General features: G+C 43.4%; 39 protein-coding genes. 17 read left to right on the top strand and 22 right to left on the bottom strand.

Annotation, left to right across the window (positions count from 1 at the left end):
* Positions 1-58: 58 nt before the first annotated feature.
* Entirely contained in the window at positions 59-370 is a 312-nt protein-coding gene (gene yciH, locus AB4180_RS18120; RefSeq protein WP_009845368.1) for a stress response translation initiation inhibitor YciH, read from the bottom strand.
* Positions 371-374: 4 nt separating this feature from the next.
* Positions 375-746 (bottom strand): DUF3319 domain-containing protein, encoded by a 372-nt coding sequence (locus AB4180_RS18115; RefSeq protein ID WP_029222765.1) that lies wholly within the window; start codon positions 744-746, stop codon positions 375-377.
* Positions 747-846: 100 nt separating this feature from the next.
* Between AB4180_RS18115 and AB4180_RS18110 the strand changes: the two genes are divergently transcribed.
* On the top strand, positions 847-1,815 hold the full coding sequence (locus tag AB4180_RS18110) for a tyrosine-type recombinase/integrase (RefSeq protein ID WP_102250452.1): 969 nt from the start codon (positions 847-849) through the stop codon (positions 1,813-1,815).
* 199 nt (positions 1,816-2,014) lie between these two features.
* Here the strand turns inward: AB4180_RS18110 and AB4180_RS18105 are convergent, their stop codons facing one another.
* Together AB4180_RS18105 and AB4180_RS18100 are read right to left on the bottom strand one after the other, a co-directional pair.
* Entirely contained in the window at positions 2,015-3,010 is a 996-nt protein-coding gene (locus AB4180_RS18105) for a D-alanine--D-alanine ligase (protein ID WP_102250453.1), read from the bottom strand.
* 179 nt (positions 3,011-3,189) lie between these two features.
* A complete protein-coding gene (locus AB4180_RS18100) occupies positions 3,190-3,753 on the bottom strand; it encodes an SPOR domain-containing protein (RefSeq protein WP_102250454.1) in 564 nt (187 codons plus the stop codon).
* Between the two features lie 216 nt (positions 3,754-3,969).
* Here AB4180_RS18100 and AB4180_RS18095 point away from each other — a divergent pair, with 216 nt between their 5' ends.
* On the top strand, positions 3,970-6,651 hold the full coding sequence (locus AB4180_RS18095; RefSeq protein ID WP_102250455.1) for a bifunctional acetate--CoA ligase family protein/GNAT family N-acetyltransferase: 2,682 nt from the start codon (positions 3,970-3,972) through the stop codon (positions 6,649-6,651).
* Here AB4180_RS18095 and AB4180_RS18090 read toward each other — a convergent pair.
* Positions 6,643-7,530 carry a LysR family transcriptional regulator gene (locus tag AB4180_RS18090; RefSeq protein WP_065679020.1) on the bottom strand — a complete coding sequence of 296 codons (888 nt, stop codon included), beginning with the start codon at positions 7,528-7,530 and terminating at the stop codon, positions 6,643-6,645. The genes AB4180_RS18095 and AB4180_RS18090 overlap by 9 nt on opposite strands.
* 224 nt (positions 7,531-7,754) lie before the next feature.
* On the opposite strand from AB4180_RS18090, the gene AB4180_RS18085 reads away from it, so the two are divergent.
* Positions 7,755-9,893, top strand: a complete 2,139-nt coding sequence (locus tag AB4180_RS18085) for a TonB-dependent hemoglobin/transferrin/lactoferrin family receptor (RefSeq protein ID WP_102250456.1) — start codon at positions 7,755-7,757, stop codon at positions 9,891-9,893.
* 423 nt (positions 9,894-10,316) lie between these two features.
* On the opposite strand, the gene galE is transcribed toward AB4180_RS18085, so the two are convergent.
* Positions 10,317-11,330 carry a UDP-glucose 4-epimerase GalE gene (gene galE, locus AB4180_RS18080; protein WP_009845377.1) on the bottom strand — a complete coding sequence of 338 codons (1,014 nt, stop codon included), beginning with the start codon at positions 11,328-11,330 and terminating at the stop codon, positions 10,317-10,319.
* 453 nt (positions 11,331-11,783) lie between these two features.
* Between galE and AB4180_RS18075 the strand changes: the two genes are divergently transcribed.
* The 3 genes from AB4180_RS18075 (at position 11,784) to AB4180_RS18065 (ending at position 14,419) form a co-directional block, all read left to right on the top strand.
* Complete coding sequence (locus tag AB4180_RS18075; protein WP_032555051.1) at positions 11,784-12,527, top strand: 5-oxoprolinase subunit PxpA; 744 nt, start codon at positions 11,784-11,786, stop codon at positions 12,525-12,527.
* Between the two features lie 181 nt (positions 12,528-12,708).
* A complete protein-coding gene (locus AB4180_RS18070; RefSeq protein ID WP_009845379.1) occupies positions 12,709-13,476 on the top strand; it encodes an allophanate hydrolase subunit 1 in 768 nt (255 codons plus the stop codon).
* Positions 13,469-14,419, top strand: a complete 951-nt coding sequence (locus tag AB4180_RS18065) for a biotin-dependent carboxyltransferase family protein (protein ID WP_009845380.1) — start codon at positions 13,469-13,471, stop codon at positions 14,417-14,419. The genes AB4180_RS18070 and AB4180_RS18065 overlap by 8 nt, the downstream gene beginning before the upstream one ends.
* 168 nt (positions 14,420-14,587) lie before the next feature.
* Here the strand turns inward: AB4180_RS18065 and AB4180_RS18060 are convergent, their stop codons facing one another.
* The 3 genes from AB4180_RS18060 to AB4180_RS18050 form a co-directional block, all read right to left on the bottom strand.
* Positions 14,588-16,042 carry an FAD-dependent oxidoreductase gene (locus AB4180_RS18060; protein ID WP_102250457.1) on the bottom strand — a complete coding sequence of 485 codons (1,455 nt, stop codon included), beginning with the start codon at positions 16,040-16,042 and terminating at the stop codon, positions 14,588-14,590.
* Between the two features lie 530 nt (positions 16,043-16,572).
* Positions 16,573-19,011, bottom strand: a complete 2,439-nt coding sequence (locus tag AB4180_RS18055) for an ABC transporter permease (protein WP_102250458.1) — start codon at positions 19,009-19,011, stop codon at positions 16,573-16,575.
* A 1-nt stretch (position 19,012) separates the two neighbouring features.
* Positions 19,013-19,687 (bottom strand): ABC transporter ATP-binding protein, encoded by a 675-nt coding sequence (locus AB4180_RS18050; RefSeq protein WP_009845334.1) that lies wholly within the window; start codon positions 19,685-19,687, stop codon positions 19,013-19,015.
* Here AB4180_RS18050 and AB4180_RS18045 point away from each other — a divergent pair.
* From AB4180_RS18045 to mrdA, 5 genes are all read left to right on the top strand, one after another.
* Positions 19,686-20,303, top strand: coding sequence for an arylesterase (locus AB4180_RS18045; RefSeq protein ID WP_102250459.1), 618 nt, complete (start codon positions 19,686-19,688; stop codon positions 20,301-20,303). The two genes, AB4180_RS18050 and AB4180_RS18045, sit on opposite strands and share 2 nt — an antisense overlap.
* A gap of 81 nt (positions 20,304-20,384) precedes the next feature.
* Positions 20,385-21,584: an enoyl-ACP reductase FabV gene (gene fabV / locus AB4180_RS18040; RefSeq protein ID WP_017097928.1), complete on the top strand. Its 1,200-nt coding sequence runs from the start codon at positions 20,385-20,387 to the stop codon at positions 21,582-21,584.
* Between the two features lie 178 nt (positions 21,585-21,762).
* Positions 21,763-23,670, top strand: coding sequence for a GGDEF and EAL domain-containing protein (locus AB4180_RS18035; protein ID WP_102250460.1), 1,908 nt, complete (start codon positions 21,763-21,765; stop codon positions 23,668-23,670).
* Positions 23,671-23,788: 118 nt separating this feature from the next.
* Positions 23,789-25,462, top strand: a complete 1,674-nt coding sequence (locus AB4180_RS18030) for an ABC-ATPase domain-containing protein (protein ID WP_017102140.1) — start codon at positions 23,789-23,791, stop codon at positions 25,460-25,462.
* A gap of 243 nt (positions 25,463-25,705) precedes the next feature.
* Positions 25,706-27,604 (top strand): penicillin-binding protein 2, encoded by a 1,899-nt coding sequence (gene mrdA / locus AB4180_RS18025; RefSeq protein ID WP_102250461.1) that lies wholly within the window; start codon positions 25,706-25,708, stop codon positions 27,602-27,604.
* A 181-nt stretch (positions 27,605-27,785) separates the two neighbouring features.
* Here the strand turns inward: mrdA and AB4180_RS18020 are convergent, their stop codons facing one another.
* Entirely contained in the window at positions 27,786-28,406 is a 621-nt protein-coding gene (locus AB4180_RS18020; RefSeq protein WP_102250462.1) for a DNA-J related domain-containing protein, read from the bottom strand.
* Positions 28,407-28,711: 305 nt separating this feature from the next.
* Complete coding sequence (locus AB4180_RS18015; protein WP_009845327.1) at positions 28,712-29,551, bottom strand: isopenicillin N synthase family oxygenase; 840 nt, start codon at positions 29,549-29,551, stop codon at positions 28,712-28,714.
* Between the two features lie 200 nt (positions 29,552-29,751).
* Here AB4180_RS18015 and AB4180_RS18010 point away from each other — a divergent pair, with 200 nt between their 5' ends.
* Positions 29,752-30,360 carry a DUF2238 domain-containing protein gene (locus AB4180_RS18010; protein WP_102250463.1) on the top strand — a complete coding sequence of 203 codons (609 nt, stop codon included), beginning with the start codon at positions 29,752-29,754 and terminating at the stop codon, positions 30,358-30,360.
* Between the two features lie 92 nt (positions 30,361-30,452).
* On the opposite strand, the gene AB4180_RS18005 is transcribed toward AB4180_RS18010, so the two are convergent.
* The 5 genes from AB4180_RS18005 to AB4180_RS17985 all read right to left on the bottom strand — a co-directional run bounded on the left by AB4180_RS18005 (position 30,453) and on the right by AB4180_RS17985 (position 34,242).
* Positions 30,453-30,704 carry a hypothetical protein gene (locus AB4180_RS18005; protein WP_102250464.1) on the bottom strand — a complete coding sequence of 84 codons (252 nt, stop codon included), beginning with the start codon at positions 30,702-30,704 and terminating at the stop codon, positions 30,453-30,455.
* Between the two features lie 18 nt (positions 30,705-30,722).
* Entirely contained in the window at positions 30,723-31,634 is a 912-nt protein-coding gene (locus AB4180_RS18000) for a DMT family transporter (protein ID WP_102250465.1), read from the bottom strand.
* A gap of 30 nt (positions 31,635-31,664) precedes the next feature.
* Positions 31,665-33,356, bottom strand: coding sequence for an SgrR family transcriptional regulator (locus AB4180_RS17995; protein ID WP_017102145.1), 1,692 nt, complete (start codon positions 33,354-33,356; stop codon positions 31,665-31,667).
* Between the two features lie 153 nt (positions 33,357-33,509).
* Complete coding sequence (locus AB4180_RS17990; protein ID WP_017102146.1) at positions 33,510-33,743, bottom strand: DUF3389 domain-containing protein; 234 nt, start codon at positions 33,741-33,743, stop codon at positions 33,510-33,512.
* Positions 33,744-33,816: 73 nt separating this feature from the next.
* Complete coding sequence (locus AB4180_RS17985; RefSeq protein ID WP_017097935.1) at positions 33,817-34,242, bottom strand: hotdog fold thioesterase; 426 nt, start codon at positions 34,240-34,242, stop codon at positions 33,817-33,819.
* Positions 34,243-34,426: 184 nt separating this feature from the next.
* Here AB4180_RS17985 and AB4180_RS17980 point away from each other — a divergent pair, with 184 nt between their 5' ends.
* Positions 34,427-35,215: a M48 family metallopeptidase gene (locus AB4180_RS17980; protein ID WP_017102147.1), complete on the top strand. Its 789-nt coding sequence runs from the start codon at positions 34,427-34,429 to the stop codon at positions 35,213-35,215.
* A gap of 84 nt (positions 35,216-35,299) precedes the next feature.
* On the opposite strand, the gene AB4180_RS17975 is transcribed toward AB4180_RS17980, so the two are convergent.
* Positions 35,300-36,382, bottom strand: a complete 1,083-nt coding sequence (locus AB4180_RS17975) for a site-2 protease family protein (protein WP_029222770.1) — start codon at positions 36,380-36,382, stop codon at positions 35,300-35,302.
* A gap of 357 nt (positions 36,383-36,739) precedes the next feature.
* Here AB4180_RS17975 and AB4180_RS17970 point away from each other — a divergent pair, with 357 nt between their 5' ends.
* The 3 genes from AB4180_RS17970 (at position 36,740) to AB4180_RS17960 (ending at position 41,228) form a co-directional block, all read left to right on the top strand.
* On the top strand, positions 36,740-37,999 hold the full coding sequence (locus AB4180_RS17970) for an outer membrane protein transport protein (protein ID WP_017102148.1): 1,260 nt from the start codon (positions 36,740-36,742) through the stop codon (positions 37,997-37,999).
* 13 nt (positions 38,000-38,012) lie between these two features.
* On the top strand, positions 38,013-40,451 hold the full coding sequence (locus AB4180_RS17965) for a VolA/Pla-1 family phospholipase (RefSeq protein WP_102250466.1): 2,439 nt from the start codon (positions 38,013-38,015) through the stop codon (positions 40,449-40,451).
* 219 nt (positions 40,452-40,670) lie between these two features.
* Positions 40,671-41,228: a PhnA domain-containing protein gene (locus AB4180_RS17960; protein WP_009845316.1), complete on the top strand. Its 558-nt coding sequence runs from the start codon at positions 40,671-40,673 to the stop codon at positions 41,226-41,228.
* A gap of 77 nt (positions 41,229-41,305) precedes the next feature.
* Here the strand turns inward: AB4180_RS17960 and AB4180_RS17955 are convergent, their stop codons facing one another.
* The 5 genes from AB4180_RS17955 to AB4180_RS17935 all read right to left on the bottom strand — a co-directional run bounded on the left by AB4180_RS17955 (position 41,306) and on the right by AB4180_RS17935 (position 47,539).
* Complete coding sequence (locus tag AB4180_RS17955) at positions 41,306-42,592, bottom strand: DEAD/DEAH box helicase (protein ID WP_029222771.1); 1,287 nt, start codon at positions 42,590-42,592, stop codon at positions 41,306-41,308.
* A gap of 142 nt (positions 42,593-42,734) precedes the next feature.
* Positions 42,735-43,475, bottom strand: a complete 741-nt coding sequence (locus AB4180_RS17950) for a DUF1223 domain-containing protein (RefSeq protein ID WP_102250467.1) — start codon at positions 43,473-43,475, stop codon at positions 42,735-42,737.
* Positions 43,476-43,686: 211 nt separating this feature from the next.
* A complete protein-coding gene (locus tag AB4180_RS17945; protein ID WP_009845310.1) occupies positions 43,687-43,875 on the bottom strand; it encodes a hypothetical protein in 189 nt (62 codons plus the stop codon).
* Positions 43,876-44,188: 313 nt separating this feature from the next.
* Complete coding sequence (locus tag AB4180_RS17940) at positions 44,189-45,190, bottom strand: TerC/Alx family metal homeostasis membrane protein (protein WP_029222773.1); 1,002 nt, start codon at positions 45,188-45,190, stop codon at positions 44,189-44,191.
* Positions 45,191-45,799: 609 nt separating this feature from the next.
* Complete coding sequence (locus AB4180_RS17935; protein ID WP_029222774.1) at positions 45,800-47,539, bottom strand: bifunctional UDP-sugar hydrolase/5'-nucleotidase; 1,740 nt, start codon at positions 47,537-47,539, stop codon at positions 45,800-45,802.
* A 238-nt stretch (positions 47,540-47,777) separates the two neighbouring features.
* Here AB4180_RS17935 and AB4180_RS17930 point away from each other — a divergent pair, with 238 nt between their 5' ends.
* A complete protein-coding gene (locus AB4180_RS17930) occupies positions 47,778-49,544 on the top strand; it encodes an ATP-dependent endonuclease (RefSeq protein WP_017100531.1) in 1,767 nt (588 codons plus the stop codon).
* Positions 49,545-49,718: the final 174 nt, after the last annotated feature.

The following is a 49,718-nucleotide window of genomic DNA, read 5'->3' as shown; positions in this document are numbered from 1 at the left end:
TTTAAAATGGGATTGACAGATAATAATCTTCGATTTTACCCCTGGCATTAGTTAGAGCTTAACCGCCAGCAAATTTAACTTTGTAGCCTTTCTTTTCAAGATGCGCTTTTAGCTTGTCACGAGCGTCGCCTTGAATCTCGATGTTGCCATCTTTTACTGAACCACCGCAGCCACACACTTTTTTCAGTTCCGCAGCCATGAGTTTTAATGGCGCGTCATCTAGGTCTAAGCCTGTTACGATAGAAACGCCTTTGCCTTTACGGCCTTTGGTTTCTTTTTGGATTCGAACAATACCATCACCTTTAGGGCGCTGGACTTTCTCTTCTTCAGGTTTAATACGACCTGTTTCAGTTGAATATACTAGGCTCATAATTTTACTTCTTTTGCTGTGCTGCTTTTTGTTTTGCGAGTAAGAAAGCCTCTATATGACGCTGGATTGCAATCTTGCCACCTTTAATTAGGCGCCCGTTAAACATGCAATACCAAGCGTTAGGCTCACCGCTATCATTTTTAATTTGGTAACCATGGAAGTTTTCAGCTAAGCCACCACCAGACGCTCTCGACTTGTTTAACGCTGTGAATTCTTTCGGGTCAATAAGGGTCGCAGTATCAATCCACCAATCAATACTCTTTTTCACAGCAGGTAAATTGCCTTGAATAATGTTGTTTTTTAGCTTGGCACGCCAAACGGTGTTGTTTGCATCCGCTGATTGTAGAGGAACGCCTCGGTAAACTGAATTTGCCATATCCATTGATCATCGTTTTGTTTTCATTACGTTAATCATAAGTATACTTCTAATGATATCAAGCATAATATGGCAAAAACACCTGTTGAGGTACGGTAATTTGAGAAAAAAAGTCCCTATTTTATCGGACTCTGTGATAATTAATTCATTTGTTGAAAAATTAAACAGCCACGCGACAATTGAAATTATAGATGAGTTAACAGGATATCAGTACTCTCGAAACTCCTTGTTGGGTATCTACAGTGATTGGAATCGCTACCATGCGTTCTGTACTAAAAATCGTATCAACACACTCCCAGCATCCATCACTGCTGTTCGGCGTTTTCTTGAGACTGAATCCAGTGAAAGAAAATTCTCGTCTTTGAAACGTTACACTGCAACACTTAGCTTGTTGCATACTGTGTTGAGCTTTGCTAACCCAATCAAGCATAGGCAAGTTCGTTTTACCCTGCTCCACTTGCAATCTCGAATGGCTGGCGACTCTAAACAAACCAATGCCATGACATCCGCACACCTTACTGAGTTAAACACGTTATTTTCCCATGAGAAATCGAGCTTAAAAGAGATCAGAGATATCGCGATTTATAATGTGATGTTCGAGTGTGCTTTAAAGCGATCTGAACTAAGGGCGTTGTCGATGGATAATGTGGAGAGCGTTGAGAATGAGTACCAGATTACAATAAAAAATTCAGTGTATAGGCTATCGCGAGTAGCAAGCGCCGCACTTGAGCGTTGGTTTTCGTTTACTGGAACACAAGACGAGTTGCCTGTATTTCGTGCGATAGACAAACATGAAAATATCAGTCTACAACCTTTAGATGATTCGTCGATCTACAGAATATTGAGAAGAGCAAGTGACTTACTTCAATTGGCTGACAACCACCATTTCTCCGGGAACTCTATTCGTGTAGGTGCCGCACAAGAACTGTCGAAACAAGGCCTTAAGGTGAGAGAAATCCAAGATTTTGGTCGTTGGCTCAGCCCTGCAATGCCTGCACAATATGTGGGTTATTCGGGTACCTCTGAGAGTGAGAAGATGAAGTTTAAAGCACTAATCCCTTGGCAATGAGCTGATGGCTTTGTTAAGAGGCGGCTTGTTTATCTACGGTTTTTTATAGGCAGATTGTTAATAAACTGCTTAGTCAATCAACTGACTTTGCAAACCAAAAACTTCCGACTTAAAAACAAATAGCGCCTTGGCTGGTAAGCTCAAGGCGCTATTTGTTATCTAATGAGTTATATAAAACGGCTAAGATATTTTGGGTGAACTAAGAAATGCTTGTTCTCACGCAGTTCTCTAAGAACTGGCTGAATTTGTGGCCGTCATGTTCAACCATTTTTGGGAACATGGAAATTGGCGTCATACCTGGGAAGGTATTCACTTCGTTCAGGTAGATCTCATTGTCTTGTGTTAAGAAGAAATCGATACGAGACAAGTGACGAAGCTTCATCTGCGTGAATACCTTGCGGGCGCTATCTGCAATCAATTCACGCTGTTCATCGGTTAAGTTAGTTGCTTCAACTTCAGTAATTGAGTGGCTGTCTGCACTGTACTTCTCTTCGTAAGAGTAAAATGCGCCATTAGGTGCAATCACCTCGCCTGGCTTGCTTATCTGTAGCTCGCCATCGATTTCATAAGCGGCAACTTCTAGTTCTCTTGGCACCACGGATTTCTCAATAAGCACTTGATCAGAGAAGGTAAATGCTTTGTTGATTGCTTCACTTAATTCTTCTACTTGATTGACTTGGTAACAGCCAACGGAAGATCCCTGACGAGCCGCTTTGACGAACACTTCCCCCCAACTTTCAAAGGCTTGTGTCGCCTGTGCATGAGCTTGTTCAGTGTTGTCGGATAAGAACAGATAAGGCGTATTTGGGATACCCAGAGCGTCGTACCAAAGTTTTGATGTGATTTTATTGAAGCTGTTGTTGCTTGCTTCAGAACCACAACCTAGGTACGGAATCTTAGCCATTTCAAACAGTGATTGAATATCACCTGTTTCGCCAGGGAAACCATGAATACATGGAACAATGAAATCGACTTTAGATTCTAAGTTGTCGCCACGTAAGGTTTGATCGTTAATATCAAGATAAACCAACTCACCCGAATCAAGACACCAGCCTTCGTTTTTAATTTCAACTCTCACAACGTTAAAATCTGCAACGCTATTAAGTTGTTCAAAAAGGTAATTGGCTGAAACGATTGACACTTCATGCTCTGAAGATCCACCGCCGCAAAGTAGAAGGATGTTTGTGGTGTTCATGGGTAAATTCGGTCCTTGAAACTAGGAATACTGACTTCAATGATAAACAAAAGTCGAAATAGGTACAGTGTTTTGAATGCTAAAATTGTCATCTAAGGAGTGAGCGATTAACTATTAAACAAAACTAACCGTCATAAAACAAAAGAAGGAGCATTTGCTCCTTCTTTATGATTTAAAACTTAGTTTAACTTGTTAAGCGTTGGGTATTCAGAGTTCTTGATATCATCAATGCTCTTAACGAATGGCTTTAAGTTTTGAAAACTGCTCGGCAAAGATGAAATCGCCTTTTTAGCGTCTAAGCGTGTCGCGTAGTCACCGTAAAGTACAGTGAACCACTTCGTGCCGTTAACCATTTTGTAGTTTTCCCAAATTGGCTGGGAAGTGGTTGGTAGCATTTTTACAAAAGAATCGACTTTGGCTTGGCTGCCAACAGCAACAACTTGAACTGTGTAACCAAAGCGTTGGTTCATGTCTTGTTGCTTCTTGGTTGGAGCTGTAATTGTTGCAACCGGCTTAGCTCTAGTCGTGTGAGTGATTTTTTGTTCTACAGGTGTTGTTCTGACAACGTTGGCCACGTTCTCTTCAACAACAGCAGTCTGCTCAGATTGAGATACAACTGGAGCTTCAACTTTAGCCGTTTTGAACTCTTCTTGATAGCTATCTGAGGTTACATTGGTCACGTAGTTGTCAGATACACATGCAGCCAAGAGCAGTGGCAAAGTCACAATTGCAAGTTTTTTCATGGAAAGCTCTATATCCTTAATAATAATTACTATAAATCATGCCGATACGTCGGTTTAGAATCAAGTTAACTTTGAGATTATACACCATTAGTGGGTGACCTATTTCACAAACTTTATGCAGTGTCTGCTTATTCATCTTAATTCGGTGAATTTGCCATCAACCCGTGAATGAAAAGTAAGTTACGATGAACTTACGTGCATTGCTAGGATATGTCTATGAATCATCTTGATCCCCTACTTAAACCCCGTTCAATCGCTGTTGTTGGTGCATCTCAACGAGAAACGCGTGCAGGATATATCGTCATGAACAATTTGTTGCACGGGGATTTTAAAGGTGCGGTGATGCCAGTAACACCAAAATACGATTCTGTCGCAGGCGTCCTCTCTTACAAAAACATCTTGTCGCTACCTATCGTGCCTGACCTTGCTATTTTGTGCACTAATGCGACACGCAATGTGGCTATTTTTGAAGAGTTGGCCGAGAAAGGCATCGCTTCCGTCATTGTGCTCTCCTCCGACATGCAACAGCAAAGTGATAGCGGTGAAACGTTTGATGAGAGATGTATTGCAATAGCCAAAGCAAACAATATTCGGGTACTTGGTTCCAATAGCTTGGGAGTTATTGTCCCGTGGTTAAATTTGAATGCCTCTTTTTCTCCGGTGACGGCGCTGCCAGGTAAAATCGCCTTTGTTTCTCAATCCGCTGCAGTGTGTACAACTATTCTAGATTGGGCGAACGATAAAGAGATCGGCTTCTCGGCGTTTATCTCGATAGGTAATGGCAGTGACATAGAATTCTCAGAGCTGTTGGATTATCTGAGTACCGACTCTCACACCGAAGCAATATTGCTTTATGTTGATAGTATTAAAGATGCGAGGCGCTTTATCTCTGCTGCGCGTGCTGCGTCACGTAATAGACGAATTCTAGTGTTAAAAGGCGGACGAACCGCTAAAGGCCGGGCGGCGGCCATGCTACATACTGGCGGTGCCGATACGTTAGATATTATCTATGACTCAGCGATCCGACGCAGCGGCATGTTACGAGTTAAGAACTTACATGAACTGTTTGCAGCGGTAGAGACTCTGACTCATTCAGTGCCATTGCGTGGAGAGCGCTTGGCCATTGTGACCAACGGCGGCGGCCCTGCGATCATGGCGGTGGATACCCTTTTTGACCGTGGTGGTAAGCTTGCCGAGTTTTCTGAAGATACGCTAGAGAAACTCAATAAGGTTTTACCATTGAGTTGGTCTCAGAGTAATCCAATCGATATTGTTGGTGACGCCGGTGAGCAACGTTATATCGATACGATAAACATCTTGTTAGATGGTGATGAAGCGGATGCGATTCTTATCATGCACAGCCCTTCTGCGATCGCACATTCAGCTAAAACAGCTGAGCGAATTATTGAAGCCATTAAAAAGCATCCTCGCCACAAGCGATTTAACATCCTAACGAATTGGTCTGGCGAGCTAACAGCAAAGCCAGCACGAAAGTTGTTTACCGAAGCAGGGTTCCCAACCTATCGAACACCTGAAAGTTCAGTGGTCGCATTTATGCACTTGGTCGAGTACAGACGTAACCAGCGTCAGTTAATGGAAACGCCAACCACAGCAGAAAAAGTCCATATTGAAGATCTAGCAGATGCAAAAAATTGGATAGAACGTCAACTACTGGATAAAGACACAGTCAGCCTTGATACGCATCAAAATAGCCAATTTTTCAAGCACTTCAACCTAGATGTATTACCAACTTGGATAGCTTCTGACCCAAGTGAAGCGGTACATATTGCTGAAACGATTGGTTACCCAGTCGCAGTTAAACTACGTTCGCCAGACATTGCCCACAAGTCGGACGTGCAAGGTGTCATGCTTAATTTAAGAAACAGCAATGAAGTCGCCAATGCGGCTCAGGCGATTCTCGATCGCTCTCAACTGTCGTTCCCTACTGCGCATATTCATGGCTTGTTAATTCAAGGAATGGCCAAACTTGCCGGCGGGCAGGAGCTACGTGTAAAAGTGACAACGGACGAAACCTTTGGTCCCATCATTTTACTTGGTCAAGGAGGTTCTGAATGGGATGAATCCATTGACGCTGCTGCAGCTTTTCCACCACTCAATATGACACTGGCGCGTTACTTGATCATTCGAGCGATAAAAAGTGGCAAGATTCGTCTGCAAAAACTACCTAACCCGATTGATATTGAAGGTCTCTCTGAATTGTTGGTGCGTATATCTCAGATGGTAGTAGATTGCCCTGAAATACATGATTTGGATATCCATCCAGTACTGGCCAACGGAGACAAGTTCACGATATTAGATGCCGATATCATATTGAAAGCATACCAAGGCGATCCTCAAGAACGTCTTGCGATTCGCCCTTATCCAGTCGAATTGGAAGAGAATATCGTACTTAAAGACGGCACTGAGGTGTTGTTACGCCCGATCCTTCCTGAAGACGAGCCGCTTCATGCTGATTTTATTCATCGTGTATCCAAAGAAGACCTTTACAAGCGTTTCTTTAGTGATGTGGGTGAATTCAATCATGAGGCGTTGGCTAACTTTACTCAGATTGACTTTGATAGAGAAATTGCATTTGTGGTCGTTCGAAAGGAACAAGGCGTACCCGCGATTATTGGCGTATCGAGAGCGTTGATTAACCCAGAGAACACCGATGCAGAGTTCGCTATTCTGATACGTTCCGATCTGAAAGGCGTCGGATTAGGCCGCATTTTGATGACTAAGGTTATTGACTACTGTCGTACAAAGCAGACCAAGCAGATGTCGGGCATGACGATGCCGACCAACCGAGGGATGCTGACACTAGCCCAGAAGCTGGGCTTTGAGCTAGATATCAGTTTTGAAGACGGCACTGCAGATATGGTGTTGCCGTTACTTTAACGCCCATGTTTTTTTTAGGTGTTGAATACACCAAGACTTGGCGTCGCCCATTTTGTTACGTCGCCAAGCCATTACGATGTCGATAGGCTGTGGTTCGGTACCCGAAATTTGTTGTAGAACGCCAGATTCAATCAAAGGTTTAGCTACACTATTCGGTAAGGTGCCGATCCCTAACCCTGCAGTTAGAGCCTCTACCTTGGCTGGGAAGCTTGTTACGGTTAAACGTGGCTGCTTTTCTAGAATATTGATGCTTAATGCAGGTTGGTCACGCGCTGTATCTGCAATTGCGATAACCCTGTAACTTTCCCTCGCCTTTTGGTCGAAATCACCAGATCGCTTATGAACATAGTGATTCGATGCTGCAACCCATACCATTTCCATCTTACCGATAATGTCACTTTTCATATCGTTTGGTATGGTGTCAACCTTTGGGCACACCAATAAATCAGCTCGGCCGTCTGAAAGAGATTCCCAACATCCAGCTAGAATCTCTTCTTGTAATCGAACCCTAGTTTTACTTATTTTTCCGAGTTCATCGACTAATGGGAAGAAATTAGCAATCGGAATAATGCCATCAAAGGCAATCGTTAAATCCAACTCCCAGCCATTAGCAAGAATACTCGCGTCATTAACGAGCTGTTCAGTGGCACCAAGAATGATCCTTCCTTGCTCTAATATTAACTGCCCCGCTTCCGTGAAATTTGCACGGTGGCCTGAGCGATCAAAAATCATAATATCTAAGTCTTGTTCTAGCTTCTGGATTTGATAACTCAATGAAGAAGGTGCTCGGTCCATTTCATTAGCCGCTGCCGCAAAGCTTCCACGACGATCAATGGCATCTAATATGTGTAAGGCTTCAAGTGTTATTGGGCTATGCATAACTTTCCTACTTTGTAAGTGAGATCTAAATCACAAAAAGAGAAGCATTCACATGGTGAATGGAACTGAAAAACTCTTTTTAATACATGTGTTTAATAACGCTAATTATGAATTAGTTGATAATATTGAAAATTATTTAAATGCAAATAATAGTAATTATCATTTAGATCCAATATCATCTTTCGCAAATCAAGATGATATTATGGAACTAAGGTAACTATCAGATGTATAAGCAATCCCTACTCTCTGCTTCAATCGTTTTAGCGCTTTCATCAACATCAGCCTTTGCTGAAGATTATGCCCTATTTGACGAGGTTGTTGTATCAGCAACGCGTACCGAACAAAACAAAGAAGACGTTTCAAGCTCAATTGAGTCTGTCTCTGCAAAAGACATAGATAATCAAATGTCTAGCGACATAAAGCAAGCTCTTCAATACACGCCAGGAGTAGAAGCTCAAGGCGGTGGCCGTTTTGGTATTTCAGGCTTTAACATCCGCGGTGTTGAAGGTGATCGCGTTAAACTTATGGTAGATGGAGTTCAACAACCTACACCATATAACCCTGGCGCTTCTGAGCAACGTAAATATTCGAATGCGATCGAAGTCGATACATTAAGTGTCATAGAGGTGAATAAAGGCCCTGCTTCTACGCTTTACGGTTCAGATGCCATTGGTGGTGCAGTACTGCTAAGAACTAAAAATCCAGAGGATATGCTTAGAACTGACGGGGATGAAAACCGTTTTGGCATCAAATCTACCTATACATCTGCAGATGAACAGTTCAAGAACACAGTTTCTTGGGCGATGCGTAAAGATAAGTTAGAAACGATCGTTATGGCGACATACGCTCAAGGCCACGAGACAGAAACTCATTCATCAGGAAGCGAAGTTCAAGGTCCTGATCGTGGTGCAGAGAACCCGGCAGATACGGAATTAAGTAATATCCTAGCCAAAGCATTCTACAATGTATCAGATTCAAATAAGGTTGGTATTACGGTTGAGCATTACCAACGTCAATATGATGAAGATGAGCTAAACTACAATGGCTATCAGCTTATGCCAGGCTTTGTATATACTGATAATTACAACAAAGACACCAACAAACGTTTTCGTGCAACATTGGAACAACAGCTTAAACTAAGCTCTTCAATTGCTGACTCTTTAGACTGGTCTCTAAGTTACCAAGACTCAAGTTCTCTGAATAAAAACTACGATACAACTCGCTTCAACGGACGCCGACTTCGTGAGCGTGATGCATCAGATGTAAACATGCAGCTTGATACACAGCTTTCTAAGTTAGTGAATATCGATGGTGCGGATCACGAATTCACATATGGTTTCACATACCTGCAGAATGACTTTGAACTAGAAAATTACGACCATAAGTTTGACCGAGGCACTGTTACACCGGGTAGCACTGGTATTCCTGATGCAGAAATAACGCAATGGGGTGTGTTTGTTCAAGACCAAGCATTTTTCATGGAAGACAAGTTGATTGTAACTGGCGGTCTTCGTTATGACTCATTTGTTGCTGACCCATCAACGGATGAAGGCTACAAGACTCAATATGAGAAGAATAAAGATGACGCCGTCACAGCTAAGCTAGGTTCAGTTTACCACATCAATGACAACCTATCGGTATTTGGTCAAGTTGGGCAAGGGTTTAAAGCACCTTCAGTTTACGACCTCTACTACTTCTACACTCGAGGTGCCATCATTGAAGCTAACCCTAACTTGAAAGCCGAAAGAAGTATCTCTTACGAGCTTGGCCTTCGTGGCAATAATGAACATGCTCGCTTTGAACTAAGCACTTTCTACACAGATTACTCTGATTTCATTAACCAGACGAAATCGGGCAAACAAGGCGGTAAAGACGTATACACCAAAGAGAACTTAGATAAAGTAACTATCTATGGTGCAGAGCTTTCGTCAACGATTAACCTTGACACCCTGTTAGACGCACCATTTGGAACCTACACTCGTTTAGCGGTCGCTTATGCTGATGGTGAAGATAAATCTACAGGTAAATCCATTGATTCAGTAGCACCACTAACGGGTACGCTAGGTCTTGGTATCGAACGCGAGACTTTCGGTTCAGCTTTAAATGTTAAGATGGTTGCTGCGAAAGATGAGTGGAACTCTGATGACAACGTAAACGTGGCTGGATACACAGTTGTTGATTTGACTGCTTATTACCGCCCTGTCACGGATTTAACCTTGCGAGCGGGTCTATTCAACGCATTAGACAAAAAATATTGGCTGTACAATGACATGTCAGGCCGTGGGCACGATTCTAAGTTCAACACCGATATTAAGTCTCAGCCGGGTCGTAACTGGGGTATATCTGCAAACTACGAGTTCTAACTGGTTAGAAATCTAGTTCGTTGTAGAGCTAAGTTTATTGAAGACCTAGGTGATTAAAGATCTAGGTCGTTCCAAAATAAAGCCATACAAAAAATACTGTAGAAATTAAAAAGCCAGCTTACGATAAGCTGGCTTTTGTTATTTCACTAAAAGTTGTATCAAAAAGGGGTAAAGTGAAATTATTTCTCTGCCATTTCTTTCTTAACCATTACTGCAGCAGCAATGATGAAAGTGATGATTAGGCCTAGTTCCATGATTAACTCCAAAGAAAATTAACATTAAACATATAATTCGCGAGCATGATAACAACAACCGATACAGAATGATACTTTTTAACCACCAAATCACTTTTTATTCGATTTAGATCAAAAAAGATGCCCTAGAGCATCTTTTTGTACGTTAACTATTCATGAAATCACTCAATCAACCAGGGAAACCATCAGGATTTGTTGATTGCCAGCGCCATGTATCTTCAGTCATTTCAGCCAGTGTGCGTGTCGCATTCCACCCCAGTTCTTTCTGAGCTTTCGCTGGGTCGGCCCAACACTCTGCGATATCTCCTGGACGACGCTCAACGAGTTTATAAGGTATCGCTTGGCCGCTCGCTTTCTCGAAGGCTTTAACCATATCTAATACACTTGAACCGTTGCCAGTACCTAGGTTATAGATGTGAAGACCGTCTTTACGCCCTACTTTCTCAAGTGCTGCAATGTGTCCATCAGACAGATCCATAACGTGGATGTAATCACGAACACCAGTGCCATCCTTTGTTGGGTAATCACTACCAAATACAGATAGGAATTCACGTCGGCCAACTGCAACTTGAGATACAAATGGCATTAGGTTGTTTGGAATACCACTTGGGTCTTCACCGAGTTCACCACTTGGGTGTGAACCTACGGGGTTAAAGTAACGTAATAACGTAATGCTCCAATCGGGGTTAGCCTTTTGGAAGTCAGTTAAGCACTCTTCAACCATGAGCTTGCTACGACCGTAAGGATTGGTTGCGCTTGTGGGAAAATCTTCTGTGATAGGAACACTAGCAGGATCGCCATAAACCGTTGCTGAAGAGCTGAATACTAATATTTTTACGTCAGCGTCACGCATTGCATCGACAAGGACTAACGTGCCATTTACATTGTTATCGTAGTATTCGAGAGGTTTGGCAACAGATTCGCCAACCGCTTTCAGGCCCGCAAAATGAATAACAGCTTCAATATTGTGTTGCTTCATGGTTTCAGTTAAAAGCGCTTTATCACGAATATCACCTTCAATGAAATCAGGACGAACGCCAGATACTTTTTCGATACGTTCTAAAACGCTTGGTTTACTGTTATACAAGTTATCGAAAAGTACAGGTGTCATACCTGCGTTAATCATCTGGATACTTGTGTGGCTACCAATGTAACCCATGCCACCTGTAACTAAAACATTCATGTTTAGCCGACCTTTAATTAAAACCACTTAACGTATCACTTATGATACAACAGCTTAGGGTTGAGTCACAAACGCCTATGGCAGATACACTGCACGAGAGAACAAAAATCGACCGGTGCGTTTCGCTTAGCCGTTCCTTCATTGCCAACCTTCAGAGTTACATCAATGTCGCCATATGATTCATCACCCTATGTTTGCTCCATAAACTGGAAACAAAGTAGATGGAACGCTGTTTGTCGATTGCTTCTTTTTCAATTATCTTTAACCATAGTTTCTATACGTTATTGATGAAAGGAAGCATTTTTCACAATCTGTTCTTTAGCGGGTTTGATACATGCCGTGACCTTATAGTAGATGCAGTTTTTGGTGTCGAAAATTTGAGTTAGGTCACTGTTTATTTATGGTATTTATAAGACCGTCATTACTCACCTCAACGTAAAGGGTTAGCACCACGTGACAACGAAGATTTTGCTTAATTGCGACATGGGAGAAAGTTTCGGCAATTGGAAGATGGGCGATGACGAGTCGGTCATGGAATGGGTCGATATGGCAAACATCGCTTGTGGCTTTCACGCGTCTGATCCGCACGTTATGTCTAAGACCATAAAACTGGCGCAGTACTATCACACCCAAATTGGTGCCCACCCTGGTTATCAAGATTTAGTTGGGTTTGGTCGCCGTTCTATTCCTCATACCATGGACGAGATCAGTGAGCTAGTTTGTTATCAAGTCGGTGCACTACAAGCGCTGTGCCGCTATCACCACACCTCTGTTGGCTATGTGAAACCTCATGGCGCCCTTTACAACGATATGATGGCGAACATTGATGTGTTTAATGCCGTTGCCCAAGCCGTCGCTGAATTTAACATCCCCCTAATGATCCTCTCTTCGTCAGACAATCAGCAGTATTTAGATATTGCTGACGATCATGATTTACCCCTCTTGTTTGAAGCGTTTGCTGACCGTGCATACTTGAATAATGGGCAGTTATCGCCGCGAACTCAAAAAGGCTCGGTTTACGTTAATCAGGACGACATCTACAACCAAGTCATGCAAATCATTAACTACGGTTCAGTCACAACGCTCGAAGGTGAACGACTCCCTATTGAAGCCGACACGATTTGTGTCCACGGCGATAATCCACAATCGATCGCATTGATAAAGAAAATCAGACAAGACCTCAACGCTTTTAACTAATATGAAGCGTGTGATTGGTATGGCGCATGGCCTTATCGCTCGCCTTACGAGCACCTAACCAATTGCTCGTAAGGTCTAATTGCTTTGTATTGGTTTGGACACGGAAGTGAGATGCGCCAAATAAGTAAACAAAAGGCAAGTAAGCTAGTAAAAGGCAAGCAAACAAACGTATGGAAACGAAATGACGACGAATCAAATTGAATTCAATATAGCGCCAGTCGCGGAATGCAGCGTTTTGGTCACCTTGACGCTATCGCCTTCAAATAGTCAATCTAACAGCGAATATGCGCAGTACATGGCTCATCTTTCCAATGCCATTCGCCAAAACTTGGCATCTATATTGATGAATGTGACACCGGCTTACCACACCATTCTGGTTGACTACTTACCTTATCGAATTTCCGAAAAGAAACTCATCGAACAACTCAACACCTTATTGAGTCATGCTATTTCGTCCTTATCTAGTGTTAGTTACACTCGTGACACTATCGAGCTTCCCGCTTATTACTCACCAGAAACGGCTCTCGACTTAGGCCGATATCAAGACAAAGGCCTGTCGCTCGACGATATTATTCAATATCACACCTCACAGACATACAGCGTCAGTGCGATTGGATTTACGCCTGGCTTTGCGTTTATGTCTGATGTGGTCAATGAGCTTGCTTTGCCCCGTCATTCAACCCCACGTTTAAGTGTACCGAAAGGCAGTATCGCCATCGCAGATACGAAAACGGCGGTGTACCCTTCGGACTCACCGGGTGGCTGGAATATTATTGGCAATTGCCCGCTTCCGTTGTTCGATCACAGCCAATTGAAGAACGCTGATACCACGCAAACGCCGCTGTCTCTACTTAATGTCGGTGACACAGTCCGTTTCATCGCGATTTCAAAACAAGAATTTGTTGAACTCAGGTTTATGGAGATTAGTGGAGGTGTCGCTAATGGTTAAGACTAAAGCCAAACCAACGCTGACAGTCATTAAGCCCGGCCCGTTGAGTTTGATTCAAGACTTCGGACGATTTGGTGTCGCTCATCTCGGGTTGACACAAGGTGGCCCTGTTGATGATTACTCGTATAGCTGGGCCAATCACCTGCTCGGAAACCCAGTCAACCAAGCAGTGTTGGAAATCACGCTTGGGCAATGCGCGTTACGAATCGATTTTGATTGTGAGATGGCATTATGTGGTGGCGATTTACAAGCGAAGCTCGATGGTAAACCACTGTCGAACTGGCGTACTTTTCAAGCTTTCTCAGGGCAAGTCCTCTCATTTGGTTTACCTAAAAATGGTCTAAGGGCGTATTTAGCTGTTAAGGGGGGCTTCGATGTTCCATCAACTCTTGATAGCTGTTCTACGGTGACTCGTGAAAAGATTGGTGGATTAACGCAAGATGGACAGCCATGCCAGCAAGGGCAACACATTGCTTTTACCCAACACCAACTCTCTCGCTCGTTTCAAGCGTTGAGTGTCACCTTCCGATACACGCCTAATTACAACCTACCAGTGAACCTGCGAGTGATTGAAGGCTATCAAAGCGAGCTGTTCACTGGTTCAGCAAAAGAGACTTTGTATAACGCACAGTATCACGTTGACCAAAATTCAAATCGCATGGGCTATCGACTGAGTGGTCAATCGATTGATTCACCTGATATTTCGCTATTGTCTGAAGGCATTGCCTTAGGTGCGATTCAAATCCCCCAAGATGGGCAACCTATCGTGTTGCTTAATGACAGACAGACTATTGGTGGCTATCCGAAGATTGGATGTGTCGCCAGAATCGATTTACCGCGCTTAGCACAAGCCAAACCTGGACATAAAGTCTCGTTTAGTAAAGGGGATCGCTTAGGATTACAAGATGTGTGGTGCCAGTGGGCTCAATTTTTCGGCTACTAGTTTTTGCGATGTGTTATGTGCTAATTGCTATGTAGCTAAGAATCATTAGCTAGAGAGATGTCATTCGGATAAGTTTCGGTATCTAAGCAGGCATTTGAATGAAGATTCGGCTTACCTATCGCGCAAGCCGAATTGAAGATGTTTAGCGTAGTAGATTATGACTGAGTATTAAGCGTGATCTTGGCCTGATACCTTTGCAAGGGCTTCTGGGTATCCGCGTTCTTGTGTCAAATCTATCGCTTTATTCTCAATATTCTTTAGATTAAGTGACATTGTCACTGAGTGTGTATTTTCAATCGATACTGACTCTGCGACATCAAACCAATGCTCAGCGACCTTTTGCGCTGCCTCTAAGGTTGAAGATGCTTTGACTACTTCAAGTCGAGCATAGCGATCACCACAGAATGACACGTCTGAAGCTCTTAAGCTCGGATCGGTTCCCGGAATCTGCTGTGCACCGAACAAAGGCTTACCACCTACCAGTGCAGAGCTAAAACTTGGGATGAACTGAGACATATGCGTTATCGCAGCGCGAGTTCTTAATTCGAGCTGCTCTTCACTCCAACCTGATACGATTTTCTTAAGAAGCTTAGAAGGCAACTGAGGCTGTGATGAATCTGTTGATGATGAAACAAGCCCACCCTCAAACAGAGTAATCCCTTCTGTCATACCGTGAAGTTGGAATACACCATCAGCGTACGGTGTTAACTGAGCCATGCCTTGCGGTGTGCCTCTCGGGCCATGGAAGATAACCTCTGGCCACTCTTCCTTACATTCTTGCGAATACGGCCACTGCGTAACGTATGCGGCTTTGAACTCAACAAGCCTTTGTTGCTTAGAACCGACAAAGTCATCCACGATGCCCGTTTCAAAGCCACTTGCATTAATCAAGTAGTCGGTCGTTAGGTGACAGCTTTGGTTCTCAGCGTCTGTATAAGTCAAAGACCAACCTTGCGCTAACGATTCAACAGATTGTAATCGGCTGTTGGTTAACACGGTACAATTAGACTGTTGCCCCAAAGAGAGTTGAGCGGTTGCAGATAAGCGGAATACACTCCAACCATACTCTTGAACCATAGCAACAGGATACTTAAGGGTTTCTAGATCCGTATGTTTAGCGAAAGGAATACACCATTCATCAAGCGATATTGGTTTTAGAGGCTGTGTTTGAGTAGCAAGTGCTAGTAACTCTTCTTTACTATACAGCTTGTAATACTCTTCCGGTTTACCAAGCACTTGGTTGCTTTTATCTTGATTAACAAGCTCAGCATAAGCGTTCTTGATTATCTTTAGGCGCGGAAGAAGATCCAACGGCTCTCCACCATCACTGTGTGGAACAGCGATAATTGTCGGACGAATATTGATCGTATGGGGAAACAAGCGGACGGTATCAATTGACTGCGTGAGCAACTGAAGACACTGCTCTACAGAAATATCTCGATACAAATTGCCGCCAGCGTGCAGGTGGCAAATTGGTGGACCATTAACCAAACTCGGTCCTTTTTCCAAAATAGTGACCTTATAACCCAACTCACTAAAATGAATTGCGCTCGTCGTTCCGGCAATACCACCACCAACAATGGCAATAGAAGGCTGATTTGTATCCGTTTTGTTGTGGTTCATCGTGTTCTGTAGAATATGATTAACTGCCGCTATTCTACTTTTGTTCTGCTACGAATTAAAACACATTTTTATCAAGGTCTTAGATAGGCAGTATTTAATATCTATGTAAAAAACCTAAATAATCTCTTGACTCAATAACTCCAGATTGAGTTTTAAAGGTTATTATAACCGTCACATTTGTCCTAAGTGACGCCACATAAAGGCTGCCTCAGTACTCTTAAAACATAGATGTTAACTTATCCCTAAAGTTATCCACCGTTTTTGTGGATAACTGTTGATAACGTTCTTGCTAAGTTGCGCAAGCCCTTTGTTTACAGGGACTAACCGCTGTTCATTAAATCAGCATTATTGCGCAATTAGTTTTAAAAACACTAAAAAAACGGGAAATTAAGGTGCGATGTTCGTAACTTGTGCTACGCATTGGTCAAATAAAAAGCGGTCTAAAGAGACGTCTTATAAATAGTGAACGACTAAGTATAAGTAATGTCACTTTTAGACCGTTTTAAGCATTTGTGAGATCTCGCTAGCGACTAGCCAAAATCCTTGTTTACTGGTGCCAACAAACGTTTGATTAAGCTATTCACTACCGCAGCCAATGTGATAAACGTCAGCACGGGTAGCGCTATCCACAGTATTGGGTGGAGTGAAGGTTGTAACTCAAAGCCAAAGTTCATTACCCCTGCAACACTGAGTTCAGAACCTAGCGCAGCAATTGAGCCAGCTACTAACGCCATCACCCCGTATTCACACCAAATAGTGTTGAGAATACGCTTCTTACTCGCGCCTAAGGTTCGGTACAAGCGTATCTCTTGTTGTCTTTGAGATAAGCTCAGTCGCAACAGAGTGAAGATAAGCAATAGCCCCGCCACCACACCTAACGCGGCAAGTACGGTTATCGACCAAACAATCTGTTTGAGCAACTCTTGGATCTTGCTACCCATTTTACGAATGTCCATCAAACTCACGGTCGGGTGATTTCGAGATAATTCGTTGAGCATTTGGTTGTGTTGCTCTTCTAATCTGAAGCTCACCAACCAAGTAGAAGGAATAGCGCTCAAAACATCGGGAGTAAAAATGAAATAGAAGTTTGGCTTCATTTCACGCCATTCTACTTTTCGGATGCTGTTCACCTTGGCAGAGACGTTCTGGCTGTTGATTGTGAATGAAAGATCATCGCCAATTTTCAAACCAAGTTGCTCTGCGACATCGGATTCCACAGATACGCCCTGCTCTTGTGTCCAGCTGCCTTCTAATACTTCATTGTACTCAGGCAGGCTATCTCCCCAAGTGAAGTTGATCTCGCGACTTAGTGCATCTGTTTCTTCTGAGGTCTCGCTGTATTTCGCCGCCTCAACGCCGTTAATGGTTGTGAGCCTTCCTCGTATAATTGGAAACGCTTGAGTACGCTCTACTTCGTTTGCATCAATCGTCTCGAGATAACTGTCTTTCTCATAGCTCGCAATATTCAGCGCAAACGCATTAGGTGCGTTCTCGGGCAAAGTTTGCTGCCAATCTGACAACAAGTCACTTCTCACTAGCCATATGATCGATAACAGCATCAAAGACAGCGCTAAAGAACCAAATTGAATCCCTGTTGCTAATGGTGTGCGATTAATTCGGCTCAATGCCAAGCGCATAGATGTCGACGTCGGCAGTTGACCCACCAAACGCAGAACAAACGTACTGACAATCGCGAGTACTAAGAACAGGCAAGCGATACCCGCTAGAACTATCCATACCAACAGATTGTCACCGTACATCAGCATCATTGGAATAATAGGTACTAGCAACAACAGGTATTTCTTGTAGCTTTCATTAGACTGGTGACTTGATTGAATCACGCTGATTGCCGAAGTGCTTACCAAGCCAATTAACGGAATACCAAGAGCAGGCACACCAATGAGAATGCTTGATAAAATCGCCAAAATGACAGGTTCAATACCATAGCTAGGAAGTGGTGTTGGTAATAAGTCGCCCAGAGGTATACGAAGCAAAAATTCTAAGCCGATACCGATGGTAATTCCCAGTACTGCACCAATAACCACCAACAGAGACACCTGTACAGACAACCATTTAACGATCCACTGCTTGCTCGCACCTAAACTCTTAAGCATCGCAATGGTTTTACGACGACTCGCAACATAATGTTGGCAAGTGAGTACCAAAGTGGTCGCAGCCATGATCACAACGATAGCAACCGTTAGCGATAAGTATTGAGTCGTACTTTCGAACATCTCGTTGGTACGACTGGCTGAGTCTTGTGTACGCCAGCGATCACTTGGTGTCAGTTCGATACTGTCTTGTGCTGCTTTGAGTTTCGATTCATCACCATTTAAAAACAATCTAAAGCTAACGCGGCTACCTGGTTGGATTGCGCCTGTCGCTTCAACATCATTATTGTGAATCAGAACAGCAGGCATTTGTTGGAAAGGGTTAAAACTCAAGCCCGGTTCTTGCGCGATACGCCCTGTGATTGTTAAATCGGCATCGCCTATCGTGACATTGTCACCTATCTCAACTTCTAGCTGAGCAAATATACGCTCATCAAGCCACAATTCCCCCGGTTCAACATGATTGCTTGCCGCGTTATCTGCGCCTTCCAGTATCATTTCACCGCGTAAAGGGTAATTGCTCTCTACGGCTTTAACAGTAACCAACTGCATCGAGTTATCACTGAATGCCATGGTTGAGAAGCGAGTTAACTGAGAGCTTTCTAACTGTTCAACCTGAGTCAGGTCTAATAAAGGTTGGGGGATTGGGTTTGCCGATACAAATACACTGTCGGCGGTTAACGCATCTTTGCCCTGCTTTACGATCACTTGTTCCATACGCTCAGCTAAAGCTGAAAGCGCGAACACACAAGCTATAATGAGCGTTAGAGCGATGGATACCGGCCATAGCTGACCATGTCGAATCTCTTCGATGCTCCATGAAAACAGTCGTTTATTCAGTCCGTGTGATGAATTCAATTTACACTTCCTCTATGTGACCGACATGCATTTTCAAGGTTCGTTGGCAACGCTGTGCGAGCTTAGGGTCATGCGTGACGAGAACAAGCGTTGTACCGTGCGATGAATTAAGTTCGAACAACAGCTCGACGATTTTCGCTGCCGTTTGTTGATCTAAGTTGCCTGTAGGTTCATCAGCAAAAAGGATTTTTGGCTTGATCATAAACGCGCGAGCTAAAGCGACTCTTTGTTGTTCACCGCCTGATAGCTGAGATGGCAGGTGATCAAGCCTGTCTTTCAAGCCCACTGATTCAAGCAAAGCCGTCGCGCGTTCGATGTCTTCGTCTTCACCTTTTAACAAACAAGGCAGCGTGACGTTTTGCAGGGCAGAAAGGCTTGGGATCAATAAGAAGCTTTGGAAAACAAACCCAACGGATTCACTGCGGATTTTGGCTCTCGCTTCGTCATCAAGCTGTGATAGAGGTTGGCCTAACAAACTGATTTCGCCAGAAGTTGGCACATCGAGCCCTGCAAGCAGTGTCATTAACGTGGATTTACCAGCACCTGAAGTACCGACGATCGCAACCGTTTCACCCTCACGAATATCGATATCAACATGCTCTAAGATTGTTAAATGTTCTTGATTAGTAGACACTGTCTTGGAAACAGCTTCTGCTTTTATGATGGATGTATGCATGACTCGACTAATTTCCTTTTTATTCTTAATTATATTTTCAACCGCTTCTTTGGCTCAAGATACCGAGTTAGATTCTAAGTTACTGGTGCTTGGTGATAGCTTGAGTGCTGGTTATAACATGGACATCAAACAGAGTTGGCCAAGCCTGTTACCAGACGCGTTAGCAAAGCATGACAAAACGATAACCGTGGTCAACGGAAGTATTTCTGGTGACACAACTGGCAATGGCTTAGCTCGTTTACCACAATTGCTTGAAGAACACGCCCCAGACACTGTTCTTATCGAACTCGGTGCGAATGATGGTCTTCGTGGATTCCCACCTAAGCTGATGTCTGCGAATCTTGATCAAATCATTAAGCAGATAAAAGCTGCGGGCGCGAAACCTATTATGATGAAGATTAAAATCCCACCGAATTACGGTAAGCGTTACAACCAGCAGTTTGAATACGTCTTTGCAGCGCTTGCTGATCAACAAAGCGTGCCACTTTTGCCGTTTTTCCTAGAGCATATCATCCTCAAACCGGAGTGGATGATGAACGATGGACTGCATCCAAAACCAGAAGCTCAGCCTTGGATTGCTGAATTTGTCGCCAAAGAATTATATCAGTATCTTTAGGTTTTAATGGTCTAGCTCAATAAATTTTACACAGCTTTACGTTAGCCTGAGTGCATATCACCGTTAACTGTAAGGTTATTTATGCTGATCGAACCTATTATCAAGGGTGTGGTAGCCAAAAGCGCTCACCCTCTAGGCTGTCAAGAAGCCGTAAAGCAACAAATCAAGTTTGTTAAGAGTGCGCCGCAGATCAAAGATGGCCCTAAGCGAGTACTGATTATCGGTGCTTCCTCTGGCTTTGGACTTGCCGCTCGCATTGCCCTCACCTTTGGCGGTGCAAAAGCTGACACCATCGGCGTCTCATTCGAGCGCGGTCCTAACGAAAAATCCCTAGGCAGCGCTGGTTGGTACAACAACATTTATTTCAAGAAAGAAGCCGAACGAGAGCAACGCACTGCTATCAACATTGTTGGCGACGCATTTTCACAAGAAACACGTTCACAAGTTGTCGAAGCCATTGAAACCTACTTCGAAGGTGAAGTGGATCTAATTATCTATAGCTTAGCCGCTGGCGTAAGACCCAAACCAAATACCGAAGAATTCTGGCGCTCTGCCATTAAGCCAATCGGTGAAAGCGTGACTGGTGCGACTATCTCACTAGAGCACGACAACTGGGTGACCAACACACTTGATGCTGCAACGGAAGAAGAAGCCGAAAGCACACTCAAAGTCATGGGCGGCGAAGATTGGGAACAGTGGATAGATGAGCTGATCAATGCTGAATCTATTGCCCCAGGTTGCAAAACCATTGCTTTTTCTTACGTTGGTCCAGAAGTCACGCACCCTATCTACTTAGACGGTACTTTGGGCCGCGCTAAAATAGACCTTCATCAAACAAGTCACGCACTTAACCTTGAACTAGCTAACTTTGGCGGTAATGCTTACGCGACCGTGTGTAAAGCATTAGTGACCAAAGCGAGTGTGTTCATTCCGGGGCTAAGCCCTTACCTACTCGCTTTATATAGAGTGATGAAAGAAAAAGAGACCCACGAAGGTTGTATCCAACAAATGCAACGCTTATTCAGCAGTAAGCTGTATGGACAAACCAAAGTACCACTTGATGGCGAGCGCCTAATTCGGATGGATGAATGGGAACTCGACCCAGAAACCCAAGCTCATGTGACTGAACTACTTGAAGCTATGGATGAAAACAACTTCCAATCAATCGGTGACTATCAAGGTTTTAAAGAAGAGTTTTTACAGTTGAACGGTTTTGCTCAACCATCGGTAGACTATAAAGAGAAACTTAACACTGATGATTTTATAAAGTTAAAGCCTTAATCGAAACTTATCTCATTACTGAGACCCAGATTCACATTTGAAAACCTCCGCAAAATTGCGGAGGTTTTTTTGTGCAACATTTCTTATACTTAGTTAATGTAATATTCACAGTTTATTTGGTTCATCTTAATTAACACAGGATGTGTTGATGCATTTAGCATAATTGACTCGGAGTCATATGAAGAAGATAAAAACGATAGACTTAGATATCCCTGACGATATGGCCTCCAGCTGGCAAAATATTGTCGACCTCTTAGCTCAAATCACTCAAGTGCCTGCTGCACTTATCATGCGTGTTCATACCAACTACATTGAAGTTTTCTCTACCAGCCACAGTCAGGATAACCCTTATAACAAAGGCGATTCTGAAACATTAGGAAATGGCCTTTACTGCGAAACAGTGATGGAGTCTCAGCAGCAGCTTTTAGTACCCAATGCGCTTGCCGATGCTGATTGGAAAAACAACCCCGACACAAAGCTTGGCTTAATCTCTTATTGTGGCATTCCGCTATTTTGGCCTAACGGCGAATTGTTCGGCACCATTTGTATCTTGGACTCGAAAGAAAATCACTACACGCCTACCTATATTAAGCTATTAGAAAGCTTTCGCACCTCTATAGAATCTCAATTAAAAACCTTGTTTCAACACGCTAAGCTCACTCAAATGAATCGTGACTTAAAAAGCCGAGTTGCGACTCGCACTAAAGATCTCGCGAGTCTTAATTATTCATTAAACCAAGAGATTGATAAGCGCAGAGCGGCAGAACAAGAGATCAATTTCCAAAAAAATCACGATCTCGGCACGGGTTTTTTGAACCGAAGTGCTTTTGAGTCGCGCTTAGATCAGAAGTTGTTGTCACAACAAAGGTTTACTGGTGGCTCACTCGCAGTAATCCATATTGGATTTACTAATGGCAGGCGCATTCAAGCTCGATATGGCTACAACGCGTTAGACCAAGTGCTTGTTGAATACCGACAACGCATCGACAGTATCTCTGATGTCGAGGTATTAACTGCGCGCCCTACTTCGGTTGACCTTGTGTTGGCGTTCAGCGTTAAAGATTTGCACCAACGTATCGAAGAACTATGCCAGACACTGGTAAAAGTCGGTCATTCAGAATTTGACATTGGTAGTGACAAAATTCATCTGCATGCCTTTATAGGGATTGCGATTACTGAGCACGACGATGGTGCTGACAGTATTATCCAAAAATCTTCAGAAGCGATGTTGGCATGTAAAGATTCCGGACAGAAGTTCGCTTACTATTCTCAGTCTCATGCTGAAGAACAAAGTCATATTAATAAGATTGAAGGTTATTTACTCCAAGCGGTTCGTAATGATGACCTTATGCTCTATTTTCAGCCTAAAGTATGCCCGTTGACTCATCGCTGGGTTGGTGCAGAGGCTCTACTGCGTTGGCGACACCCCGTTCTGGGAGACATATCTAACGAAACTTTAATACACATGGCCGAGCAAAACGGATTGATTTTCGAAGTGGGAAATTTTGCTCTGCGCAACGCTATAGAGCAAGCGAAAGAGTGGTCCGAATACGTTGAAGATTTCAAAATAGCCGTAAACGTATCTGCTATTCAATTGAAGAATGTTGATTTCGCAGACCAAATTATTCACCTGTTGGAAACCTATCACCTAGAACCTCATTTCTTAGAACTTGAAGTCACGGAAAGTTGCCTCATTGCAGATGAAGTCGTCGCGAAAAATACATTGGAATCGTTACACAATATTGGCGTTACATTGTCACTGGATGACTTTGGGACGGGCTATGCCTCATTTAGTTACCTTAAGAAATTCCCATTCGATACGATTAAAATTGATAAGAGCTTCGTCGACCAAATGCTCAACTCACAGGAAGACTCGGAGATCGTTCGGTCCATAGTCCAAATCGCGAAAAAGCTCGACTTAAAAGTCACAATTGAAGGCATAGAATCGGAAGTTCAAGAGCAATTTATCATCAATGAAGGCTGTGATGTGGGACAAGGTTACCTTTATGGCAAGCCAATGCCGAGCCAAGAATTCGAACACAGCTTAATCAATCAAAACTATTTGGGGACAACTCGTTACGCTTAAGGCGAAAAAGAGCACTTTGTTTTGGATTTAGGCCTACTTTCTCTTTACTCTATAGGTGGTGATTTTTATAATCGCCGCCTTTCTGTTTTATCTTCCCTTTATATAGGCATTCCTCGTTATGGATCAGTTGACTGCAAAGCTTAAAAAGCTCGAAAAACAAAACTTCCGCGCATATCAACAAATTAAAGGTCAATACGACTTTGCTGATTTCGAATTACACATCGACCACGTTCAAGGTGACCCGTATGCATCATCTTCACGTTTTCGCGCAACACGCGCTTGGTCGTTAACAGGGTTAGATTGGCTTAAAGAAAAATCTTACGAATACCAAGTAGCAGCACGTGACTTCATTGCACGTAGCTTCTCTGAATTTGCTAAGCAAGAAGTGACCGTGTCTATCGCACTAACCGGCCAAACTGTTTTGGATAACACATCTGTGGTTTTCACCGAGCACGGTATCGAAATTCGTTTTCGTATCAACCTACCCGCTGATGGTCGTAGTATTCTTGCAAAGAAAGCAATCAACATCATTACATTCTATTTGCCTAAGTTTATTCGTCGCGCAACGCTTGAACGCGAACTCAATATTGAAGCGATGATTAAGCATTGTGAAGCTGTTGAAGACCAAGACGCATTGCGTGCTCAATTGGAAGAAAACAACCTAGCGGCATTCGTAGCAAATGGCAGCGTATTACCTCGTATTGCAGGTAACTGCGACCTGCCAATGAAAGGCGCGGTTCCTTTCCTAGCACCAGAGTCTTTAAGTGTGACGCTAAACGCGCCAAACCAAGGTGATGTGACTGGCCTAGGCATTCCAAAAGGTATCACGCTAATCGTTGGTGGTGGTTTCCATGGTAAATCTACGCTGTTGAACGCTGTTGAACGTTCTATCTACAACCATATTCCTGGTGACGGTCGTGAAGGTATCGTGACGGCGACTGATACGATGAAGATCCGCGCTGAAGATGGCCGCTGTGTTCACAACTTGAACCTATCAAATTACATCAACCATTTGCCGATGCAAAAAGACACATCTGATTTCAGTACACAAGATGCATCAGGTTCTACATCGCAAGCGGCTTGGCTACAAGAATCGATTGAAGCAGGCGTTCAAACACTACTTATTGATGAAGATACGTCAGCGACTAACTTCATGATTCGTGACGAACGTATGCAAGCGCTAGTATCAAAAGGTGCTGAGCCAATCACTCCACTTGTTGACCGTATTGGCCAACTACGTCAAGAAATGGATATCTCTACCATCGTTGTAATGGGTGGATCTGGCGATTACCTAGACGTGGCTGACACTGTGATTCAAATGCACGACTACCAAGCAGTAGACGTAACTGATAAAGCACAAGAAGTGATAGCTCAACACCCTACTCAACGAACTAACGAATGTGAGACCGCATTAGAAACGTTTGTTCCTCGCTCGTTAAACCGCGCTGCATTGATGAACATTCTTACTGACGGCAAATTCCGAGTTAACGCGAAAGGCAAAGAGTCACTGCGTTTTGGTAAGGAATTCGCGGACCTTTCTGCATTAGAGCAGTTAGAATCAACGTCAGAAGTGAACGCGATTGGTTGGGCCTGGTTCCAGTTTGCACAAACTCCAGGTTGGTCAAACAACCCAGCTAAAGAGTTTAGCGCTATCTTAAGCGATGAATGGCATGTGAACATGCCAAACTACGGTGACTTAGCGAAACCAAGAGTTTTAGATGTAATGGCTGCTCTAAACAGAATGCGTAAATCTCAGTTCAAACCTTCGAACTCGAACTCCAACTCGAACTAATATGTCGCGTTAAGTTAACCTTATCTCGTATTACGGCTCTCATTTATGAGAGCCGTTTTTTTGCGTTCAATTCCTATATTTCTATCTGATTCGGCCACTCTTTACGTGACTACATTGTTGGTCAGCGCTTTAATCATAGAAATCCCAAAAATCATGACATAGCTTTTACAAAACTATGGCGATATTCAGATAAAGTTCCGACTCGATAGGTGTAACTAAATGTAACAGACTCTTGAGGCTTCAATGAATCATAAACGCGTTAAGATGCGTGACCATAAAATCGAAGTAAACCTATTCAAAAACCGTGTAATCGTGGCGTTTTGTGGGATCTTACTGTTCACTCTCGTCTTAGTCGCCAACCTGTACCGACTTCAAGTCGACAATTTTGAAAGCTATCAAACTCGTGCTGATGGCAACAGAATCAAAGTATTGCCTATCGCGCCTACTCGCGGGCTAATTTACGATCGTAATGGTGTGTTGCTTGCCGAGAACAAGCTTGTGTTTAATCTGACGATGATTCCCGAGCAAACAGATGACGTCGATACCATGCTCGCCAAGCTCGACAAATACATCCCACGTGATGTTGAGCAGATCGCTCGATTCAAAAAACGTTATCACAACACGCGCCGTTTCAAATCTGTCACTATATTAGAGAACCTAAGTGAAGAAGAGATTGCTAAGTTTTCGGTGCACCAGTACCAATTCCCCGGCTTATCGATTGATACGAACTTAAAGCGCTTTTACCCAAATGGAGAGGTGCTGACACATGTCTTAGGGTATGTGGCACACATCAATGATAGTGACCTAAAGAAGCTAGAAGAAAAAGGCATCGAAGCGAATTATCAAGCAACTACTATTATTGGTAAGCTGGGTGTCGAACGCTATTACGAAGATATCCTACACGGAACCAAAGGCTATCAAGAAGTTGAAGTAAACAGTCGTGGCCGTGTTGTTCGGACTATTGAGTACGTGCCGCCAGTTGCAGGCAAAGACATCGTGTTAAATATTGACCTTGAACTGCAAAAATATGTATTTGAGCAACTTGATCACCGAACCGGAAGTGCGGTTATCCTCGATCCGAAAGACAACAGTGTACTGGCGATGGCATCTAGCCCAAGTTATGACCCTAATCTATTTGTCGACGGCATTTCGAGTAAGAACTACCAACGTCTATTGAATGACCCTGCTCACCCGTTGGTGAATCGCACCACACTGGGCGTTTACCCTCCAGCATCCACCATAAAACCATTTATGGCCGTTGCTGGATTACAAGAGCATGTTATATCAGAAAACACCATTCGTGATGATCACGGTTCATGGCAAATTCCCGGTTCCAAACGCAACTCTAAATCATGGCGAGACTGGAAACGCTGGGGTCACGGTCCTGTTGACGTAACTCAAGCGATTGAAGAGTCGGTGGATTCATTCTTCTATCAAACCGCCTTTGATTTAGGTATCGACCGCATCTCAAGTTGGATGAATCGCTTTGGTTTTGGTGAACCTACGGGCATCGATATCTATGAAGAAAGTACCGCCAACATGCCAACTCGAGAGTGGAAGATGATGCGTTATCGTACCCCTTGGTATCAAGGTGACACCGTCCCTATTGGTATTGGTCAAGGGTATTGGACATCCACGCCAATGCAACTTGCCAAAGCAACCTCGGTACTAGTTAATCATGGGAAGGTAATGCCACCTCATATCTTGAGAGCTACCTTAGATCACGGTGAAGATTTTGATACGCAAAAACTGGTTGAACCTGAGCCGATGCTGTCGATCACTGAAGTACCAGACGAGATATGGGATGTACCTATTAATGCGATGCGACTCGTAAACCACGGCAGTCGAGGTAGCGGCAGACGTGCATTTAAAGGAACTGACTACACTAGCGGCGGTAAATCGGGAACAGCCCAAGTATTTGATCTTGCAAAAGATCAGGTCTACAACTCCAAGAAACTGGCTCGGCATTTACTCGACCACGCGCTTTACACGGCATTCGCACCTTACGAACACCCTGAATATGTCGCGACTGTGGTCATCGAGCACGGTAATGGTGGTTCCAAGGTCGGTGCCCCTTATATCCGTAAAGTACTCGACTATGCATTCGAACATAAGAGTGGCGAAAGCAAAGATCACTCATAGCATAATAAATGAAGTAAGAACGACGCTTAACCTAGTTACAACGCCTAGCCTAGTAACAATACAAGCGTAATGACGACAAAGCCCCACTTGTGTCACTCACAACATGGGGCTTTTCAATTTTATATAGGACTTAAATTTCACTCTAAAGAGTCAATAAACAGCGCAGTAAGAGTTACGTCGATTATGAACTTCGTAATACATGCCACGCCTCACAAAGCGTCTGGAATTTTGCCGTATTGCCCTCGTCTCTATCGGGATGCCACCGCAACGCCAGCTGTCGCCAACGCTTTCTAATTTCCTTATGCGTTGCGTCTACAGGGAGATCAAATAACTTCAATGCACGGTTTTTATCTAAATTGAGCGTATCAGCGCCAACAAACTTTCTGTACCGAGTCCAAAACTCGTTCAGCAGCCTTTTGACTTCACCTTCATCCGCTTCATAGTTAGCCCAATTAGTGTAGTAGTCTCGAAGTGGGTCTTGGTGATCAATGCTGTGGCTATTTCCATGATAGCTTCCATTCATCAATTCAATATCCATAGCTTGAACTTGAAGCCAACCATCAGGGTGCAACGTTTCTTGAAGCTGATACAGCGCATTCATAATGAGAAAGTTCTTCTTAAATAACTCCTTCTCGGGTGATGCATCTAATACAGGCATAAACCCAAGGTCGTTTAGATGAGCCGCCAGTGTGTGTACTTTCCATCCGCTTGGTTTTCGCTTAAGCACTTCCATAATGGGCCAGAGCAAAGGGTTCTCCATATGGCTATGAAAGCTCGCTCTCACACCTTGATTATTCGACATAGTTGGCTCATTTGCGTTATTAAGTTGTTAGCTTGTTAGCTTGTTAGCTTGTTAGGCATGATGAATTGCCCTAGGTCAGTGGGCTGACTTCTCTTAATTGAAAGCGATTTTCTACGATTTGTCGAGCTTAATGGAACACCACATTCAATTGCTTGGCTCAAGAGCCCGTTATCCATCAAAATTACGCAGCTAAGGTGACCAGTAATTGGCTATGATTGGTTTAGCTCTTTGGAAAAACAAAAAAAGGCCAGCAATTTTGCTGACCTCTGATATCTATACCAATTTTAGCACAAGGAACTAGTTAATTAGATAACACCAAGCTCTCTTAGACGTTCCATTAGGTATTCATTTGCGGTGTACTTCTCAGACAGTACAACTTCCGGTTTTGGGTGAAGGAATAGTGGCAAAGAGATACGAGATTTCTCTTGGCGTTCACCTGATGGATTAATTACACGGTGAGTTGTCGATGGGAAGTAACCACCTGATGCTTCTTGAAGCATGTCACCAATATTTATGATCATATTACCGAAGTCACATGGAACATCTAACCACTCGTCATTCTGAGCTTTAACTTGAAGGCCCGGTTCATTTGCTGCAGGAAGAACAGTCAGTAAGTTGATGTCTTCGTGAGCGGCTGCGCGGATAGCACCTGGCTCTTCATCGCCTTGCATTGGTGGGTAATGAAGAACGCGAAGCAGTGTTTGTTCGCTGCCATTAATCATTTCAGAAAGCGCGATTGAGAACTTCTCTTGTACTTCTTGAGGCGCATGTGCTTCAACCCAACCTAATAGTTCTTGAGCAAAAGCATTAGCACGTTGGTAGTAATCTAGAATCTGTTCTTTTAACTGTTCAGGAATCTGACCCCAAGGGTATACGTGAAAGTATTCTTTGATGTCTTTTACAGTGTGGCCCTTAGCAACTTCAGAAACTGAAGGTGGAAAATATCCATCTTGTGTTTCAACATTGAAGTGGAAGTTCTCTTTCTCTTCAGAAATGAAGAATTGGTACCAGTTCTCGTAAATTGACTCAACAAGCTCTTTTGGGATGGGGTGATTCTTAAGAACACCAAAACCCGTTTCACGTAGAGATCGAACAAATTGTTCTGCTGCGTCGTCAGCAAGGTAATCGACAGTTTCCAGTTTCATGACTTTTCTTTCTTGTTATGTAGTAATGCAATGATTTTAAGGATCGCTTTGTTGTAAATCAAACTTTTGTGAAACTCCGCCAACCGTTTGTCTAGATACTGGGCGATAACACTACTTTTCAACAAATCTAGTGATTAGAACACAATTGAACACTGTTCATTATTATGTAACTATACAAAAAACTTATAAAGGATCTGATGATGACAATTACGCCACTTGCTCAAAATAGACCTCTACTCTCACTAACTGCTGTCTATCTTGTTATCTTTCTCTTTTCAGCCTTTGCGCCATCTTCAAGAGCCGTTTGGATCGCTGAGATCGTCCCTGCTCTCGGTATTCTTATCGGGATATGGTGGCTATCCACCAAGCTCACCTTTTCTAAGACAGCTTATGCTCTGATGTTTATCTGGCTTATTTTGCACACGATAGGCGCAAAATATACCTTCTCAGAAGTGCCATTTGACTGGTTCAATAACCTTATCGGCTCTGAGCGCAATAACTTTGACCGAGTAGCCCATTTCTCTATTGGTCTTTATGCCTATCCACTCGCAGAGTATTTGATTCGTAAGAAATTGGCTCAGCCGGTGCTAGCTTGTTTTTTTGCTCTATTTGCCATTATGAGTGTTGCTGCAGGCTATGAAATTATTGAGTGGTGGTACGCGGAGGTAGCGGGTGGTGATGAAGGTATCGCATTCCTAGGTTCACAAGGTGATATTTGGGACGCTCAGAAAGACATGCTTTGCGACACCACCGGAGCGATAGTCTCACTATTACTTCTTAAGCTTCAAGGCCGTGTCAGAACTCATTGATACTGAACTTCAATAACAGCTCTGAAGTGCCACACACATTATGTGCTGTGGCATTTTTATTTCATCGTGCGCTTTCATTTTATAGCTAGCGTTTACTTCATCGTCACTTTACCACCGATGAATTTGTAGGCAGGTGTACCTCTAACCAAGGTATCTCTTGCGAATTCGATACCACACTCAGGGCATACGCATGGCTCTGTCGTGAAATCTTCGACTATACGTTCCTTAAAGCACTTTACGAGCGCCCCTTTGCCACCCTTTCGATACTTGAAAAGTTGTGTCTTACATTTAGCGCAGAATATCTGAACCGTTTTTGTCGGTTGTTTCTTGTTTGGTTTAGCCATAGAGGTTAGTGATTGTACTTATTGTTTCTTAAGTTTAGGGGCGACAAGAACCAAGCTTATCCCAAGTAAAATGACAGTCGATGAGATAACAAATTGCATGGTGACAGGTTCAGATAACAACAAAACGCCGCCGAGTGTCGCGATAACTGGAACAGAAAGCTGTGCAATGGATGCGACGACCGTATTCAGCTTTTTCACGACGTAATACCACAAGCTATAACCCACGCCAGAGGCTACTGAACCAGACCATACTGCGTAAATCAAACCTTGTTCAGTGATGGATATTTGCGATGCCACACTAGGGATGACAGCTAACAGGCTTACTAACACAAGGATCGCTAACGAGCTAAAACTGAAGTTGGCGGTTGTAGATTGCAACGCGTTTTTAGACTTCTTACCCGCCAGAGTATAAATCCCCCACCCAATTCCAGCCAGAGCCATCAATATGATGGAGGTTATATCTGGTGAACTTGTCGATTCCGTCGGCATTAACAAGTAAACAAGCCCTGCTACAGATAACAAGCAACCACCCCACTCAAGCGATGACATTCTATTACCAGCGAATAAGTGTGCGGCAATCATCGTGAATTGAACCGCGACAAACAGGACCAAAGCACCAAGCCCTGCCCCTAGCGTTAAATAGGCAAACGAGAAGCCGAACATGTAAACGAGTAACGCCACTATGGCGGTTAAATCACACTGAGAACGAACCTTGGTATACATCGGTGCGTCATTGATTACTTTATCTTGTTTGCGTTTAGCGTTTGAAGATAAGGTTAATAAAATTAACAGAGTGAGCGCACCCGATAAGATACGCACGATCGAAAAACTCAAAGGATCAATTGTTTGATCCATCAAAGCCCAACGACACAACACTGAATTGGCAGCAAATGCCACCAGCGTAATAAGTGTGATAATCACCGTTTGCATCGTGTTGTCCTAATTGAGTTTTCTGTGATTTTAGTCAACGTCAGGTTTTACCCAAACTTGGCTAAAGTCGAACCAACCGAGTGCGTTGCACTTCGCGTTTTGTAACGTACCGCACTGGTCTTTGTTTACGCCTAACCAACAGTGGAACATCGGGATCAATTGGTTGCTTTGGACAAGTTGTTTACCGAGTTGTCTTGCTGGGAATTGCTCGAACTCGCCCGAGCGCCAGCGATCAATCATGTGACACCATTGGTCGAAGTCTTCTGCTGGGCTAGATTCATCAAGAAAGCTGTAATCCATTAGCCAGCCGGCTAGCGCATCATCTCTATTGTTAGCGATACCCATTGGATTAATCCAAATATCGACATTATCGGCGTGTGGAGGATCGGTTTCGTAACCATAAAGTTCAACGTCGACGTCATATTGCTTCAACACTGTAACAATAGCCTTCGCAAGTGTTGGAAACATTGGGTGTTGGCATTGGTAAGCCAATCTAATGGTTGGTTTCGCATTCGCTGGTGGACAAACCGGCGTGTTCAACTTGATGTCATACCAACCGGGCTTTATCCCATAAGCGTGTAACACTCCCAAATCGATAACAGTTTCTTTCGGAATGTGTACAAACAGATCGGCCGCATTCAAAGTATTAGATAAAAATTGCGCCCATGCAGGATCTTGTGCGATGCCCTTTTTCCGATTCAACAGTAGATAGGTACAGCCGGGATCAAGTTCGACTTCGTCGCTATCGCCGCGATCCGCCATTACAGGCTTAGAAAGGCTTGGGTAAACCATTGAAGAGTAAGCCTCATCAACAACCCAAACCTCAACACGATCAATCAATGGCCTAAAACCAAAATATCCGTTGAAAGCCGTTAATACGAGTTGTTTATCATCATTCTTTTCAATGCGATACGGGCCTGTACCAATCGGTCGAATATCGTAGTCTTCACCACGTAAAATCATCGGTAAGGTGACTTTGGCAACGGATTCAGTCAGAGCGAGTGGGAAGTGTTTATCTGGTCGCGTTAAAAAGACATCAACCACACAGTTTGCCGGAGAAGAGACGTCTTTTATATGTGAGAACATATTGAGAGGTTCGAATGCTAGCAGCGTATCCACAACATGATTAGTTAACAAAGGCTCTCCGTTATGAAAACGGACTCCGGGTCTCAAGAAGAATCGCCATTGATAATCGCTGATTTTTTGCCATGAATGAGCAAGATCGGGCTGTAATTGATCGTTCTCATCCAAACGTGTTAACCCACTGAATACCTGACAGGTAATATGCTGCTCAGATCGTCGCATCGACTTTGTCGGGTTAAGCATAGAAAGCGGTCGGTAATAAGGCAAACGAATAACCTGCTCACCTTCCTGGTATTGCACACCCAAGTAATTTTGAATAACTTGAGTCAGCTTGGCTGCATTGTGATCAAGCACTGACAGCGCTTGTCCAATTTTACCTTCTTGTAAGTAGCGTCTTGCTAAGTTTTCACTGACATCGCAACGATTCTGCTTAAAAATAAGTTGAGATAACTTACCTCGCCCAGCCGCAGGTAACCACTCAACCCATCCTTCTTCTTCAAGCTTATTGAGTACCATCCGGGCATTACGACGGGTACAACAAAGTACATCCGTGATGTCGTCGAGCTGAACATCAGAATCTTTACCATCGAAGTATTCAAACAGGGTTTCAAATTGAACGCGAAGTCTTGGGCTGCTCATAAAGAGGAAAACTTATTCAAAGGACATTGAATTCAGTTTCCCTATTTTAAGACTTAAAATCAATCTTACTGATGTGATTTTCTTGCGATTTATTAGGTATGGTGTCCTAATATTTGATTCAAATAGAAGGTCTAAGTCTTTTGCAGTATACGATTACATCACATCGCAGCCGATTTCATTGGCAATATCTCGAAGCTGCTGTTCGTTGTCTAATTTAATCGACCACTTGCATTCAGAACCATTGGCTGAAATGACATTTGCCCCTTTTCCTATCAGTTGGATTGCATCAACTTGAGCTTGTAGCGTTGCTCTGTGCTCACCATCCAAACGAACGACAAGCTCATGTGCGGTTGCGATGATTTTCCCACTTTTAAACGTTATGACCATGGATTTCTCGGACTATTTTTAAATACAGATTACTTCTTATAAATACAAACACAGCTAACTAATGCTTAGCCTATTATCGCTTATGTTTCTTCACAGCAATAGTTAAACGACTTGTACAGACTAAGCGTTGACGCTCATCCGTGATGTTTATCTGCCATACTTGGGTAGATACACCTAAGTGAATAGGCTCAGCAGTACCGACAACATGACCTTCGCGCATGGATCTAACGTGGTTTGCGTTGATATCTAGCCCAACGCAATAGTAGCCTTCTGGAACGCAAAAATTAGCAGCCAATGAGCCAAGCGTTTCTGCTAACACAACCGATGCGCCGCCATGGAGCATACCTAAAGGTTGGTGGGTAAAATGACAAACCGGCATGGTTGCCACCAAAGAGTTGTCGTTGACCTCGGTGTATACAATATTGAGGTGTTCAATTAAGGTATTTTTTGAGGTCGCGTTGAAGATCTCTAGGTCAACGGGCTTTTTCCAAATACTCATGTAGGTTCCTTAATTATTGGCTTTGTTATCGCGTGTGCAGTTTTATCATCGTTAATTGGTTGATAAAACCGATAACGTTAGCATTACTGCTGGGATTATTACCGAAATAGTTATCTTACTGCTACTAGCTATTACACAAGTTGATGTTAACATGCATAAAAACCGAATACACAGAGGATATTGTATGACGTCATGGATGAAGTTTGCCTCGCTTCTTACACTCGCTGGGCTAAGTGCATGCAGCGCTTCCCCAACAGGCAGAAACCAATTACTGCTTTTTTCAGATAAAGATATGTCTCAGCTTGGAGCACAGTCTTTTGAACAAATGAAGAAAGAACAACCCATCAGCAAAGATGCAAAAACGAACGCTTATGTACAGTGCGTTGCAAACAGCATCACGCAATACATTCCTAAACAAGGTTTTAGTGAATGGGAAGTTGTTGTCTTTGACAGTGACCAAGTAAACGCATTCGCCCTACCAGGCGGAAAAATTGGCGTATATACCGGGTTGCTTAAGGTAGCGGTTAATCAAGACCAACTCGCAACAGTTATCGGACACGAAGTGGCGCACGTTTTAGCAGACCACAGTAACGAGCGCCTATCTCAGTCTCAAATCGCTAACACTGGCTTATCGGTTACTAGCATCGCATTAGGCGCATCAGAATACAGCCAATATCAAGGTATGACGATGGCTGCTTTAGGTTTAGGCGTTCAGTACGGCGTTATTCTACCGTATGGGCGAACTCAAGAGTCTGAAGCCGATGTTGTTGGCCTAGAGTATATGGCTAGAGCTGGATTTGATCCTAACCAAAGTGTCGACCTATGGCAAAACATGGCGAAGGCATCGGGTGGTAATCAGCCCCCAGAACTGCTTTCTACACACCCTTCGCACAGTACGCGTATCAAAGATCAGCAAGCGACGATCAAAACGCTTCCCCAATCGGGTTCTCCAAGACCAAATTGCAAAGCGTAATTTTACATTTGTCTAGACGCTAAACTTCGAATACAAAAATGCCCTATCCATATTGGCTAGGGCATTTTTTTGTTTTGGTTCTTGTTAAGTACCAAGAATTTGCAATGGTAGGCTTAATAGCTGATCACCAGTAGATGCAAAATACCAGATAACACCAATCAAACTACTCACTAAACCCACATACCAAACAAACGACACGACTTGACCGTATTTGTCTAATGGCAACAAGTGACTGTGGTGACGCCCTTTCCATTCGAAAAGTATTTCCACACTACCCATAATCAATAAGAAACCAAACAAGGTCAGATTCAACTGATAACTCAGTACCACACCAGCAACAGCGGCTGCGATACACAATACAATACCAAGCACGCTGTTCATTGAGAAACTGATACTTTTCAGTACATGTCCGCCATCGAGAGGCAAAATTGGCAATAGATTAAACAAGTTCAATAGCGCGTTGAATACTGCAAGCCCAGCAAAGAACATCTCGCCAGTGATCCAGTACAACACCATAAACACCAAAGACAATATCAATCCGAACAATGGCCCCATGATTGAGATAACTACATCTTGCCAGCGCGTATTGATCTTCTCATCGGATAACGCTAAACCACCAAGGAATGGTATCAAATAGATGCCTTTGGTCTTCATACCAAAGTATTTCATCGCTCTGATATGGCCGTATTCATGGAACATAAGGCAAGCGATTAGAGCTAAAGCAAATTGAATTGAAAACAGCCATGAATACGCAGCCAAGCTCGCTGAGGCAAGTACGACTTTGATTAGCTTGGCACTTTTTAATGCTTTCATACCAAGCGACACTAATCCAATTAAGCTAAAACGCTTCTCAGGTTTAGGTGCTACAACGGGAGTTTGTTGCTCGATGTCTTTAGTGTCGCGGTTACCTTCGGCAATCGTTTGACCATTGACGGAGGCTTTGTAGTACATCTCAAATGGCTGCCATTGAACTGACGCTTTGACGTGACACTGCAACGTATCTTCGCCAGATTGCAACATGAATGAGTGAGTTCGAGCATTATCTTGCTCAGAGGTCGCATCCAGTTGAGACACAAGTGTATTGTCCCAGAACAGCTGTTGCCAACCAGCCATTGAACCTTCTAAACGAAGCGGTTTTCCAAGAAACTCTATCGCGAGTAATTCCAAACTTAAATTCCAATTTAATGCCATCGTAAATGAAACCGTATTATGCCGATTTAGCGATTAACGGTAAACACAAACGAAGTTGTTACATATTTAAGCAATTGAACACTATTTATTCCGATAATGCGCATAAACATTCTGGTCACACCTCCAACCACGAATAAACCATTGATTGTATGCATATTATAAATGTTAAAGTCCCGCCCCTTAAAATTATAACTTCACAAAATGATAACTCATTCTTTGACTTTACATGAAACATGAATTTAACATGTCATTTACATTGGAGCATCACTAATAAGAATGCTCAGTGTGTTTTCAACAATAAGAATGAGATTTGATGCCCTAGGAGGGTCAAGGATGAAAACAATACAACGCTCTCTCGTTTCGCTTTCTGTACTATTTGCATGTAATTCACTTGCGGCTGGTTTCCAAGTTGCTGAGCACTCAGCCTCAGGCCTTGGACGCGCATTCTCAGGTGAAGGTGCAGTTGCCGATAACGCGAGTGTACTTGCGAGAAACCCCGCTGCAATGACCCTATTTGATACAGCCCAATTTTCAGGCGCGGTTTCTGTCGTTGATCCAGAAGTAGACATTACTCAAAACAATGTTCCAGGTTCTGGCGGACAAAGTCAGACATCTAAAGACGTCGCTCCCCTTCAAATTGTACCTGGTGCTTACTACATTAGCCCAATCAATGAGCAATGGGCTTGGGGCATTGGTATGTTTTCCAACTACGGTGTTGCTACCGATTACCCAGATGATATCTACGCGGGTGATCTAGCTGGTGATACATCACTAATGTCTGTCAATTTAAATCCAAACGTAGCGTATAGAATCGACGACCAATTCAGCATTGGTGCTGGCGTAAACCTTGTTTATGCAGAAGCTGAACTCAACCGACACCAAGGTGCTATTTCAAATGTTACTGGTGATCCTTCGTCGACGAAGTTAATCAGTATGACTGGCGAAACATTCGCATTTGGTTGGAATGTGGGTGGCTTATATGAATTGAATGAAAACAATCGATTTTCTATCGCTTATCGTTCGGAAGTTGACCTTGATTTTGACGATGGTGATTTCAAAGATTACACCGGTGGAATCGTACAAGGTAGCGCAACTGCAACGACTGGCCGCTTAAAAATTACCTTACCTTCAATTATTGAAATATCGGCTTTCCACCAACTGACCGATCAGTGGGCTATCCACTACGGTTGGCAACAAACGGGTTGGAGCAGTTTTAAAGAACTTAAAGCCACCAGTCCAGATTGTAAAGATGGTGTGTGTTTTAAAAAGACAGAACACTACGAGGATAACAACCGCTACTCGTTGGGTGCGACTTATCAGTTGAATCAAGAGTGGACACTAAGGGCGGGTCTTGCCTATGACGAGCAAGCTGGTCAAGCAACGTTAAGTATCCCAGATAGCGATCGTTACTGGTACAGCACTGGCTTGACTTACCAATACAGCCCAGATCTTTCTATTGATGCTGGTTTTTCACTTGTACAAAGTAAAGATGGTGATTTCACGGAAACTAACGAACTGGGTCAAAAGCTTGAGTTTTCAGGTGATGCAGTAGCTTACCTATCTGCAATTCAATTGAACTACACCTTTAACTAAACGGAATTCAAACATGAAAAAGTTATTTAGTGTTTCGCTGCTTGCTTCGGCGATATTTCTTGCAGGTTGTGGTGATGACTCTTCGAGTTCAGGTGCCTCAACTGCCGTTAAATATGAGCAGTACATTCAAGATTCACTGGCTCGCACAACGAGTATTAAGTTTCATCTAAGTGGTGCGAACAAAGCGGTTCCACTGCCAAGCTTTGCTCTGATGGACACGACGGATGGCACTCTAGGATTACCAACGGGTGGTAAAGATTCGTTAACGAATCCAATTGCGGCAATGAACACAATGGATGGCTGGTCTACTTCGATGCCAATCGTTATGAATTTCGAAGGTACCGGTCTTGCCGACGGTGTCGCGACCGGCGGCGTTTACATTCTAAAACTTAGCAGTTCACTCACATCCACAACACCACCAACGGTTACAGGCGTGTTGACTCTAGGTACGCACTTTAATGTGTTATCTAGCGCTGCAACGGATGCCTTTACTATTGTATTTAAAGATTCACTCGATGCTTCAAGCGAATACGTGTTGGCACTGTCGAATGAACTGAACGATGTTAATGGCGAACCGGTAGGTATGTCGTCAAGCTATGCGGCTCTGAAATCAAGTTCAGTAACCTATACTGACGGCAGCTTAGCTCAGGCACAAAAAGTAACTCAGGGTGTAGAGCAAATCTTTGCAGGGGCAAATGCCGCTGGCAAAGTTAGCCTTGATACCAAAGACATCATCTACTCGACGTGGTTTACCACCGAATCGGTTGGCGGTTCCCTTTTCGCAACAAAAGCAGCAACAGCGACTGGGTTGGCTTCTGCGAACCTAAACGGTGTATGGAAAGGCAGTGCAAACCCTAATTCGGTTGACCTAAAAGCCGCGTACACTATGTCGTTTCTTCCTGCAGTCACATTCAAAACAGCATTAGCAAATGACACTGATTTTGATAAATACATTGGTGGCGGCGACTCGACTAAGATTGCTAAAGCCAAATTTGCTATTGGGGCGATGTACGATGCATCAAGTGCAGATGTCAATGTAAGTCAAGGGTCGGTTAAGTTACCTCACTACTTAGAAACAAGCAGCAGCAAATGGAATACTCAGCCGTTTGAATCCGCTATGCCTAGCCTAGCTAAGGTTTCAAATGCTCTAAGTAATAGTGCAGAAAAGGCGAACATGGCCGCTCAACTTATTGCTGCTGGTATTGATGCAAGTATATTAGCGACGAGTCAAACAGAGCAGCTTAAACTCATTGGTTTAAACCTGACTCTTAAAGATGGTTCAGCACTTGATAGCGAGCGAGTCATCACCAAATACTCACCTGTTCCTCAAGTTAAATCATTAGAAGACGTCGAACTCTTACTGTTTACGCCAAATGGTTCTGATCCTACTAATGTTGTGATCTACCAACACGGTATCACCTCAGCGAAAGAAAACGCTTATGCTTTCGCTTACAACCTTGCAAAAGCAGGTGTAGCTGTATTGGCGATTGACTTACCGCTCCACGGTACACGTAGTTTAGATGATACTCGTTCGGCAAACGCTGACGTGTTAGCTTATCTGAACTTGGCGAACTTACCCGTCGCTCGCGATAACGTGCGTCAAAGTGCGCTTGATGTTATGGGCTTACGCGCATCTTTAGCCGTTTCATTAAAAGCTGGGGCACTCACAACGTCTCCATTGAAGGCATTTAATCTAACTACTGGCTCACAAGTGAAGTTCTTAGGCCACTCGCTAGGTGGTATTGTTGGAACAACAGCAGTTGCAGCCTCTAACCGTACTCTCGGTAGTGTCGCAGCTAATTCGCTTTACTCATTCAGTTCAGCAGCGATAGAAAACTCAGGCGGTCAGATATCTAACCTTCTACTGGGTTCTACAGAGTTTGGCCCTCAAGTTAAGCACAGCGTTGCGTTGAGCGCTTCAACTGAATACGCAGGTTTCGCAACCGCGAACTGTGGAAGCCTCTCTAGCAAACAGTGTTACACAACGTTTGAAGCAAACGCGACCGCTGCACAGAAAGCAACTATGACAGCCGCTTTCCAACAGTTCGCTTACGCTGCACAAACTGTGTTGGATACTGTGGATCCATTTACCAATGCTGCTTATCTAGTTGCTTCTGGCTCACCTGTTCTGCCTATTTATATGGGGCAAGTACAAGGTGATGATACAGTACCAAACACTGTGGCAAACGCTCCGTTCGCAGGAACGACACCGTTAGCAACTAAGCTTGGCCTAACAGTCGTTGATTCGAGTAAGACGACCCCTGACGGTGCGAAGGACTTTGTTAAGTTCAGTGATGTTGCTGCACACAGTACGTTTGTAATACCGCAAGATACCACTACACCAACACCTTTGGACGCAGGTCATCATGTAAGCATGCAGACACAAGCTGTAGACTTCTTGATCGACAACGCGTTAACTTCAGCATCTATTACTGCTTCTTTCTTGGAATAAGAATAGTTGCAACTAAACAAATGCCAGCCTAACCGCTGGCATTTTTGTTTCTACCACCAACCAACTATCCCTAGTTAACCGTTTGCATAAAACGTTAAAACACAAATGGTTGATCTCGGCTAAAATTAATCAAGACAGAATACCGTACGACCTCTTTCTTTATTGTAAATAAAGTGGATAATAGCCCCGTAATTAATACCTAATAAATGTGAGTCCATTATGTCTTCTGAAGCTACTATGCTAGAACGCTGCCAATCTAAATGTGAACTATGTGGTTCTGATTCTTCTCTTACTGCGTACGCAGTACCGCCACACAGCCACGTAACAGTGGATCACGGCATCATGGTTTGTGACAAATGCCTTGGTGAGATTGACGAGCCTAAAGATATCAACCACTGGCGCTGCCTAAGCGACAGCATGTGGAGTCAAGAGGCACCAGTTCAAGTAACGGCATGGCGTCAACTTACTCGTCTGAACACTGAAAGCTGGGCTCAAGACGCACTTGACATGATGTACCTTGAAGAAGAAACATCAGTTTGGGCACAAATCGGCATGTCTGCTGATGATAAGCCTCTTGATGTGAACGGCGTTGAACTTAAAAAAGGTGACGACGTAACAGTAATCAAAGACCTGCCAATCAAAGGGACTAACCAAGTGATTAAGCAAGGTACTGTTATCCGTGGCATCAGCGTTGGTGACGATCCTAAGCTTGTTTCTGGTAAAACAAATGGCGGTCAATCAATGTACGTAATCGCTGAGTTCTGCCGTAAGAAGTAATGACTTTTTACTCGTAGAATTAAGAAAGGCGCTCAATTGAGCGCCTTTCTTGTATCTATAATCTAACCATTCTTAATTTAGTTATTTCTCAACCAAACATCTTGGTTTTTAGGTGCTTTCTTCTTTTTCTTCTTGCCAGTTCCTGCTGGTGGCGCAACCGGTTTTAATGCAGCAACAAGTGCAGCGGTTGCTTCTTCATCCACTTCAAAGCCTTCGATTTGCTCACGCTCAAGACGAATTTTGTTCTTCTTCTCGATGATTGTGAAGTGATGGTAGTCTTCGTGATCGATCAAAGATAATGCTAAACCAACCTCACCTGCACGACCGCTTCGGCCAATACGGTGCATGTAGTCTGATGGACTACGTGGTAAGTCAAAGTTGATAACTACAGGAAGCTTTTCAATATCCAGACCACGAGCTGCGATGTCTGTCGCGATCAGAACGTCAATCTCGCCAGATTTAAAATCTTCTAGGATACGAGTACGTGAACCCTGACCTTTATCACCGTGGAATACTTCCGCAATGATACCGCGCTTGTATAGCTTGTCTGCCAAATGTTCACAGCTGTTCTTCGCATTCACGAAGATCAGAGCTTGGCGCCATTCGTGTTGCTGAATCAGGTGCGCTAACAAAGCTGTCTTACGACCTTTCTCTACTTCGAATACTCGCTGAACTAGCGTGCTCGCATTGGCACTTTGAAGTTGGACTTCAATTGGGTCGTTCAGTAATTCGTGAGTCAACGTTTTAACTTGCTCAGGGAAAGTCGCAGAGAACAACAGAGTTTGCTTCTTGCTTGGCAGCAGCTTCAAGATCGCGTCGAGCTCTTCGGTAAAGCCAAGGCTCAACATACGGTCTGCTTCATCAAGCACTAACGTTTTTACTTTATCGAGTTTGATAGCGTTGCTGGAGATTAGATCAAGCAAACGACCCGGCGTTGCCACCAAGATGTCTGTGCCGCCACGTAACGCTTGCATCTGAGTGTTCACCGATACACCACCGAATACACAAACAGTTTTGATTGCACCGTTGAAATGTACTGCGTAAGACTTAACGCTATCGGCAACTTGCTTAGCAAGCTCACGTGTAGGAACCAAGATAAGGCCAGAAACATAGTTACCTTTGCCTGAACGACGGTCCAGAGGTGCATCTTCATGGATTTGTTGTAACAGTGGAAGTGCAAAGGCTGCGGTTTTACCTGAACCTGTATTTGCGCCTGCAATTAGGTCGCGTCCTGCTAACACACTTGGAATAACTTGCGCTTGGATAGGCGTTGGCTGTTGGTATTCAAGCTCGGTAAGACGAGCCATCAAAGGAGAGATTAAGCCAAGATCAGAGAAGTTGGTTGGTGTTGTGGTGTTAGTCATTAATTGCAGGAACTCAAAGCTAAAATAATAGCGCGCTATATTAACGTATTTCAGCAGTATTACGTAACTAAATCGCCCCTTTCTCTCGTGTTTTAGCAATGAGCCCCCACTACAACACATCCAGTATCAAGTTATCGCAAGTTTAATTCAGCCATCCTGCTACCGTTTGTTCCGGTGTATACGAGTTAGGTTCGGTTAACCACACGGCTACTGCATCTGGTGTGGCGACTAAAGGAGAGAAATCGATATTGAATTGCCATTCAGACTCACCACGTCGATAGCCGTCATAAACCACGATAAAATCGTGCTCAAGTTTCTTACCTCTGTTCTCGCCCGCTTCAACGCTGGTGACTTCGTTCATCGCCAACAAGGCAATATGAGCGACATAATCACCTTTGCCTTCGTAATGCACGCTGAACGTATCGCCTTTATGGTTCACTGTTAATTTAGGATTAATTTGTTGTTGGAGCGATGGCAAGGTTCTGTCTAGCCAATTAAAGTAACCACGCCACTCTTTTCCATCGACGATAAAGCCCGGGGTATAAACACCACTTGTTACCCCATAAGCTTTGTACAAGCGTTGCTTCTGACTGAATGCCTTGCTCGCGAACTTATCTCCCCATCCTAGGTAGTCCCAGTAATCGACGTGATAGGCGAGCGGAATGACTTGTGTCCAAAGTTTAGGGTGGTCTTCAAAAGTACTAAGGTAGGCATCAGCAGGCGGACAACTTGAACAACCTTCAGAGGTGAACAGTTCGATAACCTGCGCAGGTTGACCTTCATTACTCCAGGTTTGTGCAATCGACACAGAAGAGTAAAAGCCGATCGGTAAGGCAAGTAAACAGAGTTTAATCAATGGTGAGTTGCAGCTGGCGTGTGACATACCGTGATCCTTGTACGAAGCGAATTTACTGGCGCTCAAATACAGACCGTTATGCCTAAGTCTTTCTTTCAGGTGATGAGTTTTCAGGTGCTTAGTTTATTTTAAATGCTTAGTTTCTTTGAGATACACAGCTTATTGCAGATACAAAAACGCCAGCTTCAGAAGCTGGCGTTTTCTTAAAATTCTATATTTTTACATGTTAACGCGGAGATTAACGGTTGATACCGATATCGCGTTGCATGTGACCAGATAGGTCGCTTGAGTAGTAACTACGTGGAGAGTTGTCTACAAAAAGAATATCGAAAATGTGTGCAATCAATCCTTTGAAGTTAACCGAGTAGGTCTTCTTATCCATAGAGTTAGGAACAGCGATAGTATTCATTTGCATTGCTTGAGCCATGATTGCCTCTCTATAAATTTGTTTAAGTGGTTCGTTCTGATGACAAGAATAATAGGTGATTTTTTACACGTTAAAAAATGACTAAATTTGGGCATTCAGATTAGTTTTTCTAATAAAACAAACCATTAACAACGCATGAAAATACATATTCACAAATGGTGACTATAAATTCACAATGGCGTTAAAATCATGCATTTAGTACAAATACCCTTCAAATCATAGTGGCCAATGTCACAGAAATTTTACATAAATAATTTTTCCACTTCATCGACCACATACCGATTATAAACTTTTCGATAAGTTATATTTGTTTCTAATTCACTTGTTCAATGTCTGGCTTCTTAGCATAAATCGACGCTATAACCGCAACCGTCATGGTAGAAATCAGCACCGCCAACGACCAATACGTCGGTATAGCCCATTCGCTATCAACCAGTAGCATTTTTACACCAATAAAGACCATGATGAATGCCAGCGCAGGCTTCAAGTAAATGAACTTATCCATCATGCCTTGCAGTACAAAGTACAAAGAACGGAGACCAAGTAACGCAAATACGTTTGCAGCAAGTACTAAGAAAGGTTCTTGTGTTACCGCAAAGATCGCAGGAATAGAATCCAATGCAAACATCACATCCATAACTGCAATCGCACCGATCACCAACATCATTGGAGTGAATGCCCATTTAGCACCCTGTTTAACCATTAATGCAGGGCCATGGAAATCTTCGGTTACCGGCATCACTTTACGAAGTAGCTTTTCAGGCAGTGTATTCACGCTTTCCTCTTCGCCCTTGTCTAACGCCAGTTTAATACCAGTACCAATCAAGAACGCAGCGAACACGTAAAGTACCCAGTGGTATTCCGCCAATAGCTGTGCGCCTAGTGCGATCATAATTGCACGAAGTACCAATGCACCAATTACGCCCCAAAGAAGCGCACGTGGTCTTAGATGCTCAGGAACTTGGTATTGAGCAAAGATCATCGCGAAAACAAATAGGTTGTCTACACTGAGTGATTTTTCTAGCAAGTAACCCGTAATGAATGACACGGTTGCTTTTTGCGCTGTGTAGTCACTATTTGGTGCATAAATGTCCCAGAATAAGTAAATAGAACCAGCAAACAAAAATGCAAGTACAAACCAAAAAACGCTCCAGATTGCCGCTTTTTTAATTGTGACGTTCCCACCACGAGTCTGATAGATATCAATAGAGACGAGAATCACTGTTAGCAGGAAAAAACCCGCATAAGTCGTCATGATTGGCGATGAAAAAAAGGATTCACTATTTGTAGATAATAGAGATTGAGTTGAGTTCATTATTCCTCCGGGCGGAAGAACTTTACAAAGACCTTCCGCAAACAAAACATATCAAGTTCCACGACGGATCTTGATTGTGATTGCGTTGGTCTCGTTGAAGTGAAATATGGGATTTCACCTTTACATACCGGATAGGCTCTTAGCCTAACGAGATGACGACATGTAAACTTGCGCTAACTACTCCCCAAACGCGTGGATAATATTCCCCTATTTGTGTTTCGTCTATTAAAATTTGCACTAGAAATACAAAAAAGGAGCAAATGCTCCTTTCTTATTGATGCCACCCTGTCAAATAGATACTCGAATTGATTCTAAGAATAAATCCGCTAACCAAATTCACGATGGCACTGCGTAGTTACACTGCAAAACGATCAAGTAATAATTCTGCGTAAATTACTATCTTGCGTAAATTACAATCCTGCAGTCGGTATCAAATACACTAACGCAGACCAAACCGATACCCAACCAACCACCGCTACTGCATCTAACCAATCTTTCTTATCCATGCTTATCTCCACAAGAAGTGTGACCTGCAGGAATAAAGCATAAACAATGCCAAATTTATAAACAGCTAGAACTAATAATGTTAAGTGCAAGCATTGACGCTGGCTATCTAAAACACTCCATGCAATTCAGCGGTTCATTGTGTTTAAGAGATTCTGGGTATTCTTGCAAGAACTCAATAAAACAGTCTGCCATAGAATCGGTCGTCACCACGCCATCACCTATCATATCTAAGACGGCGTTATAGCCCTCTTTTCCTTTCATGGTGTAGGCTGACGACGCGCCTCGGTAAATTCGGTCGCGAGACACAGGCTGCCAACCGGATGTTTCAGAGTGTATTTCTAGATGATGAATCCTATGTCCTAAGGGTGCTTCTTTGTGATAACAAAATCTCAAGTTATGAGTATAAGGAAAGCTACCTGAACCCGTGCCCACAACACCATTATCGAGCGCGTTGTTAATTGCCCCTTCGAGCATGCCTGCGATCGTTTCACCTTTTACGTCATACACACCAATGGGTACGGCAAACGGTAGTAGTTTTCCGGCAATATCGGCAACGGATACATCACCACTATTGAGTGAATTTCGCACTCCACCAGAGTTGTGAATCGCAAATTCAACCTGATGCCCTTTTTTGTTCATTAGGTAGTGAAATGATTGAGCAACCAAGGGCGCAAGCTGACTTGGACCTTTCTCATCCGGGATCCGAATATGGCGCAGTGTTGTGTCTGCATGAGCAATCACTTGTTGCTGAAGCTTTCGAACTCTCGGCTGGTATTTATCCGTCAGAATGCTCTGCAGCTCAGGATCTTTCTTACACACTGCAATATTAGGGTGATTATTCAAAAACTCACACGCCATATCATGAGCGTCGTCTTGCCCTACTTCACTTAGCTTTGCATCTATAAACAGTCGACGGCCTAACAGCAGTTCGTTTTTACCGTTAAAGTGAGTCACTTTGCCTTCAGCATCGAACTCGATTTCGCAGTGTCCTAAGCTCATGGCGTGGAAACCCGCTTGCACAACATAGGTGTCACCGACTTTCACACCGTAGTCATCGTCTTTGACTAAGCCAATATCAGAGAAATCACCTTGTAAGCGATGACTATGGCCACCAACAATGACGCCAATACCTGTTACGTTGGCTGCTAACTCTAAATCAGCTTCGTAACCAAGATGGCTAAGTAACACAATCTTGTTGATACCAGCTTTATGAATCTGCTCAATGGTCGCTTTTGCTGTTTCTAAAGCATTTTCAAATGGTGTATCGATATCTGGATTAGCAATGCCTGCCATCTTGTCGATGCTTAAGCCGAATATTGCAACCTTCTCGCTATCAAACTCTTTCGTTATAAAAGAAGCACTTCGCGTTGCAGTCAGATAAGGCTTAACAATTTCGTTGTCCGCTAAGGTATGAGTTTTATTGATATCCTCATTCGATAGATTCCAGTTACCGGCCAACAGTGGGAATTTGATTCTTTTAGCGAAAATCGCAACGGGCTCATTACCCATGTCTAGCTCGTGATTGCCGAGCGTCATGGCATCTATATTAAGGGCGTTCAACAAATCGGCGTTGGCTTTTCCCTTGAATAAAGAAAAGTACAAAGTGCCCTGGAAGCAGTCACCAGCATGCAGGAACAGGGTTCCAACCTTCTGACGCTGGGCATCTTGTTCTATTTGTTTGAAGCGTGTTGAAATTCGAGCAAAGCCACCAGTACTGACATAAGGTTCAATGATGTGGTTGTTCATTTTAAGTGATAGCTGTAACGAGGTTGGTTCAAAGTATGAGTGGGTGTCGTTGATGTGTGCCAACACTATTTTTGTCGGCTTATTCTTTTTAGTCATATTTTCTTCTCTCTTTGTCCCTTCATACTAGGTCGAGAATCATGACAGAATCGTGAATTTTATGAAACTGCACTGCAAAAAAATACTCGAGATAGATCGAAAATCTCATTTTGCACCGTATAAATAAACAACGGGTTTTGTGACAGGTGAGCATACCAGATTTGTGTTTTTCGATTATGATTAAAGATATCTGTTAGCTTTCAAACAATTAGCAGAGCCTTCCGTTAGGAGTAAGCCTATGCAACTAGAAAGAATCGAGATTTCTGGCTTTCGAGGTATTAAGCGCATGTCTCTTGCGTTTGATGAGCTAACCACGCTTATTGGTGAAAATACTTGGGGTAAGTCTTCATTATTGGATGCCCTTTCCGTCGTTCTCCCTTCAGACGGAGTTCCATATCACTTCGAAATGACCGATTTCCATGTCGATTACTCAGTTTCACATCCACAGTCTCAACACCTTCAAATTGTTCTCGCGTTAAAAGCCAACGATAAAAGTGAGCTAAATGCAGGACGTTATCGCAAACTCAAGCCGGTGTGGGTTCAAGACGAGTTTGGTGTTTTTCGTATCTATTATCGAATCAGTGCCACGTTAGAACAGTATGAAACGACAACACACTATGCATTTTTGGGGTTGGACGGAAACCCTCTCAAGCTTCATCACTCAGAAAAGCTCGCTCAAGAATTAATGACGTTACACCCTGTAATTCGTTTAAGAGATGCAAGACACTTCGATCGCCCTTTCAACGGCAACTCACTTAACCATAATGCTCACCTACCAGCCAATGTTCATGCTAGCAACGGTCACGCTAATAATGTGAACGGAAATAGTAACGGCCAGAGTCAAACAACCAATGGTAATGGCAGCAATGGAAACGGCAATAACGGAAATGGGCGTCAGGCAAGGATAGAAAAGCGCATCGACAACACCTGCCGTCGCCTTATGGCAATACCCGGACATGTTAATAAAGGTGAAATGCGCAGTAGTCTTGAGTCGATGCAAAGCTTAATAGAACACTACTTCTCATTTAAGAGTGTCTCACGTAAAAATCCGAGAAAACCGCGTGATGGGTTACTTTACTCAGCTGGTGCGAACGACAAGAGCATTCATCAATTGGTCGAAGAGACCAAAAACAAACAAACTCGCTTATTATTCATGGGGTTGCTTAATGCCTATTTGCAAGCAAAAGGGCCAAATGACTTAAGAAGATGTGCTCGCCCTCTTTTGATCCTTGAAGATCCAGAAGGTCGATTGCACCCAACGCACTTGGCAAGGGCTTGGAGCTTGATGCAAAAGCTGCCCATGCAAAAAATCCTGACCACCAACAGTGGCGATCTACTTGCTGCTGTGCCGCTTCAATCGATTCGTCGTTTAGTACGTCAGTCAGATAAAACCATTGCCAACCAACTCAATGTGAACCACTTCAGCAAAGATGAACTTCGTCGAATTGGTTTTCATATTCGTTTTCACCGGTCCGGCGCTCTGTACGCTCGCTGCTGGTTGTTAGTAGAAGGTGAAACCGAAGTCTGGTTGTTTAACGAGTTAGCCAACCAATGTGGGTATAACCTTGCTGCGGAAGGCGTTCAAATTATTGAGTTCGCGCAGTCTGGTCTTAAAGCGCTCATTAAAGTAGCGCAAGAGTTTGGTATCGATTGGCATGTAGTAACTGATGGTGATGCAGCCGGAAAAAAATATGCGGCGACTGTGCTATCTAAACTTGGTAATGATCAAGAACGACATCGCCTCACAGAACTGCCTGATAGAGACATCGAGCACTACTTGTACATGAATGGGTTTGAGAACTTTTTCAGAGACATGGTTAAGATTCCTTATGATCACCCTATTCCAGCGAAAAAAGTTGTGGCTAAAGTTCTCAAGAAACACGCAAAACCAGACCTGGCTTTAGCGATCGTGTCTCATTGTGAGAATCAAGGACAAGACTGTATTCCATTGTTGTTGAGATGGACTTTGAAACGCGTGATCACCATGGCAAACGGAAATACCTAGCTTCTTGCTTATCTGATAAGTGCTATTAGTTCTTCTGTTGATAATTTCTTGAATTGATTAAGAAACCAAAAAAGGCACACCAAGTGGTGTGCCTGTATAAATCGATATACAAATTAATTGGGGGTTATCTTGCAAGAGTTCACAGTGACTAAACTAAGGTTAGGTTAACGAATT

Source organism: Vibrio sp. 10N.286.49.C3 (assembly GCF_041469545.1).
GTDB classification, from domain to species: Bacteria; Pseudomonadota; Gammaproteobacteria; order Enterobacterales; family Vibrionaceae; genus Vibrio; species Vibrio tasmaniensis_A.
Note: the sequence above shows the minus strand (reverse complement) of the source record. Positions and strands in the feature narration are given on the sequence as shown.

Coding starts and splice junctions, on each gene's coding strand:
- AB4180_RS17970 (WP_017102148.1), top strand. CDS start 36,740: ATGAAAACAATACAACGCTCTCTCGTTTCGCTTTCTGTACTATTTGCA.
- AB4180_RS17950 (WP_102250467.1), bottom strand. CDS start 43,475: ATGTCACACGCCAGCTGCAACTCACCATTGATTAAACTCTGTTTACTT.
- AB4180_RS17980 (WP_017102147.1), top strand. CDS start 34,427: ATGACGTCATGGATGAAGTTTGCCTCGCTTCTTACACTCGCTGGGCTA.
- AB4180_RS17940 (WP_029222773.1), bottom strand. CDS start 45,190: ATGAACTCAACTCAATCTCTATTATCTACAAATAGTGAATCCTTTTTT.
- AB4180_RS18000 (WP_102250465.1), bottom strand. CDS start 31,634: ATGCAAACGGTGATTATCACACTTATTACGCTGGTGGCATTTGCTGCC.
- AB4180_RS17995 (WP_017102145.1), bottom strand. CDS start 33,356: ATGAGCAGCCCAAGACTTCGCGTTCAATTTGAAACCCTGTTTGAATAC.
- AB4180_RS18010 (WP_102250463.1), top strand. CDS start 29,752: ATGACAATTACGCCACTTGCTCAAAATAGACCTCTACTCTCACTAACT.
- AB4180_RS18045 (WP_102250459.1), top strand. CDS start 19,686: ATGACTCGACTAATTTCCTTTTTATTCTTAATTATATTTTCAACCGCT.
- AB4180_RS17965 (WP_102250466.1), top strand. CDS start 38,013: ATGAAAAAGTTATTTAGTGTTTCGCTGCTTGCTTCGGCGATATTTCTT.
- AB4180_RS18065 (WP_009845380.1), top strand. CDS start 13,469: ATGGTTAAGACTAAAGCCAAACCAACGCTGACAGTCATTAAGCCCGGC.
- AB4180_RS17955 (WP_029222771.1), bottom strand. CDS start 42,592: ATGACTAACACCACAACACCAACCAACTTCTCTGATCTTGGCTTAATC.
- AB4180_RS18090 (WP_065679020.1), bottom strand. CDS start 7,530: ATGCATAGCCCAATAACACTTGAAGCCTTACACATATTAGATGCCATT.
- AB4180_RS17930 (WP_017100531.1), top strand. CDS start 47,778: ATGCAACTAGAAAGAATCGAGATTTCTGGCTTTCGAGGTATTAAGCGC.
- AB4180_RS18035 (WP_102250460.1), top strand. CDS start 21,763: ATGAAGAAGATAAAAACGATAGACTTAGATATCCCTGACGATATGGCC.
- AB4180_RS17935 (WP_029222774.1), bottom strand. CDS start 47,539: ATGACTAAAAAGAATAAGCCGACAAAAATAGTGTTGGCACACATCAAC.
- AB4180_RS18005 (WP_102250464.1), bottom strand. CDS start 30,704: ATGGCTAAACCAAACAAGAAACAACCGACAAAAACGGTTCAGATATTC.
- AB4180_RS18100 (WP_102250454.1), bottom strand. CDS start 3,753: ATGAAAAAACTTGCAATTGTGACTTTGCCACTGCTCTTGGCTGCATGT.
- AB4180_RS18095 (WP_102250455.1), top strand. CDS start 3,970: ATGAATCATCTTGATCCCCTACTTAAACCCCGTTCAATCGCTGTTGTT.
- AB4180_RS18085 (WP_102250456.1), top strand. CDS start 7,755: ATGTATAAGCAATCCCTACTCTCTGCTTCAATCGTTTTAGCGCTTTCA.
- AB4180_RS18020 (WP_102250462.1), bottom strand. CDS start 28,406: ATGTCGAATAATCAAGGTGTGAGAGCGAGCTTTCATAGCCATATGGAG.
- AB4180_RS18060 (WP_102250457.1), bottom strand. CDS start 16,042: ATGAACCACAACAAAACGGATACAAATCAGCCTTCTATTGCCATTGTT.
- yciH (WP_009845368.1), bottom strand. CDS start 370: ATGAGCCTAGTATATTCAACTGAAACAGGTCGTATTAAACCTGAAGAA.
- AB4180_RS18050 (WP_009845334.1), bottom strand. CDS start 19,687: ATGCATACATCCATCATAAAAGCAGAAGCTGTTTCCAAGACAGTGTCT.
- galE (WP_009845377.1), bottom strand. CDS start 11,330: ATGAATGTTTTAGTTACAGGTGGCATGGGTTACATTGGTAGCCACACA.
- AB4180_RS18070 (WP_009845379.1), top strand. CDS start 12,709: ATGACGACGAATCAAATTGAATTCAATATAGCGCCAGTCGCGGAATGC.
- mrdA (WP_102250461.1), top strand. CDS start 25,706: ATGAATCATAAACGCGTTAAGATGCGTGACCATAAAATCGAAGTAAAC.
- AB4180_RS18115 (WP_029222765.1), bottom strand. CDS start 746: ATGGCAAATTCAGTTTACCGAGGCGTTCCTCTACAATCAGCGGATGCA.
- AB4180_RS17960 (WP_009845316.1), top strand. CDS start 40,671: ATGTCTTCTGAAGCTACTATGCTAGAACGCTGCCAATCTAAATGTGAA.
- AB4180_RS17990 (WP_017102146.1), bottom strand. CDS start 33,743: ATGGTCATAACGTTTAAAAGTGGGAAAATCATCGCAACCGCACATGAG.
- AB4180_RS17985 (WP_017097935.1), bottom strand. CDS start 34,242: ATGAGTATTTGGAAAAAGCCCGTTGACCTAGAGATCTTCAACGCGACC.
- AB4180_RS18030 (WP_017102140.1), top strand. CDS start 23,789: ATGGATCAGTTGACTGCAAAGCTTAAAAAGCTCGAAAAACAAAACTTC.
- fabV (WP_017097928.1), top strand. CDS start 20,385: ATGCTGATCGAACCTATTATCAAGGGTGTGGTAGCCAAAAGCGCTCAC.
- AB4180_RS18105 (WP_102250453.1), bottom strand. CDS start 3,010: ATGAACACCACAAACATCCTTCTACTTTGCGGCGGTGGATCTTCAGAG.
- AB4180_RS18015 (WP_009845327.1), bottom strand. CDS start 29,551: ATGAAACTGGAAACTGTCGATTACCTTGCTGACGACGCAGCAGAACAA.
- AB4180_RS17945 (WP_009845310.1), bottom strand. CDS start 43,875: ATGGCTCAAGCAATGCAAATGAATACTATCGCTGTTCCTAACTCTATG.